This is a genomic window from Marinifaba aquimaris (assembly GCF_013328345.1).
Lineage (GTDB): Bacteria > Pseudomonadota > Gammaproteobacteria > Enterobacterales > Alteromonadaceae > Marinifaba > Marinifaba aquimaris.
On the sequence record NZ_JABULX010000028.1, the window covers coordinates 1 to 55,837 of the forward strand.

The window sequence follows — 55,837 nt, forward strand, 5'->3', positions numbered from 1 at the left end:
ATTTATTGATTTTTTCATCCTGAAACAATCAAAAAATCCGTTCGTCTTCTTTACAACGGCTTCTTAATGGGTGACCCCAGAGTTACTGGTCAAAGGTGATCGGGCTTAGTTGTATTAAAAGGAGCGGCTAGCTGTTTAAAAGCCAGCACAATCCAATAAAACCAACAAGACTCATTCACCAATCTCAACCGAATGCAAAATGAAAGACCTGACCCCAGAGTTACAAATCTCATGCAAAATGAAAGACCTGACCCCAGAGTTCATTTAGTTATATATTCATCGATTATCAAAAATGGGCTACTCGATTATCTCAAATCTTAAAATACAGATTTGGTCAACTTTCTCACTACCCATTTCAAAGGGAGGATAGACAGATTTAGGAAAGTTGATAAAATCCATTTTCACCCGCTTTCCATCCAGCTCAACTTGTTTAGTGACAAATTTTTTCCAACAGCCATGCTGGGGGATTTGCTTATGCGGTAGTATCCTAAAAAAGCTCTGTTCATCAATTGTAAATCGATCTAAACCATCGTTATTGTATTTATCCGTTCGAATAACCCCCTGAACAGATTGATGTAGACTCTCGTTAAGCTTGAGCTTCAGAACATTTAATTCTTGATTTCTCTCAACCGCATTTAGGTAACTTAAAAAGATCCCTATAACCCAAACAGCAATAAACACATTAAGAACTTTAACTTTATGCCCTTCTAAATTAATCTTTAACTTAGGTAAAAAGAAGTAATAAAATAGCCCCAAGGCTGGTGATAACACCAACCTAAAGGTTTCCCACATTTCACTTTCTGCTAAAACGTCATAAATCATGGTTACCTCGTAAACCAATACAACCAACGGCCTAAAACTCCAGCATCATAGGTATTAATTTCATTACCTATTTGATGACCAATACCTTTAGATGCTTCGAATGGGAATAGTTTTTTGTCGCTACGACCAAATAAATCAACCCCAAGCCTTGGGCCTGAACCTTCGGCAAGAGTTGGAGATGAAAATGGCTTATCTGCCCACGCTGTAGACTCTTGCCAGCCAATGTCATATTTAAAGGCTGTAAGGTCATAATCAGTATGAGTAGAGTACCCAGTAAAGATATCTTCAAGCGTTGCAGAATTGGTAACACTGCTCCAACTTTGCAATGCGGCATCGACTCCAATCTCATATATTCCTTCTTTAAAATGCTGTTCACTTGCTTGAACAAAACCATCTTTAGATAAGGCCAAGCCTAAAACTCCATTACTTTGCACACCAAAGTTGATATTTCCACTACCGCCTAAGATACCTCTAAAGATACCAACACCACCAAGAGAGAGGGTATTAGACTTTATAGGCGCATCTTTAAGGTGAGCTAAAGTTAGAACATCAAAAGTTTTGCTCAATGGTTTATCTAAGTTCATTAGATAATCAAATGATCCTGATAATACATCTTTAGTGTACGACCAAGCTCCTTTTGAAGGGCTATCAGGTGCAAAGAAATAACCATCTCGCCAAGGACCATATGATCTAGCCTCATTCCATTGTAATGAATCTGCTAATACTTGCTCCATATCTGGCGATGATTGCCATGCGGTGTTGTTAGCAATATTAGCCTCTAAATCATAATTACTATTTGGCAACAAGCTCAACTCATCAAAGCCCGGATTTGGATTAAACGTATTACGATAGAACCACTCGCTATCACCACCTACTGAAGCAAGGCTCGCTTGTTTATTGGCTAAATCGTTATAGTACTCTTGGCTTAAATTACGAGAATTCTGCATCAAGGCACTATTAACATTCGCTCTTGCAATTTCATCACTGTTGAAACGTGCTTGGGTATCATTTGTGATTTGGCGTTGTTGTGTATCAACAAAATTAGCCATCTCTTTTTGCATATCGACATTGATGTCATCAGCGGCTTGGTTGGTGATTGCACGTGAAGCATTTTGTCCCAAAAGTAATGCTTGGCTATCAAATTGGCGCTCTACTGCATTACGTTGCATACCCCGATAAGCACCATCTAATGTTGCATTACCAGACTCAGCTCGAAGCTTTTGTCTATCATTATACGACTTAGCTTCACCCGCCACAATGGCATTACCCACTGCATTGCCAAACGCATCCAATGCGACATTATCAAAGTTCCAGCTGGTATCTTCACCAAAAGCTTTTTTCACGCCATAGCTAATACCCGCACTGGCTAACCCTGCGACTGTACCATCAATAACGCCTTCAATACCTACACCGTTACTATCAAGCCCCGGTAGGCCAGTATTCCCCGTCGCCGCACTTGCAATACTCGATGCAGCTACATTTGCCCAATTAAAGCTTGCCTTGTTACCCACCAATTTATTAGCCGCAACACTACTTATTGCGCCTGTTGCGCCCATAATCGCTTTACCCGTATTTGAAAGCGTCTTTAAGCCAGTCGCTGCATTTTTTGTTGCATTTGCGCCATCTTTAAACAACATTGCAGCATCTGAGCCCTGCAACACAGAGCCCATACCCGCCGTAGCAGCAGAGGTTAAACCTGATGACAACGCATCTTTTAAGCTAAAGGAGTCAATTGCACCAACGGCTTTACCTGCAAGTTGTCCTGCGACCGAACCAACAAAACCACCAACACCTGCAGCCAATAAACCAGCACTTGCAGTAGAAAGCCCAATAGCACCTCCGAGACTACCAACCGCGGCAGCAGCGCCTCCACCAAGTACACCTAAACCACCACCAAAGGCAGCTGCACCTGAATAACCTGCTGCAAGACCAGCCGTATAAACTGTAGCAACTACAGTGACTGCCACCATAATGATGGTAGCCACTGCATTACAACCTTCTTGCGGTGGCGGTACAAAGGCGTTTTCTGGAATATAGTTTTCCATCACTTCGCCTAAGTTAATTGGGTTAAAGCTGTCGCTATCATTCGCGGCCGTCGTTTGGCTAGGAATATGCAACACTTTACCTTGTTCGAGTGGCTCATCTGGGCTTTCTAAGCCATTAAGCGCAGCAATAATGTACCACTGGTCTTTATCACCTAAGAACATTTGCGCTAGGTTTTGTAAGGTTTCACCGCCTTGCGTAGTATACGTTTGGGTTGAATTAACCGTGTCTTTATCTATTGGATTAAATAAAGTATCCCTAACGTTAATTTCACCACTGTTTTTAAATTCGCCTGAGTAAGTATTACCACCAGCATAAGCATAGTGGGCTTGTGCTTGAACGCGCTCCTCAAAATTAGGTTTGCCATGAATACCCGATGTTAATCGGAACCTTTCTTTATCAGTAAGGTTAATATGCTCCATTTGTTCAATAATATCATTTACTCTACCCTGAGTTTCGGCTCTGTGCGATACAGAAGATTGAGAACCTGTTCGCTTACCGCGGATATTGCCCATTAAGTCATATTGATAATAAGCAGCATTATAACCATCAGCTTTTTGGTCTTTATCTACTTTCTGGCTAAGCTGGGCAATTTGATTTCCCTCTAAGTCATAGTAGTAATAACTATAGGCATCACGATAGTGCTTTTGGCTAGAGTCAGATTTAACTGTACTCTGTTGATAGTTATCGAATCCTTGATACATGTAGGTAAGTGCCTGTACTACTCGGCTCCCATCTTCTTGATAAGAACGATTAGTTTGCCTTGATAGCAAGCCATTTTGCTGGTCGTAATAATAATTACTGTCTACAACTCTATAATCATCAACTTGCAAATCCTCTGGTAAAATATTGCTAGTAAAGTAATTGTCTAAACTTGATGGTAATAAATTCTCTGATTTCCTTTGCCAGTTTTTAACCACCTCTAATTGACCAGAGTTTGTATATTTAAAGGTTTGTACACCTTTTAATGAGTCAACTAATTGGCCTTTGGCTTTACTCTTAAATGTATGTTCTTGAGCAACATCAAAAAATTCTAACTGGGTTGTTACTTTACCAAGAGCATCATATTTATATTGCATTAGAGATGACCAATTTAATCCTTCTGTGTCGAATTCAGCCACACCATCATTAATACTAAAACGACTTTCGATTAAATTGTTAAAGTTGTTGAGCTCACTTGTATATGCCTTTGATAACTTGGCAATAGTGCCATCTTTGTTGTAGTCATAAGACAATATGCTACCTTGATACGACCCACCGAAGCCATTATTCGTGACATCAACTTCAAGGGATTGCCTACCTAAATCATCGTAGACATAAGCTGTTTCTCTATCGAAACGCGTTCCATCAAAGTTGTTTTGTTCAACCGTCTCTAATACCACTCTACCCGCTGCATCGTATTTATATGCATAATTTTCAGTGCTAGCTTCATTGTCTATATTTATCAATACACTAGCATTCACTATAGGCTTATCATTTGAAGTATCTAATAATGTATCTGTACTTGCAGATAGAGGTGTTGGAGAAGTAAATGCCATCATCATTGGTGCAGCTAAAGCACGGATTTCAGCTACAGGTTCTTCAATTACCGTGTCGCCGATTGCTGTAGCCTCAATACGGAAATTACCTAAAATACCCTCTACTAATTGCAGCTCCAAACGACCTGACTGGGCATTAAAACGTTTAACCTCAGGAAGCTCTGCTTCTATAAGCGGTAAATCATTACCGTCTGCATCGACAGGGATAATGCGATATTCATAGCTTGATACGTCCATACCGCGGAACAGCTTGCTCAACTGGATAACTTGACGCTCTCCACTGACGGCCTCTATGGTCGATTGTGGTACCGCAACGGGTCCGTTGATATCTAATGTAAATTCAATAATGGCTTTATTGCCTAAACCATCGTCGGCAATCACTTTAAATTGCATCGGGATCACAGGGATATCGTCAATACCAGGTGTCCCCGATAACACGCCATCATTATTGGTTAACCAGTTATTAGCACTGTGATTCGATAACGCTTGGAATTGACCTTTTTCATTTTTAATTAATGTTTCAAAATTAATAAAGTGTCCCCAAGCTGGCAATAATGCATGGGTATCAAGATAAAAATCATCACCGTAATTTAGCGTTTGGCTTGGTACTTCAATACGGGTTTGTTTATCGGCCTGAATACCACTTACCCGTAATGTGGTTTCAATACTGGCCTGACGACCGTATTGGTCAGTCACTTGTACAAAGATATCCCAGGTACCGTTAGTATCTTCTGGAGGGTGTGCTTTGATTGAATGACTGTCTGGATCAAAACTAGCCCAATCCGGTAACCCGATGACTTGATAGTCTAAGCTATCACCTTCTTGATCGAAGAAGTGAACCGATTGTTGCCATCGCTCACCATCAACTAAATTAAGTACAGGTGCGATACTTGGCGCCTGTGGCCCTTGGTTTCTCAATACATTGAGGGTAAAGCTATCGGTACTTTGAGCACCTTGGCTATCTGTAGCGGTTACTTGAATCGTGTATTGGCCCTCATTGCCAAAACTAACTTGACCTTGCACTAGCATCGTCTGAGGATCAAAGGTTAAACCTTTTGGTAAGCCCGTCACTTGGTAGTCTAGAATATCACCTTCATAGTCAGTAAATGGCGCAAGCATAAATAAGCTATCGACATCAGTACTAATATATTGGTTAGCTAAACCAATCGAACGCGGCGGCTGATTAATATTAACCACTACATCGGTTCTGGCACTTTGGTTCCAGTTATCACTAGCAACAATGGCCAATTGGTATTGCCCCGGTTGCAATATCTTCCCTTGTAATACGCCAGTATCGCTATCAAATGACACGCCTTTAGGTAATGGCATCATAATGTCGTTACCGAGCACATCTTGCGTCACCATATAAGCTTGATACGTTAATGGGTTGCCCGATGTAAAGTAAGCAGCGCCATTAACCATAAAGTCTTGTTCGGTTTGTTGATTGATAGGCTCAATCGCTTTAGCAACAGGTGAAGCACTACCATCAAATACTGTAACCGTAAAGGTTTTGAATTCGATATGACCTTTAAGGTCTTTTACTTCGAGTGTAATGGTGTGATCGCCAATCGCACTTGCCGGTGGGTTATTAGCTTTTAATTTCAGCTCACCATTAGGGTTATTTTCATAACTAAATAGTTGCAACCAATTCGGTTTGACCGTTCGATTACCGTCTTCATCGACGGTATCAACTAGTTCGTACAATAACTCATCGTTTTCAGTGTCGATGTGTGGCATAAAGAGTTCTGTCTCAGTTTGCCCTGCGGTAAACCAGTGCTGACCCACTTCTCCTTCTGGGGCTTCATTTGGCCCTACAAAAACAGTAAATGCTTGCGCAACTTGCTCAAATGCGCCTTCGGCATTTTGATTTTTGCTATAAATCACCGCTTCTAAGTTATACATACCAGGCTGTAACACGTAGCCTTTGTTATGAGTCCAGAAGTGTTTAATTTCCCAGTGCTCCCATTCCCAAGTAATATCAAAAGACATACCCTCTGGTAGGCCATCAATACGGATATCGACTTGATCGTTTGTGAACTGGCTACCCTGATTTTGGTTGACTTCAGCCAGTGCCGATTCAACCCAAGGCGCAATCTCATCAGTGCTTGGCAATAACTTAGGTAGCGTTTCAAACTCTTTACCATAGTAATCAGCTTGCACGTTTTCTTGCCAATAACCATAGCGTTTGTCTTCTTGAACATAGACTTGTTGTTCTTGAATGACTAACTCAAAAGCTTCAACTGGGGTTTGCCAACTTTCTGTTGACGCGTCACGGTACAAGACCCATTTAATTTCGTTATAGCCACCGTCACGATATGTTGGCGTACCATTGATGTCCCAACCTTTAGTATCCCAAGGGTTGGTTTCTGTTGGCTCTTGAGATAAGTAGTTATCCCAATCTATTTGCCCCCAATCAGCCGTTGGGTCACCATTACCATAAAAAGTGATGCCCTCTGGTAAACCTTCCACTTTAAGTTTCAAGCCTGCTAAATCAGGTACATCAATCCCCTGAGTTTTGGCATCAACTAGTGCTTGGGCAACCCAAGTATCTACTTGCGCTTTATCAACTTTATTTTGGCTGTATACCTTAGTTTCAAAGGCAAAATCACCTTTTGTTTTCCATGTAGCCAAATCTTCAATTGGCATCGCACCACGGATAATGGTTAATTCAAATTCTACTTCGCTGTGATTACCATGGCTATCGGTTGCACCGTATGTCAATGTGTAGCGACTAGACGGTAAGTCTTGCTCAATAACCTTACCACCTATCGTGCGGGTATCGGCATCAAAATACAGGCCCTGTGGTAAACCTGTTAAGGTATGCACTGGTATTTCGCCTTCAGGATCGATAAACGCAGGTAAGGTTAAGCTCATCACTGCTTGCTCATGATGCATAATAGGGTCGACAGCAGGTGCCAAGACCGTATTATTAGCGTTGATTGTCAGTACCAATTCTGAATTAACTTGCTGACCTAATTGGTTTGAAGCAATTAAGGTGACTTGGTAATTACCCGCACTGCCTTTGGCTGGCATGCCTTGGATGATCCCCTGCGCTGGATCGAAATATAAACCTTGAGGCAGGTTGGTTAGCTCAAATTGGATCACATCACCCGTAGCCGGATCGGCCTGCCTTGCCAAGCCCGGAATACGCACATGCATAAATTCATACTCTTTCGCTTGCATTGGCAAAAGCTCTGGCAATTTATTGGCTAGATTATCCGCTGCGAGTTGATCAAAATCACTGAAGTCATTTTTAACTGTCTCGTTACTGATAACCAGTTGCAGAGATTCACTAAAACGCACTTCACCCACTAGTTCAGTTATCACCTCTAGGCGGTAATTACCCACTTGCTCTGTTGATGCACGTCCTTCAATTTGCCCTGTAGCTGGGTTATAGCTGAAGTTTTCAGGTAAACCATTAACCGTTACTGAGGTGACTTCCTGTGGATCAACACCGTTAGGTAGGCTATCGATTGTATAATTAAAAGTTTGTTCAACTTGTGTCGCTATACGCGTCACACCCACTAAGTTATCAACATTCAGTACAATACGGTGAATGGTTTGATTACCTTGGGCATCGGTTGCGGTTAACCAAACTGGATATTGCCCTTGCCCTTGTGCTGGTACATTGCCATACAGCGTTTGACTGACACTGTCATACCATGCCCAATCAGGTAAACCCGATACTGCTACCGCTAATTGATCGCCCTCGTAATCAATGAACGCAACTTGCTGGTTTAGGCTGTCTCCGGCTTTTAAATCGATAATATCAACATTAGGGACAACAGGTGCTTGGTTACGCAATACATTTAAGCTAAAGACTTGAGTAGTTTGTCCGCCCTGTGAATCAATTGCCGTTAAGCTGACGTTATAAAAGCCTTGTGAATTCTCAGCTAAATAACCGCGAATGTTAAGCGTGTCTGGATAAAAAGTTAACCCCTTAGGTAAACCCGATATCTCGTAAGTGAGCGCTTGAGTATCTTCAAAGTCGGTTGCGTTTAATAGTGAAATATTAACTCGACTATTGGTATACAACTGCTGGTCAGATTGTGCAGGTAGCTGTGGCGGCTGATTAACCTTGAGCATAAACTCTTGGCTTACTGGGATAAACGCATCTTGTGCTGTCACTTGGATGCGATAATTCCCTGGCTGAGTCAGCATACCCGATAGCTCACCCGTGGCAGGGTTTATTGTTAAGCCTTGCGGTAAAGGTAATACGCGTGTATCACCACTATAATCATCGATTAATACATTGGCTGTGTAAGTTAAGGCATCATTTTCTGCATCATTGAAGTACTGCTGTAAATCAATAGCAACTGCTTGCTGTGTTTCTATGTACTGATCGCCAATAGGTCGACTAGATGGAGCAGAATTGTATGGCATAGTCACAACATCAAAAGCAATTTCAACTTGTTTTCCGCTTGTACCATCAGTTGCTTCGATGACCACCTTCTCGGCACCAAACTGGTGCTGACCACTACCACCTGTGACCAGTGGTGGGGTTCCAGAGAAGGTTTTATTCCATGAAGAGAAGTTTAACCAACTTGGTTTTTCAATCACTTTGTAATTAATATAAGCATATAAGTTATCTTGGTTCTTAGCCGGTAATAGCTCAAAGCTTGTATATTGGCCTTCCACTAAATATTGATTATCCATAGGCTTAGCTTTAAGTACTTGGCCCGCATCAACATCTATATTTAACTGATACCAAGTTTCAACGCCCTGCGCATCTTTAGCCATCACTTGCATGCGCTGAGTAGTATTACTGACAGTGATAGGCTCACCGTAAATTTCACCAGTATCAGCATTTAAACTCAGACCGTCAGGCATACTGAGCACTTCAAAAGTAGCGCCTTGCTGTGCAGCTTGATTGAGCTCAGGTGACAGTAAATAGAAGAATGTGCGGCTATAAGCCTGGTATTCACCTAAATCGACAATTGTAGCCTGTGGTGCATCTTCTATTGTTAACGTAAATTCAACCTGATTAGTGTTCCCTACCGAATCGGTGGCTTGATAGCTCAGGGTAAAGTCTCCGTGAACAGGATATCTAGGTGTCCCCCAAATCGTGCGAGTTTGCTTATCAAAGTAAATACCATTCGGTAGTTCAGTTGTTTGTCCTAACTCATTTACGGCTACTAATTCATAATTGATAAAGTCATTTTCGGCATCGGTAAAGGCAGGTAAAACCTGACTAAAATACTGCCCCTGAGGCGTATTGATGACCGATAATTCTTCTGGTGCGTTTGGCGCACTGTTGCCCTGAACCGCTAATCTGAACGAGGTAGCACTTTGGTTACCCATTAAATCTTTGGCTACAAGATGAATAAGATAATCGCCTTCACTACTTTGCGTGGGTGTGCCGACTAACGCATGGTTGTGCTTGTTATAGCTTACACCCTCTGGTAAGCCGAATACTTGATAACTGAGTACATCGTTTGCATCATCATTAAAATAAGGTAACGGCTGGGCAAAGTACTGCTCAACTTTTATCGCTATATCGTCCATTTGAGGTGCAATTGGAACTGCATTCGCACCCACAGTAATGTTAAATTGTGCAGATGTAGTATTACCCCACAAGTCAGTTACAACCACCTCGACAGGGTAATCACCTCGTGTACCCGTCGCTAATGTACCGACAAAAGCGGATATAGTTGGATCATAACTAAAGCCTTGTGGTAAACCATCAAATGTGTAATTTAAGGTCAGTGGATCAATACCATTTAACGGTTTTAGAGGTATTTCAACGGCTGTATTCTCTAATATATTAATGTCAGCCTGAGTATATTCAGGTAACGGCAAATCATCACTCACACTAACCATCATATTTAACGCTATAATACGAGGCTGATTATTTTCATCAAATGTCTCGACATTCAATTCATATTGGCCTTCTGTACCAGGTAAAGCTTGCCCAACAATGTTATTCGTCATAGGGTCAAAAGAAAGCCCTTCAGGTAAACCTACTAACGAATTTGTATTGGATGGCGCTAGATAACTTGATAAGTTAAATGAGACAGGTGAAGTATTTGTCGTCACAATATCGTAATTGCTGTCGTTAAATATTGTGAGTTTTTGAGTAGTGCTTGTAGTGCTTGTTGACTCTGTATCGCTCGAGGTAATGTATAAACGATATTTATCACTTACCTTATTAAGATTTGGAAATGCTGAAGCCGATTGTCCTGAAACTTCAAAAGTATAAAGACCTGTAGGTACTTTTTCAGGGTCAAACTGCAGTTCATAAGAATACTCATCAGCAAGCCCCTCATATCTATTGTTTATATAAGCTTTTAGGCTGAACAGATTTGAAAGTACATTACCACTATATTCACCTTTATAAATCAAGTTAATTATTGTTGGCTGATTGTCTTGTTGCTGTAAATAGATTAAGCCATCTCCAGAAACACGCCCCCCTGTAAGAACTAGCCCACCTTCGGCTGGCATTTGAGATTGACCTTTGACAAACTTGACATATGGAGAATCAACTTGTAGGGGTAAAACTTTAAGCTCTAGGTCTGTACTCTTAATAATTTTTCCATCATTATCAGAATCATCGCTAGTTGCACTGATAGGCAATTTAAAGCCTCCTGAGGAAAGTTCTGCCGTTCCTACAACGCTCAATCTGGCAACAGAGTAATCGCCATCTGTATAGGTCTTATGAACCAGTTTTAAACCTTTTGGCAGTTTATCTTCTTCATAAGACAAGGTTGGGAAATGACCAATATCTTTAAATTCAACAAATAAGTCATTTTCATTTAATTGCTTCCCTTCAGTAACCTCTAAAGACTTCTTAGTATTGTCCCCTTCCTGAAAGAGGTTATAAACATCAATTGTAAATTCAATATTTACTGATTTTTTAGACTCAAATGTGACTTTGGCATTAAATGTATGTTTTTTAACAAATTCAGGCTTATTTAAGTTAAAAATTAAAACTTGTTTCTTTTCATCATACTTAACAAAACTTTCATCTGGTGCAATTTCCCATTTAAAAGACGCTATCTCTTCATTTGCCAAGCCACTGTCTTCAAGTATCTTATTTATTTTTTCTTCGTGAGGACCGCCAACTGTGGTGTAGTTCAATGCTTTGTTAAATTGAATCGGATCATATGAGGTATCGCTTCCTGCGATGCTTTGTGTAAAGGTCTTTTTAATCTCATTTTCACCATCTGTTACATCAAACACCATCTCAAAGGAGTTTGACGCGTCATCTGGAATAACACCTTCGTATTCTAAGGTAATTGTTTTAGTTGAATTATCAGTAGTCGATGTATTTATCTGATTAAGCCAAACTGGTATATTTTCTGAGGAATAAATCAATCCATCACCAACTTGCTTTTTGTCTTTAATCTCTACTTTGACTTTAACTATATCACCAGTTTTATAGGCTTGATTTTGAGCTAAAGGTTTATCATTGACGTAGAAATCAGCAGAAATTTCAGGCATGGGGTTGGGGTTATCTGTAACATTGTAGGTTACCTTGATCCAATCTGTTGTTCTTGACTTGTCACCTTTTAGTTCATCGTAACCACGAATCTCAAAGCTATATACACCAACATTTGTGAATGTCTGCTCAGGTATAGTTAAGGTCCTAATATTTTCACCTATCGAACCTGGACTTAAGTTAGGTAACGTAATTTCAGGATCCGCGCGTACTTCAAAATGAATCTTCTCTCCTTCGAGCAGCGTATCCTCTAATTTAAAATAAACGGCCGGTGATACTTCGTTGTTTTCCAAGTTAAAAGAGGAGCTTGAATTTTCTATTAATGTTAATTCAGGAATTGTATTGGTGTTTGGACCTGTCCCAGGGCTTGTATTATCATCTGGCTCCGCCTCAACAATAACTATAGATGCAGTAGTAACTGTATTATTGGTATATCGATCAATAACCTTGAAATAGTATGTTCCTTTAGATGAGCTAAAAGGCTGTTTCGGATTGACTTGTATTACGTTGCTATTACGTCTTACCTCATAATCACCAGATCGTAAATTCGTCTCGTATTTATAGCTATAGTTGGCACTAACTGTATCCTTATAAATATCCGATACATTGGCGTTACTATCACTCAATATTATTTCGAGGGTTTTACCTGAATTATCAGCATCTATCTCCCATTCTGGGGTACTTGTACTGAATGCACGAAGAGGGTAATCTAAATTAAGGGTTACCCATTCTGTTCTGGCTAAGCTAGTTGACTTTCCTTCACTCCCCCAGTGCGCAACAGGTTTGAAACGAATTTCCTCAATGCTGCCTGTTCTTCGATTGAAGTGTATGTTCCCTTTTCCATCAATTGTAATAATATCTGGTTCGGCTGATTTCCACTGACCTATAGATTTATCGTAATAGGATAAACTATCCAGATTGTAGCTATCAGCCCCGGAGCGATAGAGGTGCGTGCTAATATTAATACTTTGTTGATATCTTATTGTACCCAGATTAGTTGGCAACGTTTCCCATTCGTAGGGCTTTTCAAAAGTCATACTCACTAAAGCTTCTGGGCTTTCTAAATTACCACTTTTTGCCACTACTCTAATGTTAATAACATTATTATTGAGGTCTGCTTGTGAAATTGGGGGTTCTGAGACAGCTTTAATAGTTAACTTTGTAATACCACCAGCCAAATCAGTGTACTCATAACCAAGCCAAGATGGCTGTTCAATTACTGTCCCTTTTTTATCAGTAAACTTGAATTCAAAATTACTGATCGGAAAGTTAGTTACACTGTCGACTAAATTATTGGGCGTGTCGTTGTTACGATCTTTGAATAAGACTTCAATATCATTGAACTTTTTAGTCGCTTCAAGTTTAGGTTGCTGAACATCAGATAATAATTGTGGCTTGTAGTCTATATCCAATAGGAAATATTTAGAAATGGGGGTTCTATCCAAGCCCTCTCTTACTAAAGTGGAATTTTCATGCTCTATACGATTAGCTCTGACAGCAAGCTTAAGTTGCTCTACTGGACCATCATAATTATTGTTTACAGTTAAATCGCCTGTATCCGGATTTAAGAGTACTGGTGTTTCATATGTATCACTACCGATTCGAATATAGTCCCCAATATTTGAATCGTAATAGAACACGTTATATTGACTATTCTCATCGAGTAAATCGTACCCATCTGCTTGATAGATAAATTTACTCAATTCAAATTTATTACCTTGTTCAAGTGACTGAACATCTAATAAGTTTAGTTGTTCACTCCATTTGAATTCAGGATCCACTTGTATAGCTAATTCACCTGTGCCTTTAGCACTATTTTTATCTCTAGCAATTACATTGATATAGTAAGGCTTTTCTTTTCTTATGAATTCTACAGGTATATTTGCAGTGTTTTTGATAACAACCTGTCCACTTAACCTGTCTTCAGTGATATGTAGCCAAGGTGCTAAAAGCCTCAATTCGCTAATAGTTAACTCTTGTGGATCACCATCGAATTGATAGTTAAAGGTCAAGGAATCGTTTATATCGATATCACTAAAATCAAAAGTGTGAGTAAAGAAATTATAGGCGTCAGGACCATCTGAAATTGGATCATTTTCACCGTCAACAGCCTCGACAAGTATGATCTCGGGAAGATTATCATTAGGTGAGTAGTTGAGCTCAATATCAAGTGTTTCGTCAAAAGAAATGCCATTTTGGGTAACACTTACGATAATGCTTCCTTCAGTGGCATTACCTCGGTAGACCTCTGAAAGATCTAACCACCAAGTTTGAATTGGAATATTGTTTTCATCTAGCTCTATGTCACCATTTTTGTCTAATACAGGTGCTTGATAAATGTTCATCCACCTACCAGAGCTTTTTAGGGTAACAGTAAAGTCATCATTCAGAATATCTATATTGAATATCTTGTCTAACCTCACTGGGTTGCCTGAATCTAACTTAATCGTATCCATCACAACAAGATAACTAATATCAGCCGTTTTGACCGCACCATTAATATCTCTTGATATGATTTGAATATTTTCAAGTTCACTTTTTGTCGAAGTTACTGGTACTCCAGTTAGAACGAGTTGATTAAGGTTAGGTTCAAAATAGAAGTCAACTCCACTTGGTAAACCCAAAATATCGTAATCTACTATGCTACTACTTGGATCATAAAATGCTGGGATAGCGAAACTGTTTAACTGCTTTCTCGCATCCATTTTTAGTGGTTGCTGATAAAGTGGTACAATCGGCTCTAGGTAAATATTAATATCGACGACATCAACAACAACCTGACCATCAACTTCGGCTTCAACTTCAATAAAAGTGGGGTTGATGAGCTTTTGTGTCGGATCTATTTTGGAAGGATCTACCTCTAACTTTCCATCGAAAAATCTGACCGGTAATGAACTTAAATCCGATAGTATTTTGAAAGTCGGTGGATTAACTTGATTAGGGAAATAGTCGTTATTAAATAGGTCTAACCCCAAACCCTCTGTCTGAATCAAATTTAAACCACCCTCAGGGTAGTTAAAATACAGATCATGCAAATTATAATGTAGCTTTAGTGGTTCACTTTGCGAATAACCGTCACTGGCGGTTAGATTGAATTGTAAACTCGGTGTTGTAGTACCTTTAGGGATAACTGCACCGGGAAGAGTTTTGATATATCCTAAGTTATTGTTGTCTATACCATATTCTATAAAATCAGTCAGGTTATCACCTTGTTCAATTAACAATGAGAACGTTAAATCATCACCGTCAACATCAATAAAGTAATCATTAGGATCGAAACGTATTAGGAATGGTTGGCCAACATACAAATCAGCAAAAATATCATTTGTTTCGATGGTTGTCTGAGCTTGATTATTATTATAAACACTCAACTTGACTGGTATTTCAGAAGTCAAGCCTCTTGTATCATCTTCTAAATCATCGCGATTTATATCGGTCGCTCTAATAGTAAGATTTTGATAAAATTGAACTTTATCTTCAATATCAATTGGTGCGTTGATTTCTATGTATAGATTTGTTTTTGTTGAATCTTGATAATAGTTGATGAAACCTGAATCTGGATTTACCAAAGCTCCGTTATTGTATAAAGCAATGTCAATTAAGTCGCCATTTGGATCAATAAATAGCTCACTCAATGGAAAACTCAACAATGTTGTTTTAAGTGGTTTTAATATGAAATTAACTTGTTGTTTTACCGCTTCTGGTGCTTGGTTCTCATCTACTTTAATATTTCCGGTGTATAGGTTTTTAACATCAACACTTGTACGGTTACCCATTAAATCATATGTATAATCAAACATTACTTTCGTAGAGTCAGTAATATTATCTCTTACAGTAACCTTAGTTATGCGGCCTAACGCGTCATAATTTGTTTTTGTTGTTTCATCAATAATATTGTGTAATGAATCAAAGCTGACATTTCGCTCTTCAATCACACGTCCCATTTCATCATATCGGTAATTTATGTAAGGCGTTACAGATTCCCCAGCATACGAAATAGTTTCATTACCGGATATGGATTTAATTTGACCATTGTCGTAATAGCTGTAATTTTTATAGCTTGTATCTTCAACCTGTACCTCTGATAATCGACCTGTGAATTCGCCATTATCTTCGTATAAATAATTCCAAACACGATCTGACAAATCGGTTTTCTTAATTAAGCTGTTATTGTAACTGTCATACAGCCAAGTTTTTATGCCAAGACCTTTATCAAGGTCCTTATTGCCTAACTCACCGAAATATTCAGCCGATTTTCGGCCCATTTCATCCCATGCATAACTTTTTATCATGCCGTCTGGCGTTTCTGAACGTGTTAAGTTTCCATCTTGGTCATACCAAAATCTGTAAATATTGCCTTTTGCATCAATTCGACGAACTTGCTGCCCAAGCTCATTGTATATTGATCTATGTATTTGCCTTAATACTGTGTTTCCATTTTGATCGTCTGTAAAATCGTTTGCAGATAAGACATTGCCCTTTGCGTCAAGCTCTCTGTATGTGATGTATCTATTAACTTCATCATTGCCTTGTTGTTCAGCTATTTGTCTTCCGTAAACATCATAGCCATAATGTATAGTCACACCTGTGGCATCAGTCGACGACGATAATTGACCAGCGCCGTTATAAACATTGTATCGATAGTTACCATTTGCATCTTTTGATGCAATCAGTCTCCCCATTTCATCATAATAATTTTGGAATGTTGGTTTGTGATAAGACCAACCATCACTATGAGGTGTTGTAAGTTTTACAGATGGATGTATTTCTTTTACAACTTGGTTGCTGTGGTTATATTCGTATTTTGTAGTTGTGGAGTCACTTGATATAGTTGAAGCTTTTACATGCTGCGTTACATTATTCCAACGATCGTATTGTATATACTCAATTAATTGAACGCTTTCAATATCATAAGAGTAATCAGCTAGATTTGTTTCTTGAACAAATGATGGGCTCACTTTTGTCTCTGCTTGGCCTATTTTATTATAAGCAAAACTTGATAAACCTTGAGCAACATCATTAACATATATGAGATTACCTACCAAATCATATCCAAAGCTCTTTTTGATACCACTGGCATCTATTGATTCAATAAGCCTCCCCGCATTATCGAACTTATATTTTTCTTGGTATAATTCATAGTCACTATCACTGAAGCGCTCATTTCCTTTGTAACTTAATTCTCCAAATGAATTGTAAACAGCATAACTTGCTTGATCCCATAGAACAGATTGGCCTGTCTCACCGCTAAAAGCATCATAACCATCTCTGTAAATGTGGGAGGCAATTTGATTACCATTTTTATCATATTCATAAGATCGATTAGTATACGCCTTCGGTAACTTTGAGTTTAAAGCAGTAATAAATGACTCAGGTACGTCCATAGGCCTTTGGTCGTCAGAGTTACCAAACAGGCTAATTTGGGGGCCATTCTGTCCAACCGTTAATTCGATATCATAGGTGTATGAAATAGCATTAGCATCATGATTAGGAAAAACGCTTTCTAAGACATTTTCGCTTATTTTCCCAATTATTTTTCCAAGTAGTACATCAAAAACAAAGCCATCAACTAACCGATCATAACTTAAAGCTTCAGTTACAACACCAACAGACTGGCCTCTGTTGATATATTCAACGTTCATGTTAATTGTTAAATATTGAGATAAGTTACTTAGGTCGGTGTATGGTGTTATTTCTGAGAGAATACGCCCACGATGATCAAGCTCGTATTCTGTTTTGACTCCGTTAGAGTCTTTTGATTCAATAATGTTTCCGCGTAAATCGTATTTAAACTGTTGAACAATATCATCATTACTTTCAGCAAATACGAAACCACTTGGGGTGTTGGTTGCAGTACCATTATTAAGCTGCCTTATTTCTACTTGATTACCACGTGAATCATATTTAAATTGAGTCACTTTGTGTTGAATAAGTTGGCCTTGTGCATTGCTCTGTTTAATACCATCATTAATCAACTCAGAAGCATTTGTGATTGTAGATCTTTGTGCTTCTATAGTTGTGATTAATCGCGATAAAGCATCGTATTCTTGAGTTAGTTCTGTACCGTCTGCACTTGTAATCTTGGTAATATTACCTAGTGCATCATATTCTGTAGTGGTTGTTAACTCATCGTAATCAGTACTGATACCATTACTATCTCGACTTGAAATAAAATAGCTATATTGAGTGGATGTCTCTTGACGTCCTAAAGCGTCATAAGTGTAACTCCAGACACGGTCTTGTGTTTGGTCTGACGCTCTTAAAACAGACGGTGGAAAATCACTGGTTATCTTAGTTACATCAAGTTGTTTTGCATACTCGATGTAACTTTCAACTTGTCCAAGATCATTATAAACCCACTTGGACACATACCCCTCTGGATTAACTTCCAGGGTTTTTCTTCCCATTACATCATAGTAGTGATAAGTCACCTGGTTATCAGCTTGGCCCTGTGAATCCGTTAACCCTGTGTGAACATGAGTTTCAACTACTTGCCCAAAACTATCGTAAACGTAATCTGTTGTTGGTGATCCAGTCGAACTACTGTTAGGGTTTGTGTAAAATTCAATTTCAGGTTGAATCATACTCAATAGACGGCCTAAATCGTCGTATTTATACTCGATTTTACGGTCATTTACTGATTCATTAAATTTAGATCTAAAGTCGTTAATACTTGTTGACGCGTCTTTAGAGAGTAAGCCTGTAGCTTTGTTAGCATAACGGGTCATTGATGTGCGTTGACCGAGTGCATCGTACTGGTAACCCGTAACATAACGTTCGGCATCAACTTCGTAGGCAACACGCCCTAGCGCGTCATAGATTTTATAAGACTCTTCTACTACGCCATTGTCTGATATTATTTTTTGATAAAAAGCCTGGCCCAGTGCATCGTATTTAACATCACTAATTAACGCTTTAGTGTCATTATCATTGGGAGCTTCTGTTCTATTTTGGCGCCCTGCATCATCGTATCCAAAGAAGTTTGAAACAAAACCGTTATACCAAGTAGCGCTGTCTAGGTTTGTTTTGAGGCCGACTCTCTGCTCATCTATATTACCTGAGCTATCATATTTATAGGCAGTAACATTGTGCGCCTCAAAAGTAGCGAGTGTTCCATCATTTGTTCGGTAGTTACTATGCTTAACTTTTGGTCCAATTTCTTCAGCTAAACGACCTGCTTCATCATAACTATAATGCCAAGTTTGCTGGTTTTTATCTGTGTAACTCGACTTTAAGCCATTGTCGTAATACGTCCAAGATTCAGTATTGCCTAATCCATCCTCTTGGCTGACTAGTTGTCCTGCGTCGTTGTATTGATAAACAACTTTTTGCTCAGCATTGCTACTGGTTGCAGCATCAACTAAAGCTGAATATGATAATCCTGCGCTAAGTGTCAATTCACCATGGTTGATTTCGGTTTGTATTTGTCCGTTAGCGAAATATTGGATCTCATTGACTGATTCATCGGCATTTCGCGTAAAGCGTAATCGCCCCGCCTCGTCATAGAATAATTGGCTAGTCTGATTGCGAGAATCGTTTGTTGCGTAGGCGCCAACTAATGCATCTTCGAGTGTTCCAATAGTATGGGGAACAAATGTATTTTCATCCGTTGAGTAATCAACTTCTAAGGTAGCGTAGGTTGTGGTGCTTGTAACTCGGTTGCTAGAGTCATATTCTGTTGCTTTAACGATAGCTTTGCCATCATCTGTTTTTTGCAAGCTGTATATCGCATTGCCTTTTGCATCATACAGTGTGGATGTCGCTTGATATGGACCACTACCTAAACTATCAATAGCGGATAAATCCCCAACTTTAAGTTGTTCCAACAAATTACTTGGGATGGCTACCGTGTTTATATACTCAATTTTTTCTTGGACTTTATTTTCCGCGTTATAGCTTAATAGCTTAATTGCACCATCCGATGCGATTTGTGCGGTTAAACGACCATCTTTATCATAAGCATTGTAGCTCGTTCTTGAAGATTGATTTAATGTCCAAGCCTCAATATCTGCACTTGTGAAAGCGATCGAGTCAGGCATAAAAGAGGCGAACTGACGCACAGCTATCTGCTGGCGCGCATTATCATAAATAAATTGAGTTAGGCTATTATCTGAGTCTAATTTATAGATTAATTGTCTGTTTTCATCATAAATAGAGCGCGTTTGATATTGAGCAACAAAGTTTTCATTAGCTGTGTTTGTATCAATAGAAATGGAGCCGGTGGTCTCACTTATGACATTACCATTATCATCATACTGATATTGAATAGCTGAAACACTTTTATCTTGAGAGATTTCACCTTGAGATTGTAGGATCATGCGACCTAAGTTGTCGTAACGATATTCAGTTACAAGTGCGCTTTCTGTACCATAACCAGCAGTTTTCTTGGCAATATTACCGACATCGTCATAACTAAAATGGGTTACTTGCTCATCTTGAGTTCCCTTTGCAGTAATTTGGTATTCAAGACGACCAGCATTGTAGATAAAATCTGTTGTTTGACCGCTTTCATCTTGCTCAAATACGACAAGCCCTGCACCATTTTCACGAATTATGGTTTTTAATTCTTGGATATTTCCTGAGCTATCTGTTACCGACTGAGTAACAATTGTTTCTTTGCCTAGCTCTTTGCCATTTTCAATGTAGGTTTGCTCTTTATATTCAATGGAACGGTTTTCACCATCAATGTATTCTTCCAAACGACCATTGGCGTCATATTTATTTTCTTCAACTACGTCGCCATTAGTTTTTGTTTTTAATAAGGCCCCATTTAAATCGTATTCGTATTGAGTGGTGTTATTACCCACTTGCATTGATTGAATTTCACCAAAGGCATTAAAGATGGTCGTGTATTCAATACCCTCTGCCGTTGTTCTTGTATGCTTTCTTTGTGAGTCGTTATATGTAAATTGAGTTTTATGGCCTAATTGGTTGTTAGTTTCGGTAACTCGGTTAAATGCATCATAAGTGGTAACGGTACTTTGCTTCTGACTTTGAGTGTTGTTGATATTAAAACCGGTTAAACTCGTCACAACTTTTCGCCCCTCAGGGTCATTAGTGTACAAGTATTCAGTGATATTACCTTCGGCATCAATTTCTTTAGTTAAACGTTTGAAGGCATCATATTCTGTCGCAACAAAAATAGAAGAGCTTAAACCGTCAAGGAACTTACCTGTGATAGAGCCACGTTTGTCGTACTCGTATACCGTTTTTTCTTGTGGAGTATTGAAACCAAATTGACCAACATTGACACTTTTTATTTCTCCAAAAGCGTTGTAATCATAACTTGTTTCAACATCTGCGGCGGTAACACTTCTCTCGATTAAACCTCGAGCGGTGTAAAAATTAGTAGTAGTCAGCGGATGAGAGACGTTGTTGTTTAACCAGCCTATGATATCGCTGAAGTCACCACCAGTTAACACTTGGTTGCTTAGCGCATTGGTCGGTAATTTTTTTTGATATTGATTAACTCTAGATTGCTCACCAAAGTTGTTATATTCATAGCTGACCACATTACCAAAATGGTTTATGACCGCTTTTAATTGACCAAGCTTGTTGTAATAAAAGTAGCTTGTTCGATCTTCAGCATCAGTAACAGATGTTCTTCGGCCTAAGTTATCATATGTATAACGATTTCCATTAGTTTCAAAAGCGGCTTGAATGGCATCTTCTGAGCTAAGTTGGCCGACTTCTTCACCATCTAATTCTCCAATCAACAGCCCCCTTTCATCATATTGCCATCGTTGTGTTCGATTAGTTTCTGGTGTGTTTACATCTTGTTGCTGGGTGAGGATAAGGTTACCGGCTCTATCATATCGATAGTTTATAACTAGCCCATCAGGTGTTGTTTTTTCTAATAAACGATTTAATTCATCATATTGATAAAGGGTAACGCGATTTTGCTCGGTATTAGTGGTCGGTACAGCAATTTCACCACCGTTATAATTAACAATTAAGTCATTGTATTGAGTAGATTTTTTTAAATTTCCATTCTCGTCATATTGATAACTGGTAACTTGGTTATCAGAATTAATTTCGGCTTTAACTTGACCTCGCCCATCATAGGTCCAGTATTGATTGTAAATCGCTTTACTGGTTACTAAACCTTGTGCCTCTTCATTCGCTATGATTGTATGAACCTCAGCTTTTAAAGCTGATAATGAAGCTTGTTCAGGATTAGTTGTGACAGCCCTGTTATATACCGTTTCTCTGATTTTGTTGCCAGCACCATCGTATTCATACTCAGTAATATAACCAGCACTATCGACCTGTGCGGCTATTAAACCGTCCTGAGTATAAATATTTCTTTCAAAGCGATATGACCCAGGAGATGGGACTAACGTAGCTGTATCTCCTGTAATGGATAATACATTCGCATTTTCATAGGCTTTAGTTAAAACCAGACGATTATGTTCATCATAGATGTACTCTGTTACATAGCCTTCAGCATCTAAACTAAATTGCTGACGGTTCGCATCATCATAAAATGTTTGAGCAACCCTATTTTGATTATCTGTTTTATCTAAGGCAGACGCGAAGCTGGCAGTTGTTATTAAATTACTGACAGAGGCATTAGTCAGAGAAGAAAGTTGGATAGCTGACGCATCAATCTCATTCGAACCAGTTATAACATCATTAACATCAAACTGATTTTCTAGAACTTGACCAGTAAGAGGGTTCAATTGATAAGCAAGACGACTCTTATTATCGTATAAGTCAACAGTGCCTAATCTAAGATCGTTGAGCTTTGCAAAACGAGTAGTTTTAAGTAGATTGCCTGCTTGATCATATTCAAAACCAGTAACTTTTTGTTCGCTATCAACAGTATAAGCAAGTTGGTTTTTATCATCATAAAAATAAAAAGTTGGCTGATAATGCTCATCCAATGTGGCAATGACTTGCCCTTCATCATTATAAGCAGAATATTGCGTACCAAAGTCACTATTGAGGACTTCATTTTTACCTCGAGCTATGCTCGTTGTTCGTCCAACTAAATCGACTAATTCTGTTGTAATTGATGCTTGCCTACTTGCAGACATGCCAGCATCTTTGATGGTAATAATACGTTGCTGACTATCTTGATATTGAATTGAAGTACTGTTGCCCTCGGCATCAATAGTTTGTGTTAATCGACCAAGCGTGTCGTACACAAATTGAGTTACGTGATCAAGCTCGTCAGTTGTTTTTTCACCCTTGGGACTAACTTGTTGCAGTAAACGCCCTCTTTGATCATAAACATAACTTGTTTTGTATGTTTCACCTTGACCATTTAATTCTTGATATTGAGTTGAACTATCTAACTGTCCTCTCAAATCATAAGTAAATTTTGTTAGTTGATGATCGCCTAGAGCCCAAGTCTCTAATTGTAATAAAGATATACCTTCAGTCACATCATATTTAGCTATGTACTGTTTCTGCTCCGCTAACTGGCCAAAGTTGTTAAATACATTTTCTAAAACTCTTCCATCCGTGCTGACTTGGAATCTTTGCTGATAGCCATTATTGTCGTAAATAAAGTGTGTTGTCTCAGTATCAGAATCTGGTTGGATAGTTTCCAGCGCGGTGGCCAGACTTGAAAGTAAGCTATGCGTTTGGGTTAATTGATTTAAGCTGTTATAGCTTTTTATGACAGTATTGCCTACATCATCCCTTTCGTGAGTTCGATTACCCATCTCATCATAAGCATATTCAATTTTTCGGTTTTCTCCGTCTTGCATTGACAAGACATTACCTTGATTGTCATAGCTATAACGAACAACTAGTTTCTCAGCAGTAGTTGATTCTTTGATGTGATGTGTAAGTAACTCTTTGTTGGCATTAAAGCGATAAATATTTATTGAGTTACCGATAGTAACCCGTGTTTCTAAAGCGCTAGGATAAGTATAACTAATGGCCTGATTTTCTGAATCGGTAATAGAAGCTAGTTTACCGTCAGGATGATATTCAAAGGATTGTGTTAACTTATCATTTAAGAAAAGTTTACTTACTTTGTTTGTATCATCATGGTACTCATAGCGTGTAACATATATTTTTCCATCCCGACTCTCTTTAACACCAAGTATGTTATCTACAATAATAGTAGGAGTGAGATCAACCACAATCGTTTCTAAACGTTTGTGGTTATCGTATGTGTATATAACCGACTCAGTCAGGACTCCATCTTCTTTAATACTGTATCCTTGAAGTAAGTCGCCGTCATAATCAAAATCGATAATTTGTTGTGCACTTACTTGATCGACAAGCGCTTGATCTATAAACCCGTTAACATCATAAGTTAAATGTACACCTTTACCATCTTCATCAAGAATATTGATGAGCTTACCAGCGACGTTATATTGCTCTGTTGTTAACGAGCTACCCTCTTGGAATTGATACAAGTCGTTTTTGAAAGTGATCGAGTCATGAGCTCCCTTACCATCTGAGCTGATGTAACTTTGCTTGCTTGAGTCCCAGACAAAAACCTGAGCTGCACCGTCAGCAGTTGTTCTGGTAATTGAGCTCCCTTCACTATTTACATTTCCAGTTAGTGATAGGTTTTTATTGAACCCTAAACGCCAATTATCGTTATTATCACCATCAAAACTTCCTTGGCTGTTGTAAGTTCTTAGCAAAGATGCATCAATTCCTAAACCTTTCAAAATATCATCTTGTCGTTGAATGATTAGGTTACCGGAAGCAACGTTAGTATAAACACCTTCACCACTTCGGCCCAACATACCAAAACCGCCTAAGTTGCCATGTTGATTTGCATTGAAAAGTCCAAGTTGCTCGCCAGAAATTACAGTCGCCATATTATTATTCTCACTATTAACTTATTAACTACAGTTAATTTTTATTCCATTAATCCGCTAAACGGGGATGTATAATTTTATTTCAATACATATACATTCATTGCAAAATGTAAATCGTTCACTTTTTTTTAGATTTTTTTCAAATTTATTTTTTTGAAAACAAGTTGAATCGAAATGGGATAGTAGAAGAGAGTATTTTTACGATTGGGAAAGTTTAAAGTTGTTTTGATAATTCAATAAGACGAGGCTTTTATGTAAAACCTCGTTTTGTGACAAATGAGCTTTAACAAGCTTGGCCACAGGCCCAACCGCAACTCCAGGCATATTGGAAGTTATAGCCGCCTAACCAACCTGTTACTTCGGTGACTTCACCAATAAAGTAAAGCCCTTTAGCTTTTTTAGCTTCAAAGGTTTTACTCGATAATTCATCCGAGTCCACGCCACCTAATGTGACTTCAGCAGTACGATAACCTTCTGTCCCATTGGGTTTAATTGTCCAATGGTGTAAATATTCACTTAGTGCATTTATTTCTGGTTGGTTAAATTGTTTGATTGGTTTATCGATAATATCGCCACTTGCAATCAGTGATTCAACTAAACGTTTAGGTAAAATAGTCGCGAGTAAGTTTTTGGATGACTTATCAGCTTGGCTCGTTTGCCAATCTGCAATTGATTCGGCTAAATTAAATTCAGGTAATAAGTTAATAGTGACGGCTTGGCCAGCTCGCCAAAAAGATGATATTTGTAATATGGCAGGGCCTGATAAACCACGGTGGGTAAAAAGTATATTTTCTTTAAACTCAGTACCATCTTCACTCTTAACCAGACTCGGCACGCTTATACCGGATAAGGCTTCGAAGCGCTTTTTATCATGGTCGTGTAGCGTAAAGGGTACCAAGGCTGCCATGGTGGGTAAAACATTTAAACCAAATTGTTCAGCAATTTTATAGCCGATAGGTGTAGCACCTAATTTAGGCATAGTTAAACCACCAGAAGCAACCACTACAGATTCACACTGAAAAGTGTCTTGATTGGTTTCTACTAAATATCCATCGTCATTTTTTTCAATATTTAACACTTCTGAGCGCAATTGAATATTAACGCCTGCCCATTCGCATTCGGTCAGTAAAATATCAACGATGTCTTGCGCGCTATTGTCACAAAACAATTGCCCTAGTGTTTTGTGGTGGTAAGCCAAACCGTGCCTATCAACTAATTCAATAAAATCATGCTGTGTATAACGACTTAAACAAGATTTAACAAAGTGCGGGTTCTGGCAGAGGTAGTTTTCAGGTGAAGCATTTTCATTGGTAAAGTTACAACGACCACCACCACTGATTAATATTTTTCGACCAGGCTTTTTACCCATATCGATAACGGTAACACTTCGCCCTCTGTAACCAGCTTGGGCGGCACACATTAGGCCTGCAGCTCCTGCGCCAATAACCAATACATCTTGTTTTTGCACGTTTTTCGTCTCATTAAACACAATTGAGCCATTATAAGCTGATATGATTTTGAACCATAATAATTATAAGGATGTATTTTCATGCGTTGGTCTAAAAAACAAGCTATATCACTCACTTTTGCAACGTCGCTACTTGCTTCATTTACTTCAATTGCTAATTCTCATTTACTTGATGAGCCAACAGGTTTAACTCAGCTACCTTATGAACATGTCATTGAAGTTAAAGGCAGAACATTAATTACCGAGAAAGGGTTAGCTTTTAGTTGGCCAGGGGTTAGCTTAGCAACCACAATCGATGGGTCTAAGATTGCTGTTACCTTGGATGGGCCAAAAAATTATTTCGATGTCAAAATTGGAAGTACTCAATTTGTGTTAGAAACCAAACCGGGTAAACACACCTATTTATTGGCTGATAATTTATCGAATCACCCACACAAGGTCATTTTAACTAAACGTAATGAAGATCACTTCCAGCCCAGTTATTTAGTTTCTTGGCATTCCGATAAACAAAACAGCAGTAATGCATCATCAAATACCCAATCCAGTACTTCAGCTGATTATTTTTATCAAATTAAACAAAGTGATAAAGCACGTATTCAGTTTTTTACTGATAGCCATGGCGCAGGCTATGGTAATGAATCACCTACACGAGAATGCTCCCAAGACGAAATTCGTCAATATACCAATCATTTAAAAGCCTACCCTAGCCTCGTCGCCAAACACTTTGATGCTGATAATTACAGTCAATCTTATTCAGGCGCAGGCATTGTCCGTAACTGGGGCGGTCATGGGCAAAAACACAGTTTTTTATCTTTTAGTGACTCAGTATTACTGGGTACTGAAGTGGTTGATAACCCAACCATCAAGGAAAAATGGCAGTGGTCTTATGCAAATGATAAAGCAAGCCTAATCGTCATTGAGCTTGGGCACAACGATTTTACTACAGCATTAAGACAACACGTTGAGCATGAAAAGTGGTCCAACCTAACGGCACTAAAGCAGGACTATATTCAAACGGCAAAAAGTTGGATACAAAATTTAGCAAGTGTTTACGGAAAAGAAACCCCTTTTGTAATGATGTCTACTCGTTTATACCCTGAAGATCACTTAACGCCACTTAACCAACAAATTGTTAGTGAGCTACATGAACAAGGTATTGCCATTTCTTATCTAAATTATGCCAGTGCCGTCACTGGGCAAAGCTGCCAATGGCATCCAAGTGCGAAAGAGCACCAAGCAATTTCAGCATTACTAATTGAGCATATTGAAAATAGAAAAATAAATTTATAAAAATAAAATCATTAAAAACAATAACCTAATATTTTATTTTTAGTTTTTTATATTTTTTCTCTTGAAAAATTAAAGTGCGTTCTTATCTATTAGTTATCGTTGCTAGAGACGCTAGGACGATAAAACGCCTGTCTAAGATTAGAAGGCACTTTATAAACTTTTTAGTTTTTATTCGCTACTAAAGACCTGTCGAAATCGAAGGTTGAGCAATAAAAGCTCATATTGCTAAAAATAGGATATGTATTATGCGTAATTTAGATCTATCTCCACTATACCGTTCATTCATTGGCTTTGATCACTTAGCTAGCATGATTGACAATGCAAGCCGTCAAGAAAAATCAAACGGCTACCCTCCATACAACATTGAACTTATCAGCGAGAATTTATATCGCGTTTCAATGGCTGTGGCAGGCTTTACAGAAGAACAACTCGATATCCAAGTTGAAGCAAACAACTTAGTTGTTAAAGGCGTTAAACCTGAAGTTGAAGATAACCGCCAATTTTTACATAAAGGCATCTCTGAGCGTAACTTTGAACGTAAGTTCCAATTGGGTGACCACGTAAAAGTCAACTCAGCAGCGCTAGAGAACGGTTTATTACATATTGAGTTAGAGCGCGAAGTACCTGAAGCACTTAAACCTCGCTCTATCAAAATCAGTTCAGGGCAAAAACAAATAGAAGGTTAAACTTCGCGCCCCCTTATTATTGATTGCACTTAAAACCGAGCCCTTTGGCTCGGTTTTTTGTTTTGTGTTAAAGTGCGCAAAAAATTTCACTGAGTTTGAACATGGCTGACGCCTATATTCCACAACATTTTGTTGACTTTATTCGCCCTCATGTACCCGAGCACCTTTGCCTTGAAGACTTTTTAGCATATTGTCAAAAGCCTTTAAGAAAAAGCATCAGAGTCAATACCTTAAAAATATCAATAGCCGATTTTAAAGCACTTGCAGCCAAACGAGATTGGACACTATCGCCTATACCATGGTGTGAATCTGGTTTTTGGTTAACGCGTTATAATGAACAAGAAGCTGAAATATCGCTGGGTAATACCTTCGAACACCTCACTGGTTTGTTTTATATCCAAGAAGCGAGTTCAATGTTACCGCCACAAGCCTTACTCAAGGATAACTCCAATATTGAAACGGCACTAGATGTCGCATCCGCACCCGGGTCTAAAACAACACAGCTAGCGGCGTTGATGAAGAACCAAGGCCTGTTAGTTGCTAATGAGTTTTCGAGTTCACGAACAAAGGTATTGGCAGCCAACATTCAACGTTGTGGGGTCACCAATACTGCCATTACTCATATGGATGGGCGAATGTTCAAACATCTAACTGAGACATTTGACAGTATTTTGCTTGATGCCCCCTGCTCGGGTGAAGGCACAATCAGAAAAGATCCTGATTCAATGAAGAACTGGACTGAAGTATCGGTTCACGCTATTGCTGAGACTCAAATTGATCTGTTGATATCAGCCTTTCATGCGCTAAAGGTTGGTGGCGAGCTCATTTATTCTACGTGTACGTTAAATCCATTTGAAAACCAAGCTATCTGCACGAAACTAAAAGCAACCTTTGAAGATGCAGTAGAGTTTATACCGCTTGGGGATTTATTTGATGGTGCTGAAAACTGCTTAACTGAACAAGGCTTTTTACACGTATGGCCACAAATCTATGACTCAGAAGGCTTTTTTGTCGCTAAAATCAAAAAACGCTCATCCGTCGAGCAAACAGAAGCCAATCCATTTAAAAAGCTAGGTAAGTTCCCTTACCAAGCACTTCCGAATAAAGACGCCAAAGCGTTTTTATCGTTTATTAATAGCCAATTTGGCTTCGATTATTTCAATAGCGATGAGCTTTATACGCGTAATCAAGAAATTTGGTATTTTCCTTCTGGAATCGAGCCAATTGCGGCAAAAATAAAATTAAACCGTTCTGGTGTTAAATTAGCTGAAATACACAAAAAAGGGTTTAAGCTTGATCATCAATTTGCTCTTGCTTTTGGCCGCCATTTCAAAAAACAAATACAAATTTTAACTGAATCGGATGCTCAGCAATATTTGATGGGGCAAGATTTAAGACCAGAAACAGTTGAAATAGACAAAGGAGAAGCCGTTGTCTGTTACCAAAATCAAGTATTGGGATTTGTTAAAAATCTAGGGAATAGGCTTAAAAATCAACTATCTAGAGATTTAGTAAAAGATGGGTTATATAAATTTTAATTTATATAACCTTTTATACTAAAGAGTTTAGCAATTAACCTGTAACTATATTTATTTCTCAAAAGCTAATACACAACAATGACTTATCAAAACTGACCAAGGTTCGTTAACCAGCTTGGCTTTAGTTGTAATAGTTTGCAATAAATTAACGGGTAACCGCTTGTTAAATCACCTTTATTTTCACAATGACTCGACTAATATTTAATCACTTAATCAAGTTTACTTAAGTTTTGTTAGCGCAAAAGGCTCACCCCATGAGCCACACCCCTAGCCCGAACAACGGAAAAGCTGTTCGGGTTTTTTTTATCCTTTTTTAGGGCTTATTGATGGCCAGTCGAGCGTCTTTTGATGATAAAAGCCTGACTCTTGATAAGCACGATTAATAGTATCGGCTTCAAGTAATTCAGCTATACCTTGTCTTAATGCTTTGAATACAGCTTCGCCCTTTGGATGCTGTTTAGACACAATCCAATGTCTTGAACCATATAATGCCACCTTGACATTTGGGATCGGGATCAGCGTGTGATCGCCAACCGTTAACGACATATCAGGTGTTGATTGAAAAGGTGCTAACGTAAAATCAGCTTTTCCCGTAGCTACATATTCAACCATTTTCGGCCAAGTCTGCACATCTATGACTTGATGCATCTTCATACGTTTTAACGTTCGCCAATCAATTACCCAACTTCGACTCGATACAGCGGTGAGTTGAGTTAAACTAGCGTAGTCATTACTGCCCAATGCGATAGTATTTGCTTTTCGAGTATAAGCGCCAACGTTAAATTCACCGGGTTTAACTAGGTTTTGTGAGATATACAATTGTTCTGGATATCGGCTCGCGTCGGCACCCCAAAGCGGTGATCCTCTGATAACAGCAACCGCAGCGGTGACAAGTTGTAGTGAGTGGTCATAACCTTGTACTACTTTAAAATCGAGCTTTTGCTTCAAACCGCCTATGGATAAAGCTTGTTGCATGAGAATGATTTCAGCGACATCTCGTCTTGAATAGTCGCCAGAAAAGTCTTTGATGGTAAGTGGATCTCGACCAGATAGAAAAGATTGATAATCGTGTTGAACATCAACATCTATCGTGGCAAGTAAAACTTCTTCAGCTTTAGCAGTAAAACTGAATGCTAAAGTAAAGAATAGAATGAATAAGCCTTTTATTGTTTTCATTATTATTGGCACATACTACTACAGTGTTAACTTAAATATTACATTTTGTTAACTGACCTGCAATCCCTTCGGCCTTTGCTCCTGTAACTTTTTTCAATTTTAACGGCTGATTGCTAATATTTTGAGCAGCAAACCAAGCAAATGCCATCGCTTCAATATAGTCTGCGTCAAAATCTAACATGTCGCTAATGATCAGATTAGCCGTTAATGCTTCCTTTAATTGATTAACCAAGCTTCGATTATGAGCGCCTCCACCACAAACAATCACATCTGATACATTATGTTGCTGAATTTGCTCACTGATGGTTAATACGGTAAATGCTAACAGAGTTGCCTGTACATCTTCTATCTCAATATGATTAAATTTTGAGATATTTTTGGCAATGAACTGGGCATTAAATAGTTCCCGCCCTGTACTTTTCGGGTAACCAAGCGATAAATAAGGCGTTTGTAATAATCCAGCTAATAATTCTTGATTCACCTTACCAGAGTCAGCCCAGCGGCCATTATCATCATACTTTTGATTGCGTTGTTGTTGTATCCAGCAATCCATCAGTACATTGCCTGGCCCAGTATCATAGCCAAAGTCTTTACCTTCTTTTTTTAATAAACTGATATTTGCAATACCACCTATATTCAAAATAGCCACATCACCTGTAGCTATCGCTAAGTATTCTCGGAATAACTCTCTATGAAAAACCGGTACTAGGGGAGCGCCCTGGCCACCTAGCGCCATATCCATCGCTCTAAAATTACTGACTACATCAATATTTGTTTGAGCCGCTAACACACTGGCACTACCTAGTTGCATACTGAAAGGATACTGTCCATTTGGATGATGAAAAACAGTTTGTCCATGACACCCAATTGCCTTAATTTGATTTGGTGATAGGTTTTGTTGTTTCAAAAATTGATTGACTGCGTCGGAATAACTCAGACCTAACTTGTGATCGATTTCCCCTAGTTTTTCCAAGTTACTCGATAATTTTTGGCACAGCTTAATCAAATCACTTCGAAGGTCTTCATCAAAATCAAAGCTAGCATTAGCAATACTCTCAAATGTCGAAGGTGTATCTCTTTTCATCGAGATAAGGGCTATATCAATACCGTCTAGGCTGGTGCCAGACATAATCCCTACATATAAATCTTGTTCCATTTATATAAAAAAACCTGTAATTAAATAAAGTACGGTAGTAGTTGCACCCACACTCAGTGCATAAGGCAATTGCGTTTTGACGTGCTCAAATAAATCGCAGCCAGATGCAACAGATGCCATCAGGGTTGAATCAGACAATGGTGAACAATGATCGCCAAAAATCCCGCCACCAAGAACCGCAGCTAAAATGAGCTGTGGGGGCAAGCCCATTTCCATCGCGATAGGCATGCCCAGCGGCACTAATAACGCAAATGTGCCCCAGGACGTCCCTGTTGTAAAGGACATGAGTGCGCCTATTACAAAAATTAAAGCTGGAATAATAAATACGGGTAAGTACGTTGACATAACTGACGCTAAATAAGCCCCAGTGCCGAGTTGTTTTAAGCTCATGCCAAGTGCTATAGACAAAACTAAGATAATCACTAAAGGCATCAATTCGGCAAAACCTTGGTACGTTGTTTTAAGCACTTGTTGTTGTTTAAAACCATTTAATAACATCAATAAAATCACAACGCATAACGCCAGTGCAGTTGCATAAAATATTGCATGAGAGCCGGAGCCTTTAATTATCTGCCCTTGGCCAGTCCATAACATTACAGTTACCATACCTATAACCAAGGTAATAAGAGGCGCAATAAACATCAGCATTTTTTTGTTATCACTCACCTTAGGTAGGCTTTGTGATGACTCCTTCAAATTATTGTTTTCTAACCTAACCGGTTTAGTTTTAGTCATCGGCCCAAAGTCTTTATCGGTGATGATTGAAAACAAAACCATAACTAAAGTAAGAATTGGATAAAAATTTAACGCAATAGCGCCAAGTAATATTTCTAAACTTGTGGGTTCGAATGGGTAATTTGATAATAAAGCGAGGACATAAGCGCCCCAACCGTTCAAGCACAATAAAATACAAACAGGTGCGCAAGTGCTATCGACAATATAAGCCAGTTTTTCTCGACTGATGCCAAAGCGATCGAATAACCCTCTAGACAGTACCCCGGTAGTTAACATGCTTAAATTTGATTCGACAAAAACAACAATGCCCACAAAATAGCTGAGTAAACCAGCTTGACGTTTATTCTTAACAAACCCTTTATCAACAATTGCTTTCACAGTAGCAATAACGCCACCACTGAAGCGCATAAGCGCCATTAACGCGCCAATCATCAAACTAAATAATACAATGCGGGTATTCCCTGCACTTTCAAATACTGTAACCACGCGATCTAAGCTATTAGTTATCGATAGCCATACGCGACTTGGATCGTCCTGACAAATCAGCAACATTTCAGATGTAACAATTGCCAGTATTAATGCAATGCTCACTTCTTTTCGCCACATCACAACAATAATGGCGACGATAGGAGGTAATAGGGTTAGAAATTCATTCATCGATTCAATCAATTAATATATTTCGCTTTAGCTTTTTTTTCATACTTGCCAAAACATCCGATGGTACTTGGTGCGTGTTTTCACCTTGATGACGATTTTCCATCACCATGCAATGAACACGATAATTATATTGTTTAGCTAAATCGTAATAGGGTTTGAGTTCACGTTCTGTACAACTAGTGTTAGCAATGATGATTAACGGTTCATCAGATTGCATAAAATGTTGGCAGTTGCGCTGACAGTGGTGGTGAGCTTGTTTGAGTTTGGCAGGATTAAATTGGTATTGGCCATCAACATAAAAATAATGATCGGCACTACAAATTTTACCGCCGAGTAATTCGGCAAACGTAGTTTTACCTGAACCAGGTAATCCACGTAATATAATTAAGTTTTTCATTTACAAAGATAAAGCCAGCTATAAAGCTGGCTTTTTAATCTTACTCTTCCTGAGCAGGTGGCGCATTCTCGACACGGTTTTTTAATTTTTGACCAGGTCTGAATGTTACAACACGACGGGCAGATATAGGTATATCTTCACCCGTTTTAGGGTTACGCCCCGGTCGTTCATTCTTGGTCCTTAAATCAAAATTTCCAAAGCCAGATAATTTGACTTGTTCACCATCTTCCAAAGTTTGTCTTATTTCCTCAAAAAAAGCTTCGACAATATCCTTAGCGTCTTTTTTGTTTAAACCTAGCTTTAAAAATAAGTGTTCAGCAATTTCAGCCTTGGTTAGAGCCATAGTTACTCTCTTAATTTTGCTTCAAATACTTGTTCAACCTCAGCAATCACTTTGTCTGTGATGGCTGTGATGTCACTGTCTTCCAACGTGCGTTCAACGTTTTGTAATGTTACAGCAATTGCAACACTCTTAAATCCGTCTTCAACACCTTGCCCTTGGTATACATCGAACAAGTTTAGGTCAACCAAATCATTTGTGCCAACTTTTTGAATTAAATCAAGAATTTCGCCTACTTTTACCTCATTCTTTACAATAAAAGCAAAATCTCGGCGGTTAGCAGGGAATTTAGAAACAGGCTGAGCTTCTGGTACTTTTAATGCTAATAAGGCATCGAGTTCAATTTCAAATAAGAAAACTTTATTACCTTTAATACCACAGGCTTTATAAGCTTGAGGATGCATTGCCCCTACATGACCAATGAGCTGACCATTTCGGTATATACCTGCTGTTTGGCCTGGATGTAAGGCACTATGCTCTGCTGCTTTAAATTCAAAGCTTGCAACATCAGCAGTAAGTGAAATTAAAGCTTCCACATCTGCTTTTGCATCGTAAAAATCTGCTGCAGCACTATCTAGCGTCCAGTGTTCGCCATTACGACTACCGCAAATCACACCACCAATGACAGGTGTTTGACGCACACCGTTTTCAGCATCACTGTCTGGAACAAATTTTAAGCCTGTTTCAAATAAACTCATGCGCGTCTGTTGGCGATTTAAGTTGTATGCCAACGTTGAAACTAGACCAGGCCAAGTACCTAAACGCATCGCTGACATATCAGCTGAAATTGGATTTGGTAGTGATAAGAACTCTTGCTCTGGATATAAAGCGGTTTGTACTTTAGGGTCAACAAAGCTATAGGTAATCGCTTCTTGGTAACCACGAGCCACTAATAAACGACGACATTGTTTTACATCAAGCGCCCTTTCTTTTTTACCAGACATAGTTAAACGGGCTTTTGGAGCAACATCAGGAATTGAGTTGTAACCATAAACGCGTGCAACTTCTTCAATCAGGTCTTCTTCGATAGCAATATCAAAACGATAGCTCGGTACACTTACTTGCCATTGTCCATCTGCTACTTCTGGGTTTAAGCCCAAGCGCGTTAAGATCTCAGTAACGGTTTGTGTTTCTAAACTAACACCTAGCACGCGCTCTAAACGCGCAGAGCGTAAAGTAACTGATTTTGCTGTTGGTAGTGCATCTTCATTTATTGCTTCAACCACCGGGCCTGCTTGACCACCAACAATCTCAAGTAATAAAGCCGTAGCACGTTCTATTGCTTCACGCTGTAACGTGTAATCAACACCGCGTTCAAAACGATGAGATGAATCAGTGTGTAAACCATATTGACGAGCTTTACCTTTAATCGCATCAGGTGCGAAAAAAGCACTTTCAAGCAATATATCTTGTGTTTCAGTTGTCACACCAGAATCTTGACCACCGAAAATACCTGCCATTGCAAGTGCTTTACTTTGATCAGCAATCACTAATGTGTTGTCTTTCAACTTAGCTTCAGTACCATCTAAAAGCGTTAATGCTTCGTCAGTGTTAGCTTTACGTACAACAATACCACCTTCAATTTTAGACAAATCAAAGGCATGCATTGGCTGACCTTGTTCTAATAAGATGTAGTTTGTTACATCGACAACTGGGTCAATAGAACGGATGCCTGAACGACGAAGTTTTTCTACCATCCACAATGGCGTAACCGCCTGAACGTTAACACCTTTAATAACACGTGATAAATAACGAGGGCATGACTGTGCATCTTGCAGTGTTAATTCAACTTGATCATCAATGCTCGGCGCTACTGCAGTCACTTCTGGCGTAGTTACATCGATGCGATTTAAAACACCTACTTCGCGTGCTAAACCACGGATACCTAGGCAATCAGAGCGGTTAGGAGTTAAATCAACTTCGATCGCAACATCATTTAATTTTAGATAGTCACGAATGTCTGTGCCAATTGGTGCATCTGCTGGTAATTCGATGATACCTGGCGCTTCATCGAGTAAGCCCATTTCAGCTTCAGAGCACAACATACCATGTGAAGGTACACCGCGTAATTTGGCTTTCTTAATTTTAAAATCACCCGGAAGGACCGCACCTACCGTTGCTACCGCCACTTTTAAGCCTAGACGACAGTTTTTCGCACCACATACAATATCTAACAGTTCATCACCGCCGACATTAATTTTGGTCACTTGCAGTTTGTCTGCATCTGGGTGTGGGCCACATTCAACAACTTCACCAACAACAATGCCAGTAAAATCACCCGCAACCGCTTCTACACCATCAACTTCTAAACCCGCCATGGTGATTTGTTCGGCTAATTGATCACTGGTAATTTCAGGGTTTACCCACTCGCGTAGCCAAGCTTCACTAAATTTCATTATTGTAAATCCCCTACTTACTTGAATTGCTTGATGAAACGTAAATCATTTTCGAAGAATGAACGTAAATCTGTTACGCCGTATCGCAACATTGTTAAACGCTCAACACCCATACCAAAAGCAAAGCCAGTGTACTCTTCAGGATCAATACCCACAGAACGAAGTACATTCGGGTGAACCATACCGCAGCCTAATACTTCTAACCACTTTCCGCTTTTACCTTTAACATCAACTTCTGCTGAAGGTTCGGTAAATGGGAAGAATGAAGGTCTAAAACGCACTTCTAAATCATCTTCAAAGAAGTTGTTTAAGAAGTCGTGCAAAATACCTTTTAACTCAGAGAAGCTAACGTTTTTATCAACCATTAAACCTTCAACCTGATGGAACATCGGCGTATGTGTTTGATCGTAATCGTTACGGTATACACGACCTGGAGAGATAATGCGTAATGGTGGTTGCTCAGCTTCCATCGTACGAATTTGTACACCAGAAGTTTGAGTACGTAAAACAAGCTTAGGGTTGAAGTAGAACGTATCGTGATCGGCGCGTGCTGGGTGATTATCTGGAATATTTAACGCGTCAAAGTTATGCCAATCATCTTCGATTTCAGGACCGGTGCGCGTTTGAAAACCAAGTTCAGAGAAAAAGCCTTCAATGCGTTCAATCGTTCGAGTCACTGGGTGTAAACCACCAATTTCAGTGCCGCGACCTGGCAGTGTCACATCAATCGTTTCTTGTGCTAATTTTGCATTAAGTTCAGCTTGTTGCATCGCTTCACGCTTCGCATTTAGTGCTTGTTGAACTTCTTGTTTAGCTTGGTTGATAAGTTGACCCGCTTTAGGTTTTTCTTCCGGTGGCAATTTACCTAATTCACGCATTTGTAGCGTTAATTCACCTTTTTTGCCCAAATACTGGACACGGATTTCATCCAAAGCGGCAAGATCAGAGACAGCTTCAATGGCGTCTTTTGCGCTGGATACAATACCTTCTAAATTCATAGATTGATGATCCTAAGTTTATAATTCGTTGCTACAACAAAATCAGGTTATTTCGTTGTATTTTTAAAAGAGAAAATGTCCGGCAATTCTACCTGAAAAATTATGCAGATGCTTGTTTGACTAGGTATAGAAAGTAAAAAAAACGTAGCTAAACAAAGGTTTTAACAGTTAATTTGGATAAGTGGCTTATGAAAGTGAATTTTGGACATAAAAAAACCGCTTTCATCAAAGATGGAAGCGGTTTTAATGTCTTTAACTAAAAAGAATTAAAGAGCTTGTTTCGCTTTTTCTACTAAAGCAGTGAAAGTTGCTTTATCGAATACAGCGATGTCAGCTAAGATCTTACGATCGATCTCAACAGATGCTTTCTTAAGACCGTTGATGAAACGGCTGTAAGATAAACCATTTTGACGTGAAGCAGCGTTGATACGAGCAATCCATAATTGACGGAATTGACGTTTACGTTGACGACGGTCACGGTAAGCGTATTGACCAGCTTTAGTTACTGCTTGGAAAGCAACACGATAAACACGACTACGTGCACCGTAGTAACCTTTAGCTTGCTTTAATACTTTTTTGTGTGCGGCACGTGCCGTTACACCACGTTTTACTCTAGGCATTCTCAGTCTCCTCTATTACGCGTATGGCATCATGCGAACGATTAATTTAACATCATTCTCGTGTACTTGTGTTTTAGCACGTAGATGACGCTTACGCTTAGAGCTCTTCTTCGTCAAGATATGACGTAAGTGAGACTGTTTACACTTGAAACCGCCTTTAGCAGTTTTTTTGAAGCGCTTCGCAGCACCTCTGTGAGTTTTCATTTTAGACATTTGCAACTCCGCATTGTCAGTTAAAATTTAGCAGCAAGGTGAATTAAAAAAGCCATCTCTACAAGTAGAGATAGCTTTCTAATTACTTTAGTTACCTGTACTACTTCTTCGCTGGGGCTAATACCATGATCATCTGGCGACCCTCTACCCTGTTAGGGAAAGATTCGCACGTTGCAATATCTTCAAGATCCGCTCTTACACGTTTCATTAAGTCAATCGCGATGTCTTGGTGAGCCATTTCACGGCCGCGGAAACGGATCGTTACTTTGGTTTTATCGCCACCTTCTAAAAAGCGCCTCAGGTTGCGCAGTTTTACCTGATAGTCGCCTATATCAGTTCCAGGACGGAATTTAATTTCCTTAACCTGAATCTGCTTTTGCTTCTTCTTCTGCTCTTTAGCAGCTTTACTCTTCTCGAACAGGAACTTACCATAATCCATAATGCGGCAGACCGGAGGCTGCGCGTTAGGGCTAATTTCAACTAAGTCGAGCTTGCTCTCTTCAGCCTTATCCAAAGCTTGGTTTAAACTAACAACACCAGCTTGTTCACCGTCTTGATCGATTAAACGTACTTCTTTAGCTGTAATTTCTTCGTTGATGCGAGCTTTATCTTTGTTGCCCGCGTTATTTCTAGCGCCTTTTATGGTTCATTCCTCCAAAAGAGTTAAATTGTACGATTTTCGACTTCTTCGCTAATTAGCTTGATGAAGTCTTCTACTGGCATTGAGCCTAAATCGTCACCTTTACGTGTTCTAACTGCTACTTGGCCAGACTCAACTTCTTTGTCGCCTGTCACAAGCATGTAAGGAACACGTTTTAATGTATGCTCGCGGATTTTAAAGCCTATTTTCTCGTTTCTCAAGTCTGCTTGGGCTCTAATTCCAACTTTTTTCAATTTTTCTACCACATCTAGGGCAAAATCAGACTGTTTATCCGTAATATTCAGTACAACGGCCTGCTTTGGTGAAATCCAAGTTGGTAAAATACCGGCGTATTCTTCGATTAAAATACCGATGAAACGCTCTAGTGAACCTAAAATCGCGCGGTGAATCATCACTGGTGTTTTACGTTCACCGTCTTCAGCTACATAAGTAGCGCCTAAACGACCTGGCATTGAGAAATCTAACTGAATCGTACCACACTGCCATGCACGGCCAAGACAGTCATGAAGGGTAAACTCAATTTTCGGGCCATAGAAAGCACCTTCACCCGGTTGTAACTCAAAGGCTAAATCATTAGCATCAAGCGCTTCTTCTAAAGCCTTTTCCGCTTTATCCCAAATTTCATCCGAACCTACGCGTTGCTCTGGTCGTGTTGATAATTTGACATCGATATCTTCAAAACCAAATGTTTTGTATGTGTCAAAAACCATTTCAATACATGCAGATACTTCCTGAAGAATCTGCTCTTCAGTACAGAATACGTGTGCATCATCTTGAGTAAATGAACGCACGCGCATTAAACCGTGCAATGAGCCCGATGGCTCGTTACGGTGAACTAATCCAAACTCAGCCATGCGATAAGGTAAATCGCGGTAAGATTTCAAGCCTTGATTAAAGATCTGAACATGGCCTGGGCAGTTCATTGGCTTCACAGCATAAGTGCGTTTTTCTGATTCAGTTGAGAAAATCATGTCACCGTATTTGTCCCAGTGACCTGACTTCTCCCACATAGAAACATCGAGAATTAATGGCGCTTTCACTTCTTCATAGCTGTATTTAGCTAATTGCTTACGCATGAAGTTTTCAAGCTCAGTGTAAATTGTCCAACCGTCGTTGTGCCAGAACACCATGCCTGGCGCTTCTTCTTGCCAGTGGAATAAGTCTAGTGCTTTACCAATTTTACGGTGATCACGCTTTTCAGCTTCTTCTAAACGTTTTAAATACGCTTTTAGTTGCTTTTTGTCTGCCCATGCTGTGCCGTAAATACGCTGAAGCATTTTGTTATCTGCATTACCACGCCAGTACGCACCTGCTACCTTCATTAGTTTGAAGTGTTGACAGAATTTCATATTAGGAACGTGTGGTCCACGACACATGTCGATGTATTCTTCATGATGGTATAAACCTGGACGATCATCTTTTGCAATGTTCTCGTCTAGAATTTCCATCTTGTAAGATTCACCACGTGACTCAAAAACATCACGTGCTTCTTGCCAAGAAACTTCTTTCTTAACAACTTCATAATTCTTTTTCGCTAGCTCAAGCATACGCTTTTCTAACTTCTCAAGATCGTCTTGAGATAACGAGTGTTCCATATCGATATCGTAATAAAAGCCATTATCGATGGTTGGACCAATCGCCATTTTTGCATCAGGCCATAATTGTTTTACGGCATGACCGATTAGGTGGGCACAAGAGTGGCGGATGATTTCTAATCCGTCTTCGTCTTTAGCTGTGATTAACTCGAGTTTCGAATCTTCAGTAATTAAATCACAAGCGTCTACGCGCTCACCGTTTACACGGCCAGCAATAGTTGCTTTGGCTAAACCAGGGCCAATATCTGCAGCTACGTCGTATGGAGAAACAGGGTTGTCAAAACTACGTTGACTACCATCAGGTAAAGTAATAACAGGCATGATGCTTCCTATTTTTCAGTGGTGACACATACCAAGCGCCACGTGAATAAAGTTATAAGTATGATGACTTCTTATGGATTAGAAGCCTAAATAATTTTAAGATGTTTTTTAATTGTTAAAAAACGCGCACACTATATCAAAGATGCCTCTATTTTCAACGCGCTTATGTGTATTTTTTATTATGCTTTGTGCACTGCCTGCATGGGCACAAGATTGGCAGTTGAAATATCATCATCAAGGTTTGAAGTTGTTCAAAGGAGAGAAAAACTTCCTAGGTATCCGTCAATACAAAGTTGTCCTCAATGTCTCAGCAACAGCAGACGATTTTATTAACTTATTATTGACAACAGATAAAGCCCACCTTTGGATAGCGGGTTGTGAACGCGTCGAGCTTATTGACCAAATAGATGAATTTAATCATAAGGTTAATATTTACTTTTCATCTCCTTGGCCAATAAAAGATAGGCAATTAGCAACCTACTCTGTGATTCAAAAACATAGTGACAAGCATTACACAATCACCATCAGGCGCCTTGATGAGCCAGGTATATACGAAAATGACTACGTTGCTATTCCCTATTTCAACGCTCACTACACGCTTGAACAAAACGATGAAGCCCTAACGATTACTTACCAAGTTTCAGGCTCTGCTGGAGGAGACATTCCAAATTGGTTGGCCAATAAAATTCTTAAACAAAACTTACTGAAAACTTTTAAAAATCTAAAAAAACAGTTGTCGAACTAATCAAACACGTTGCAACCAACACTGATTAATCCATACTTAAACTAGTCAAATAAGCTTAGGTAGCACTATGTGGCACAGTATTGAAGAAGATATTGCAGCAAGCTTAGGCAGTAGCTTCAAAATAATTAGCAAATCTCCTGTTAGTGGCGGCGATTCACACCAAGCATTTTCACTTGAAACGACTTCACACAAATTATTCATCAAAATCAATGATAAACAGTACCAAGAACATTTTGCCTGTGAAGCCGATGCACTCAAACAAATTGCTCATACACAAACGATAAAAACACCCAAGGTCATCTGCTTTGGCCATACGTCATCATTTGCCTATTTAGTTTTGACTCATCATGAATTCGACAATGGTAATCATACATCTTGGCAACAAGCAGGCGAGCAACTTGCAGGTCTTCATCTAATTGATAACCAAGAGATGTTTGGTTGGGACCGCGATAACTTTATTGGTAAAACAACCCAAGCGAATAAATGGCACAAAAGCTGGGCACGCTTTTTTGCTGAGCAGCGTATAGGAGCCCAACTTGAATTACTGAAAGAATCTGGCCAGCAATTTACTCATATCAAAGACTTCATATCGATCATCGAAAGGCTTTTAAAACAACGTAAACCTTTAGCCAGTTTACTGCATGGCGATTTGTGGCGAGGGAATCTCGGATTTGCCCATAACAAACCTTTCATCTTCGACCCAGCTTGCTATTTTGGTGATTACGAAGCCGATCTAGCCATGACTGAATTATTTGGTAAGTTCCCGCCTGAGTTTTATCAAGGCTATTATGCTGTCACATCTAAAGAAGATGGTTATGAATTAAGAAAGCGAATTTATAACCTTTATCATATTCTCAACCATGCCAATTTATTTGCTGGTGAATATGTTCATACCGCTCAAGCTGAGATTGACTACTTATTAGCAATCTAACTACGCAAATAGCTATATAAAGGCCATAATTTAAGAGTGCAAATTCTGCTGATAACGTTATTAGCAGTTTGTATGAGATGCCACTCTATCCTATGTTTTAACCCAAGGAGAAACGTATGGAGATTAAAGATAAAACTACGCGTTGTCCACATTGTGGTCACCATATTCACTTGTTAATTGATGCAAGTAATGGTGACCAAGATTACTACGAAGACTGCCCAGTTTGTTGTAACGCTATTCACATTAATTTCAGGCTGGATGCAACAGCAGAGCACGTCGATTTAGATGTAACCGACGATAGATAGTGATTTAAATAAGGTTTTTGCTCGCTAACACTCTTTCAACCGTATCTATGACGGCTTGAGTTTGGCTATCGATTTCTAAATTGACCTTATCCCCTGTCTTGAGCTTATCAAAATTAGTAATACTGAGCGTTTCAGGAATTAAGTGGATCCAAAATCGCGATGCATCGACCTCACCTATCGTTAAACTGCAACCATTTAGGCCGATATAACCTTTGTGCAAAACGTACTTACTCCACTGTTCGGGTACGCTAAACTGCAGTGAATAGGCCTTCTCCTGCTCAATTACGTTTTCTAATTGGGCTTGTGCGTGGATATGACCAGATAGTAAATGACCGCCAATTTCAGCATTCATTTTTGCAGCTCGTTCAATATTGATCCAAGCCCCAACGTCAACATCGGCAAGGTTGGTTAATTTAAGTGTCTCTGGGATCACATCAAATGAAACCAAAGCTTGTTGTTGATGGTCATAGGTACACTTTACAACTGTGAGGCAAGCACCGTTTAGAGCAATGCTTGCTCCTAATTCGATATCATGGCTATAGTCTGCTGGTAATACGATTGATAGGCGCTTACCATAATCAGTATCTACACATTCTGTCAGTTGTGTTTCGAGTTTTACTATCCCAGTGAACATGTTTATCTCTTATTTTTTGGAACTAAGGTTGTTAGATGATGTTAATTCAACAATCTAAAAAAATTGCCAAGCTAGCTTGGCCAATTGTTATTTCACAACTTGCGCTTGCAGGTATGATCACGACAGACACTATAATGTCATCTCAATATAGTGCAACCGACATGGCTGCCATTGGCACATCTTTAGGTATTTGGCATCCTATTTCACTTTTTGCTTTGGGTGTGATCATTGCATTATCACCTGTGCTTTCAAGAAATTTCGGGGCCAAAGACCGTACCCAATTTAGCCATAATATCAGTAACGGTATTACGTTAGCATTATCAATGTCGATTATCGCAGCATTACTTATGTTGGTGACACCTTTAGTTTTAAACCAACTTGGCATTGACGAGCAAATGAAAACAATTGCTCAAGACTACCTATTTTACTTAGCACTTGGGTTACCTGGCTTTTGTTTATTTGCGCTTTTTCGGGTCATCAACGAGTCAATTGGCAACACCCGCACAGTAATGTGGGTGCAAATATCTGCTTTTTTACTCAATATCCCACTGAACTTACTATTTATATTTGGTCTTGGTGATTTTGAGGGACTAGGCGGAGCAGGCTGCGGGATCTCAACGACATTATTACATTACATGATGTTTATCATGCTGATTGTGATGAGCTACCGACACAGAATATGCCGCCCTTACTTAAATAAAATAACGATTCTAAGAACGCGTTTATCAACCTTAAAGAACTTGCTACAAATCGGTTTACCTATAGGCGCAACCATGTTTTTTGAAGTGGCACTATTTGGTGGTGTAGCACTGGCTATAGCGAGATTTGGTCCTGAGTATGCCGCTGCACATCAAATAGCAATAAGCTTCTCCGCTATTATGTACATGCTACCGTTGAGTTTGAGTATGGCGACAACCGTTGTCATTGGCCAGCATATTGGGCATCAAAATAAGCAATTAGCCGTTATTGCTGCCAAAGCCGGCATAATAATAGGTCTATCTGTAGCGACTATTACAGCGCTGTTAACCATCATTGGTCGTGAATATATAAGCTTAATTTACACCGATGATGTCATTGTTAGCACAATGGCAATGACCATACTCATTTGGGCTGCTTTTTTTCAATTTTCAGATGCTGTGCAATGCGTTGCACTCGGTGCGCTAAGAGGGTTCAAAGATACATCTAAGCCGATGATTTTAACTTTCATTGCTTATTGGTTCATTGGCTTTCCTTCAGGCTACCTATTTGCTGAAACGACCGTTTTTACGTCAGCGTCTATGGGTTTAGAAGGTTACTGGGCAGGTCTGTTAATTAGCTTAACCTCAGCAGCCATACTCTTGGGATACCGACTGATATTGGTACGCCGTAAGTTTAATCAAATAACCGTTGATTAGATTTACTGTATTTTGCTTTAGCACAAGTGTTTAACTACGCTTTCCTTGGGACGTTGAGAAGGTGTATCGATAAAAAAATAGCCGTGTTAACCAGTGGTGGTGATGCGCCTGGCATGAATGCCTGTTTGCGTTCAATTGTGTTAGCTGCCAATCATTACTCGATTTCAGTGTTGGGCTTTGAACATGGCTATAACGGCCTTATCAATAATGAATTTATTGAACTTTCGTATGCGGCTATTAATCAAGGGATCCATCTTGGTGGAACGCTACTTAAAAGTGCACGATGTGAAAAATTTCATCTACCTTCCTATGTTGAACTTGCTGCAAATCATTTAAATGCTTTAGATATTGATGCGCTGATCGTCATTGGTGGTGATGGCTCATTCAGAGGCTTACAAGTACTGAGCCAAATATGGAATAAGCCCGTTATTGGTGTACCTGGCACAATCGACAACGATTTGTTTGGCACAGATTATACAATTGGTTTTCATACCGCAGTAGAAACGGTAGTAGGCGCCATTGATAAAATTCGCGATACTGCTGATGCCTTGGAAAGGATATTTTTAGTAGACGTAATGGGACAGCACTCTGGTTTCATTGCTCTGCAAGCATCAATTGCCTGCGGGGCTGAATTTGCGATGTACCCTGAGTCTAAACTCAGTGAGCATCAAGAAATAGAAGAAATAATTGCACACATAGAAGCGGCAAGGAAACTGCACGAGAAAAATAGCTTTATCATGGTGCTTACGGAAAACCATCCTATTGGCAATGCTCAGCAGGTCGCTGACATGCTTACCAAACAGATTGGCATAGAATGCAGACCTTGCATTTTAGGCCATATACAAAGAGGTGGAACGCCATGTGCTCAAGACAGAGTTTTGGCAACCAAACTCGGCGCTTGCGCTGTCGATAGTTTAGTTAGCGGCAAAAATAAAATGATGGTAGGTGAAGTAAAAAATGAGATTGTGTTAACGTCATTAACCGACACATACGAAAAGAAAAAACAGCTCGATATTGCACTTTTTGCCATTCAACACCAATTATTTGATTTAGTGAATGAGCTCAATTCAGATTAACTTTGCTCAAGCCAATCGTCGTAATTTGCATTAGGGTGATTAGCACCTTCCCTCATAACATTTGCCTGTAGCGTGTAAGCATCCGTCCAAGCTTGCCGTGTTTGCTTATCAAAAGCAGTGCCTAAACCTTGTTCTAACGTCCACAACAACGCTTGAGCAACACTCGAGTGATGTTTGTCGGTAACTTTATATACAGCGTGACGTCGACCCAATTGCCAGACGGTTTGCTGAAGTTGATCGATACGTTTCAACCCTCGAACGACAGTTGTCAAAACGGTCATTAACTTTTTGCCTTGTTCGTCAATATCACTGGAGAATAACTGCCGAGTAGAAGGGTCTATTTCAAATAATCGATTATAAAACAGCTAGGCACCATCTTTAGCAATTGAGACCACTTTTTCCCAGCTTGATTGAACAAATACAATTTGCTCTGGAGTCATCTATCTTCCTGATTTCTCATAAAAAGTAATAACTCACAGAATAGCTCAGCATTAGGAGTTTAGTTCAAAAATCTTGTGATTAACTAGTGCCATGCCACCCAGCAGGTCGAACAAAATTGATGAGTTGGACATGAAAATTTTTGTCGTGCAACACCTGCTTCCATATAGACACCACTGCAAGGCTGAAAGCCTTGAGACAACATATCACTGACATGGAGTAGATCACTTGAAACCATGAGTTTTTCCATTTTCTTGCGCTTTGCAATATCAGTAAGGTGCTGAATGACTATCTTTGCCGCTTGGGTTTTTCGTTTTGAAGGTATGACGGCCACTCTACTCAAATAGCCGTCTGGGCATAGTCGCCCTGTTGCGATCGGCTGCTCATCATCATAAACAACCACATGCTCAGATAGGGGGTCTGCAGCATCAAATTCTACAGTCTTAGGTATTCGACATTCATAAACAAAAACGCACTCTCTTACGCGTCGAATATCTTGGCATCTTGACTGCCATGAATTGTGCTCGATGTGAAACATACTAACTCCCCCCCACGTATTGCACATTACGGGCAAAAGTTAGCTAAGACTATAAATGTACCCGTGATTCACAAGTTTAGTTAATAGTTCCTTATCAGCTAATGTTTTTGTATACTTTTTAATCATATCAACATCAAGGTTTTGTTGATTTGAAATATAAGTCGCAAAATCAATTTGTTGAGCTGAGATTGACCATTCCTCACCGTTTACAAACCATCGTCCACCAATAACTAAACATCTTAGGCCACCTAATTTCCGTAAAACCTCATCTTCATCCAGCATGGCGTCGATATCTTCAATCTGATAATGAGGTTCAGGCTGGTGAATGTCTAAGTCGTGTTTGGCTTGGCTTAAGTAGCAACCTAACCAAGATTGAAACTCTGATTCATTATCTAGACTAGCTAACATTAATGATTTTATAGCGGCTTGCTCGGTATCACTAACTGCTGCGACGTTTTCTCTAGGTACGAGGTCAGGATCGGTGTAACGTGCTTTAAAACACTCTTCAGCTAAAGCATGATCGGCAAATGACGAAATGAAATCTTGCTGATTAGGCGCTCTAAAACCCACCGAATAATTAAGTGCATTTTCAATTGCATAACCCTCGTGAGGACAACCTGGTGGAATATAAAGTACATCCCCCGGCTCTAAAACCTGATCAATCACGGCTTCAAAACCTTCAATTTGCAGTAAATCTGGGTGTGGTATTTTATTTGTGGTTGGTTGCTTTTCACCCACGCGCCAATGGCGTTTTCCTTGCCCTTGAATGATAAAAACATCATATTGGTCAAGATGTGCTCCGACACCACCACCCGGTGTGGAAAAACTAACCATTAAGTCATCTATACGCCAATTTGGGATAAACCTAAATGCATCGACTAGATCCGCACCTTCTTCCCACCAGTGATCAACCGCTTGCACTAAAAGGGTCCAATCAGATTCACCAAATTCGCTGTAATCCTCAAATGGCCCATGTTCGACATGCCATTTCTCTTCGTTTTTGGCTATCACTCTAGATTCAACCTCTTGCTCGGCAGCTAAGCCAGCAAGTTCATCGGGTTGAATAGGATCGCTAAAGTCTTTGAATAAACCTTTAAGTAGCGCTGGTTTTTTCTGCCAATAAGTTTTCATAAACTCTTCAGGTGAAATACCGTGCCATTGATAATCAGACATATTTTTCCCCTTAGCGACTAAGTGCGATAAAGCACTTTGATAATATGATAACCAAACTTGGTTTTTACCGGACCAATAGGCTTGAGTAATTCACCACTAAAGACAGCATTATCAAACGCAGCGACCATACTGCCTTTTTTGAATTCGCCAAGGTTGCCACCTTTTTTCTTACTTGGGCAGTTAGAATACTGGCGAGCAAGCTTTTCAAAACTCTCACCTTTGTCCGCGCGTTGTTTGATTTCGTTTGCTAACTTTTCGTTTCTTGTCAGGATATGAAGGGCTGCGGCCGTTTTATATTGGCCTCTTTTTACTTTGATCATTATTTACTACCGAGGCGATATGATAAATCGCTGTCAAATTTGATATCTCGCTATTTTATCTTTGTCTATCCTTTTTAACTAGTTTTAACTGCCATCAAAATCCAGGCATAAAAAAAGGCGCTATTAAAGCGCCTTTTCAAAACCTGATAGGAACTATCGATTTAAACGATTTTCGATTAAATCATCAACTACAGAAGGGTCGGCTAATGTAGATGTATCGCCTAAGCTTTGGTACTCGTTAGCAGCAATCTTACGTAAGATACGGCGCATGATTTTACCAGAACGCGTCTTAGGTAAGCCTTTCGCCCAGTGGATCATATCCGGTGTAGCGATAGGGCTTAATTCTTTACGAACCCAGTTACGCACTTCTTTTGTTAAATCATCTGAAGCGTCAATACCTTCTACTGGTGATACATAAACGTAGATACCTTGACCTTTGATGTCATGCGGGTACCCCACTACAGCAGCTTCCGCTACTGATTCATGAGCAACTAAAGCACTTTCAATTTCAGCTGTACCTAAACGGTGACCTGATACGTTTAATACGTCATCTACACGGCCTGTGATCCAGAAGTAATCATCTTCATCACGACGCGCACCATCACCTGTGAAGTACATGTTGTCATAAGTTGAGAAGTAAGTTTGCTCGAAACGGTCATGATCGCCATAAATAGTACGAGCTTGACCTGGCCAGCTATCAAGGATAACTAAGTTACCATCAGTTGCACCATCTTTGATTGTACCTTCACTATCCACTAGAGCAGGTTTAACACCGAAGAACGGACGAGTTGCTGAACCTGGTTTTAAGTCTGTAGCACCTGGTAATGGTGTGATTAAGATACCACCTGTTTCAGTTTGCCACCATGTGTCAACGATAGGACAGTTGCTGTTACCAATATTTTCGTGGTACCAGTTCCAAGCTTCAGGGTTAATTGGCTCACCTACTGAACCCATAACACGTAAAGTATCACGCTTATTCGTCGCATAAGGTTCTTCACCTTTAGCCATTAATGCACGAATTGCTGTAGGTGCAGTGTAAAGAATAGTTACAGCGTGTTTATCAACAACATCACCAATACGCGCACTGCTTGGGTAAGTTGGAACACCTTCAAAGATAACTTGTGTTGCACCGTTAGCAAGTGGGCCGTAAACAACATAAGAGTGGCCTGTGATCCAACCTACATCAGCCGCACACCAGTAGATGTCGTCATCGTGTAAGTCGAAAATGTATTCATGCGTCATTGAAGCATAAACCATGTAACCACCTGTAGTGTGCACTACACCTTTAGGTTGGCCTGTCGAACCTGATGTGTATAAGATGAATAGTGGATCTTCTGCATTCATCGGCTCAGGTTCACATGTAGCAGGTAAATCAGCCGTTAACTCATCTACCCAAACGTCAACGTCAGCATTGAACTCAACATCACCGCCCGTATTTTTAAATACTAAACAAGAAGTAATAGTTTTAACGTCTTCGCGCTCTAATGCTTCATCAACGTTTGCTTTTAATGGCACGGTACGGCCACCACGGCGACCTTCGTCAGCTGTGATAATTACTTTTGCATCTGAGTTAACAATACGATCTGCGATTGCGTTTGGTGAGAAACCACCAAAAATAACTGAGTGTACTGCACCAATACGAGCACAAGCTTGCATCGCATAGATTGCATCTAAAGTCATTGGCATGTAGATAGCAACGCGGTCGCCTTTCTCTACGCCAAGCTTTTTAAGGCCGTTAGCTAATTTTGCAACATTGTCGTGTAATTCTTGGTAAGTCACACTGTATGAAACGTCTGGAGAATCGCCTTCAAAAATTAAAGCGGCTTTATCTGCTTTATCTTTTAAGTGACGGTCAATACAGTTGTAAGATGCGTTTAATACGCCGTCTTCGAACCATTTGATGCTTACGTTACCGCGAGCATAAGACGTGTTTTTTACTTGAGTATATGGCTTGATCCAATCGATACGTTTACCTTGTTCAGCCCAGAAAGCTTCTGGGTTATCGACTGACTCTTGGTACATTTTAAGATAAGTGTCGTTATCGATAAGTGCACGCTCTTTCGCGTGGCTAGGTACTGGATATACAGCGTCTGACATTTGCATGCTCCGGCTTTTACTAATTGTTGTTATTTAATTATTCCCTTCCCTTGATGTTTTGCTGAACAACAAGGATTTTTATTCGTTGCTATCTTGCTTGGTATTATTGTTATTGTTGCTATGAACCAAAATGCATCAACATTGCTTCGGACTAGTGCAAGAACAAATAGCAAATCAAGACTAACAGCATTTTTTTCACTTTTTAAGACGTAATTAACCAAGAATTTATACTTTTTTAGCTTATTCGATTATTAATTAGACGATCTTGTTAATAAATGGATTGAGCTGTACGAACCAACTACAGCCTGTCATAAAATTGAAATAATAAAAATAAGACCAAAGTCTACAATTTTGTGCTGGTATATTAGTGATAGTGCTGTCCCTTAATCGGTAAACACAATTAAATAACAGTCGAAAAATGGCTTGAACTTAACCAGCAAAATAATAATATAAGGGGCTATAACGGACTCATTAAAGGTTAAATAAATGGAATTACAATCGCATTACCAAACCATTGGCCAAAGCTTATACCAAAGTATCCAACAGCCGTGGCTTTCTGCTCAAGTTAGTTTTCAACCAGAATCTACTGACGATAAAGTGCAAGCATCATTTGTTTGTAAAAATCAAAAGGTAAATGAATTAGACGTATCTAAGGCTGTTTGTGAAGCCATTGAAAATATTTATTACCAAGCTAAACAAAAGTCGAATGAATCTTGGCAAAGAGTGGTTTTCTTCATTACTCGCGACGGTGATTTTAAAATTGATTTTCAACAAGACGCTCAAGAGCACGATCTATTAGCTTCCAGCTAATATGTTTTTAGGTTAGTTGGTTCAATCTTTAAAAGTTGCATTCCCACATCTAGGTGCTGACATATATAAACCCTGTCTTTTGGCTTAACAGGGTTTTGTATATAAGATTCAGCCAGCACCAGAGCCATTAATAAATCAACTTCTCCTGAATAACCCACTATCGCGTTAAAACACGGCGCTTCAATTAAATCAGGTTCAAACACTGAATCATCAGTTTGCTTGTATAAATGGGCTGTTGTGCCAAACCACTTACGTATACTTTGCTCTGATAGCTGCCCAGCTTGAATCACCATATCTTCCAAACCAACTGACATCAGGTTTAACTGCTGGCTAATTTCATTTTCATCAAAAGATGCAGTCATATTAGCTGAAGATGACAAAAGCATAGCAACACCGCCCTCTCCGACTGTCACACCCAAGGGCCCGTTTTGCGTTTGAATTGGGTTAATCTGCCTGATAGATTCAATACTAGCTAAATCAATACAAGAGTCCGCGCCCAGCAGTAGCGTGTTATCGTCAAGTGTCGCTAAATCATCCAATTTTATCGAGTCGATAAACTTAATCTCACTGAGATTGGGCCATAGTTGATTAACACGGTTTTCAATATGGGAGAGTGCATCTGAGTCGTCTGCCAAGCAATTAGAAACAATTACAAGGTGCTCAAAGTTTGTTTCTCGCTCAACAACTTGCTCAATTAAATTCTCTAATAAAAGCAAACAACGCGTTGTTTTATCATAAGGAATGAGCGGTTCGAGTTGCACCTGTAAATGGTGATCGCCAAAACCAGACAAATCTAACTTCGACGGTTTGGCATATAACATACTATTTTCAATTGCGGTATAAAACGCACTTGCATGCATCCCCGCAGCGTTAACAAATGCAATGGGGTGATATTGAAATGTTTTCATTAACTTTGTTTGCCCTTAGCTTCAGTGACAATAATTTCACAAAGCTCATCAGGCTTTTTCTTTTCAATTTGAACTCGCCATAACAAATGAAAAGCTTGGTTAGGCGTATCGACAACAAGCGTGTCACATTTCATTTGCCTTTGAGCAAGCTGCTCACCTTGCTTAACAGATAATTGTGGAACTTGGTATGGTAAGCAAATATCAGTTTTATCACCATAATCCTTATTTGTGATAAACCCCGTCAAAGACAACACCCATTGTTCATCAAAATCGGCAGTTATTTGTTGATCATCAGGTGCATATTGATAAAAGCGCTTATCAAGGGCATCTTTAAATGGATACTCGCTATTTATCATTGCAGCTTGATCAATTTCAGCTTGCCTATCTAACCTAGGTTGCCAAATTTCAGGTATGGGGCCAAAACCGGCCACTTTGATAGATTGACCAGGACGCTTAATAAATTGATCGGCATATTCAATATTGACAACCGCCAGACCTTTAGCCTGTTTACTTTTTAAGTTAAAGCCAATACCTGCGGGGTTATCCATACACATTTTATCTGCATTATTTAAATCCACACCGCCGTATGTTTTTTCATAGCGTATATCCATGGCTACCAAAGGTTGAGGATCGCCAACAACTTTACCCAACAACGAATTTTGCCAAACACGATCGCCAACCACACGTAAACGCTTTTTGATGTCATTCGTTTGTTTTAAGCCGGCTGTTAATCCGAGCTCAACTTCCAGTACTCTAGCTTCTTTTCCTTTGGGTAACTCTGCTCTAAATTGGCCATAACATTCAAAAGCCGCTTTAAACGGCACCATTTCATTAGCAGCAGTCAGCGATGAAACACCTGGTTCACCTGCATATTCATCAGCGAAGATAATTTCCTCGCAAGGACACAGAGACGATACCTCGCCGTGCTCATCGTATTCAAAGCTCTGTTTGACAACCACGGTGATCGCAGGTGCTTTTTCTATAGACCAAGAGTCACAGCATTGAGCTTGCCATGGCGATAAATTATGCAACATTAATCTGTTCCTCTCTTTTTAACTTTGAACCAAGAGCTGAAAAGACTTTCCCACTGCAGGTGACTGAAATTAAGATCGAAAAGCGCACATGCATGAGAAAAAGATACCTTAGACAGCAAAGCTAATTGAGCCGCTTTGCCCGCTTTTCCGTGAAGTACCAAATGGGCATTGTCGGCAGTGTAATCTTGCCCCATTAATATTTTGTCTCCAGGCTTCTTCATAATTTGTTGGCGGTGAAGTTCTGCTTGATTAATGTTGGGCATTTTGTGCGTGTCACTTTTACTATCGCTATCTACTAGAGAAATAGCACTTTCAAATACCAAAGGATAATCAGTAAGCATTAACCAAATAGCGTAAGCCTGCTGATAACACTGAGCCAAAGACATCAGCTTAATGATCAAGGGTAATATTTGCTTATGTTGGAAGTGAGGTAAAACCATGATGATATAATCGGGATGGTTTTGACAAAAAATGGAACAGGGCTCTAACCATGTATCTGAGTCTGTTAACCCCGCTAAACTCAGTAGCTGAGCTTTGTGATCAATAGACGTTGCTTGAGCAAAGCGTTTTATTAAAGCCGCTCTTGCATCTTGGTTATTTTGTAAAAGCCCTCTTAACAAAGCGTATGTTGCAAGATGATCACTGTCACTTAAATAAAAAGGCGCTAAAGACAATTCAGTATGTGCTAGCAATAGACTACTCAGGTAACCATCTACTTCAAATTGCCCATGATGTGCACTATTTAAATGCCCATCTAGATGGCCAGCTTGCCAGTTTTGCAACATAATTTGGTAAATAGCGAGTGCGTTATCTTCTTGATAATGATACGCCTTCACTTGTTCAGTTAAATCAACGTGCTCTTGTTCTGATAATTTAATCAAACTGGCAAACAACGGCCAATAATCCGCAAATTCTGGCGCAGTGTGTATCTGCTTAATAAAACTCAAACGTTCATTAGGATGGGCTTTTAGTAAAATACAAAAACAAACAATACCTAGCGGTATATCTTCAACCAAGTTATCAAGTTTTGAGACAATCTCTGCTTGTTCAAGATCAGTTAAGTCGGTTACAGAAACACAAATTAATGGTGACAGCGCATACACGTGATTTAGTAAACGAATTTCCAAATTTTTTAAGGAAATAGCATCAAAACACAATCGACTTTGTAATAAGCGCCTTTGCTTTAACAAACTATTAATTTGCTGAACGTGAATGTTTACTTTAGCAACTAAATCGAACATGGCTATGCGTTAAGATTGATGTGATTGTTTTGGAAAAATCGAGCTATCACCCTATTTTCAAACTGTGATGCTTCAATGCCTTGTGTAAATTTAGCTAAATACTCTTTCATCAGGCCTGTAGCTTGTTGAAACTGAGCACTAAAACACAAATGCATGATCAGTGTTTGAAAAACGTTATGATCCAGTCGGTTTGCTTTTTTTAATGATTTTGCCGCGTTAAAGCCAAGTTCGTAATCTTGAATCGAAAAAGCAAGGGCAAGGTAACATTTATTGAAGGCCTGCTTACAAAGCTGAGGTTGGTGTTTATCAAGAATATCGAAGCCGCATTCAATTAATTTTTCATCAACACACACCTGTATAACTTGCTCAAAAGACATGGTCCCATTTTCATAACCTTGAGAGAGCGCAATCACACGCTCGCGCATTATTTGCTTTCGCTTTAACAATGCATCGAGCTTTTCATGTTTGATTGAAAAGAGTTTTGGGTTGCTAGTAATGTGTGCTTGATAAAAGTCATCCACTTTAGATATATGACCACAACGCAAACGTGTACTTAAATACAAAATAGCGGTTTCTAAATAATGCGGGTGACTGATAGGCATCATCTCAACGGCCTGATAAAGCAATTCGCTCGCTCGGGTTGGCCTAGATATATTCAGACAAATTTTAGCGATGCGAACTTTGATCTCATACGAATCAAATGTTTGGTCTAATTGTTCACATGTTGCAAGTGCGTTAAGAAAATCATGTGCACTAATTTGTTTATCAATGGTCTCTAAATGTGCATCAATTAGTACATTAAACTTCTCTACTTTAAGGTCTTGTTTTTTAACAACCGCTGACCAAAATTCAAACTCTTGCTCTTCTGATAGGGATGACTGCATAACAGGTTTTGCCAAGTGATCAGAATAAGCAGAATAAATATGGCTACTTCTTTTGGATGATGATCGACTAATTTGCTTAGGTTTGCTCTGCCCAATATAGAAGTATGCGAAAAAAGAGAATAAGGCAATACCGCCAATAAATAATACAAAATGCTCCATTTAAAACGCTCCTCGAATCCATGAGTAAATAAGCATTATCGAAATGCCCAGTGTACCAAAAGCCAATTTAAATTGTTATAAAAAACATCCCTAACAAGTTCTAGCCATTAAAAGCCTAGATAGGCGAGCCACACGTTATTTGCCTAAATATACGATTAAACTTGTATTTATTATCTAATACAGGCAATGGCATTGCTGGGTCTATCGGCCAGACTTCCCACGGTTTGGTAATTTCGGCTTGTGGTTTATCAAAGGCAAAATTAAACGCTTC

General features: G+C 39.4%; 33 protein-coding genes. 9 read left to right on the top strand and 24 right to left on the bottom strand.

Annotated features, from left to right (window positions below):
- Window positions 1-297: 297 nt before the first annotated feature.
- The 3 genes from HR060_RS15300 to HR060_RS15310 form a co-directional block, all read right to left on the bottom strand.
- Window positions 298-822, bottom strand: coding sequence for a hypothetical protein (locus HR060_RS15300; RefSeq protein ID WP_174201168.1), 525 nt, complete (start codon window positions 820-822; stop codon window positions 298-300).
- Between the two features lie 2 nt (window positions 823-824).
- Entirely contained in the window at window positions 825-24,632 is a 23,808-nt protein-coding gene (locus tag HR060_RS15305) for a putative Ig domain-containing protein (RefSeq protein WP_174201169.1), read from the bottom strand.
- A gap of 283 nt (window positions 24,633-24,915) precedes the next feature.
- Window positions 24,916-26,052 carry a BaiN/RdsA family NAD(P)/FAD-dependent oxidoreductase gene (locus HR060_RS15310; RefSeq protein WP_217434952.1) on the bottom strand — a complete coding sequence of 379 codons (1,137 nt, stop codon included), beginning with the start codon at window positions 26,050-26,052 and terminating at the stop codon, window positions 24,916-24,918.
- A 129-nt stretch (window positions 26,053-26,181) separates the two neighbouring features.
- Here HR060_RS15310 and HR060_RS15315 point away from each other — a divergent pair, with 129 nt between their 5' ends.
- The 3 genes from HR060_RS15315 to rsmF all read left to right on the top strand — a co-directional run bounded on the left by HR060_RS15315 (window position 26,182) and on the right by rsmF (window position 29,614).
- Window positions 26,182-27,390 (top strand): SGNH/GDSL hydrolase family protein, encoded by a 1,209-nt coding sequence (locus HR060_RS15315; protein WP_174201170.1) that lies wholly within the window; start codon window positions 26,182-26,184, stop codon window positions 27,388-27,390.
- A 245-nt stretch (window positions 27,391-27,635) separates the two neighbouring features.
- Window positions 27,636-28,076, top strand: coding sequence for an Hsp20 family protein (locus tag HR060_RS15320; protein ID WP_174201171.1), 441 nt, complete (start codon window positions 27,636-27,638; stop codon window positions 28,074-28,076).
- A 101-nt stretch (window positions 28,077-28,177) separates the two neighbouring features.
- Complete coding sequence (gene rsmF, locus HR060_RS15325; RefSeq protein WP_174201172.1) at window positions 28,178-29,614, top strand: 16S rRNA (cytosine(1407)-C(5))-methyltransferase RsmF; 1,437 nt, start codon at window positions 28,178-28,180, stop codon at window positions 29,612-29,614.
- A gap of 303 nt (window positions 29,615-29,917) precedes the next feature.
- Here the strand turns inward: rsmF and HR060_RS15330 are convergent, their stop codons facing one another.
- The 11 genes from HR060_RS15330 to thrS all read right to left on the bottom strand — a co-directional run bounded on the left by HR060_RS15330 (window position 29,918) and on the right by thrS (window position 40,879).
- Window positions 29,918-30,790, bottom strand: coding sequence for a hypothetical protein (locus HR060_RS15330; RefSeq protein WP_174201173.1), 873 nt, complete (start codon window positions 30,788-30,790; stop codon window positions 29,918-29,920).
- Window positions 30,791-30,821: 31 nt separating this feature from the next.
- Window positions 30,822-31,946, bottom strand: coding sequence for an anhydro-N-acetylmuramic acid kinase (locus HR060_RS15335; RefSeq protein ID WP_174201174.1), 1,125 nt, complete (start codon window positions 31,944-31,946; stop codon window positions 30,822-30,824).
- Window positions 31,947-33,338, bottom strand: coding sequence for a Na+/H+ antiporter NhaC family protein (locus HR060_RS15340; RefSeq protein ID WP_174201175.1), 1,392 nt, complete (start codon window positions 33,336-33,338; stop codon window positions 31,947-31,949). It abuts the gene before it with no gap.
- Between the two features lie 4 nt (window positions 33,339-33,342).
- The gene (locus HR060_RS15345; protein ID WP_174201176.1) at window positions 33,343-33,735 is read right to left on the bottom strand and encodes an AAA family ATPase; all 393 of its coding nucleotides are present in this window, start codon (window positions 33,733-33,735) and stop codon (window positions 33,343-33,345) included.
- 40 nt (window positions 33,736-33,775) lie between these two features.
- Window positions 33,776-34,078: an integration host factor subunit alpha gene (locus tag HR060_RS15350; protein WP_174201177.1), complete on the bottom strand. Its 303-nt coding sequence runs from the start codon at window positions 34,076-34,078 to the stop codon at window positions 33,776-33,778.
- A 2-nt stretch (window positions 34,079-34,080) separates the two neighbouring features.
- On the bottom strand, window positions 34,081-36,471 hold the full coding sequence (pheT, locus tag HR060_RS15355) for a phenylalanine--tRNA ligase subunit beta (RefSeq protein ID WP_174201178.1): 2,391 nt from the start codon (window positions 36,469-36,471) through the stop codon (window positions 34,081-34,083).
- A 17-nt stretch (window positions 36,472-36,488) separates the two neighbouring features.
- A complete protein-coding gene (pheS, locus tag HR060_RS15360) occupies window positions 36,489-37,469 on the bottom strand; it encodes a phenylalanine--tRNA ligase subunit alpha (protein WP_174201179.1) in 981 nt (326 codons plus the stop codon).
- A gap of 266 nt (window positions 37,470-37,735) precedes the next feature.
- Complete coding sequence (rplT, locus tag HR060_RS15365) at window positions 37,736-38,089, bottom strand: 50S ribosomal protein L20 (RefSeq protein WP_174201180.1); 354 nt, start codon at window positions 38,087-38,089, stop codon at window positions 37,736-37,738.
- Between the two features lie 15 nt (window positions 38,090-38,104).
- On the bottom strand, window positions 38,105-38,302 hold the full coding sequence (gene rpmI / locus HR060_RS15370) for a 50S ribosomal protein L35 (RefSeq protein WP_174201181.1): 198 nt from the start codon (window positions 38,300-38,302) through the stop codon (window positions 38,105-38,107).
- Window positions 38,303-38,402: 100 nt separating this feature from the next.
- Window positions 38,403-38,945 carry a translation initiation factor IF-3 gene (gene infC, locus HR060_RS15375; RefSeq protein ID WP_174201198.1) on the bottom strand — a complete coding sequence of 181 codons (543 nt, stop codon included), beginning with the start codon at window positions 38,943-38,945 and terminating at the stop codon, window positions 38,403-38,405.
- A gap of 20 nt (window positions 38,946-38,965) precedes the next feature.
- Window positions 38,966-40,879 carry a threonine--tRNA ligase gene (thrS, locus tag HR060_RS15380; RefSeq protein ID WP_174201182.1) on the bottom strand — a complete coding sequence of 638 codons (1,914 nt, stop codon included), beginning with the start codon at window positions 40,877-40,879 and terminating at the stop codon, window positions 38,966-38,968.
- Window positions 40,880-41,060: 181 nt separating this feature from the next.
- Here thrS and HR060_RS15385 point away from each other — a divergent pair, with 181 nt between their 5' ends.
- The 3 genes from HR060_RS15385 (at window position 41,061) to HR060_RS15395 (ending at window position 42,860) form a co-directional block, all read left to right on the top strand.
- Window positions 41,061-41,624, top strand: a complete 564-nt coding sequence (locus HR060_RS15385) for an SRPBCC family protein (protein WP_174201183.1) — start codon at window positions 41,061-41,063, stop codon at window positions 41,622-41,624.
- 67 nt (window positions 41,625-41,691) lie between these two features.
- Window positions 41,692-42,555: a fructosamine kinase family protein gene (locus tag HR060_RS15390; RefSeq protein WP_174201184.1), complete on the top strand. Its 864-nt coding sequence runs from the start codon at window positions 41,692-41,694 to the stop codon at window positions 42,553-42,555.
- Between the two features lie 116 nt (window positions 42,556-42,671).
- Complete coding sequence (locus HR060_RS15395; RefSeq protein ID WP_174201185.1) at window positions 42,672-42,860, top strand: CPXCG motif-containing cysteine-rich protein; 189 nt, start codon at window positions 42,672-42,674, stop codon at window positions 42,858-42,860.
- A gap of 4 nt (window positions 42,861-42,864) precedes the next feature.
- Here the strand turns inward: HR060_RS15395 and HR060_RS15400 are convergent, their stop codons facing one another.
- Window positions 42,865-43,494: a riboflavin synthase subunit alpha gene (locus HR060_RS15400; RefSeq protein ID WP_174201186.1), complete on the bottom strand. Its 630-nt coding sequence runs from the start codon at window positions 43,492-43,494 to the stop codon at window positions 42,865-42,867.
- A 35-nt stretch (window positions 43,495-43,529) separates the two neighbouring features.
- Here HR060_RS15400 and HR060_RS15405 point away from each other — a divergent pair, with 35 nt between their 5' ends.
- Both HR060_RS15405 and HR060_RS15410 read left to right on the top strand, forming a co-directional pair.
- Window positions 43,530-44,888, top strand: a complete 1,359-nt coding sequence (locus HR060_RS15405; RefSeq protein WP_174201187.1) for an MATE family efflux transporter — start codon at window positions 43,530-43,532, stop codon at window positions 44,886-44,888.
- A gap of 26 nt (window positions 44,889-44,914) precedes the next feature.
- Complete coding sequence (locus HR060_RS15410; RefSeq protein ID WP_343044255.1) at window positions 44,915-45,964, top strand: ATP-dependent 6-phosphofructokinase; 1,050 nt, start codon at window positions 44,915-44,917, stop codon at window positions 45,962-45,964.
- Here the strand turns inward: HR060_RS15410 and HR060_RS15415 are convergent.
- The 5 genes from HR060_RS15415 to acs all read right to left on the bottom strand — a co-directional run bounded on the left by HR060_RS15415 (window position 45,961) and on the right by acs (window position 50,530).
- A complete protein-coding gene (locus tag HR060_RS15415; protein ID WP_217434954.1) occupies window positions 45,961-46,329 on the bottom strand; it encodes a globin domain-containing protein in 369 nt (122 codons plus the stop codon). The two genes, HR060_RS15410 and HR060_RS15415, sit on opposite strands and share 4 nt — an antisense overlap.
- Window positions 46,330-46,487: 158 nt before the next feature.
- Window positions 46,488-46,940, bottom strand: coding sequence for a GNAT family N-acetyltransferase (locus HR060_RS15420; RefSeq protein WP_174201188.1), 453 nt, complete (start codon window positions 46,938-46,940; stop codon window positions 46,488-46,490).
- 39 nt (window positions 46,941-46,979) lie between these two features.
- Complete coding sequence (locus HR060_RS15425; RefSeq protein ID WP_174201189.1) at window positions 46,980-48,113, bottom strand: cupin domain-containing protein; 1,134 nt, start codon at window positions 48,111-48,113, stop codon at window positions 46,980-46,982.
- Between the two features lie 17 nt (window positions 48,114-48,130).
- Entirely contained in the window at window positions 48,131-48,433 is a 303-nt protein-coding gene (locus tag HR060_RS15430; RefSeq protein ID WP_174201190.1) for a peptidylprolyl isomerase, read from the bottom strand.
- Between the two features lie 153 nt (window positions 48,434-48,586).
- Window positions 48,587-50,530 (bottom strand): acetate--CoA ligase, encoded by a 1,944-nt coding sequence (gene acs, locus HR060_RS15435; protein ID WP_174201191.1) that lies wholly within the window; start codon window positions 50,528-50,530, stop codon window positions 48,587-48,589.
- Between the two features lie 486 nt (window positions 50,531-51,016).
- Here acs and HR060_RS15440 point away from each other — a divergent pair, with 486 nt between their 5' ends.
- A complete protein-coding gene (locus HR060_RS15440; RefSeq protein WP_174201192.1) occupies window positions 51,017-51,340 on the top strand; it encodes a hypothetical protein in 324 nt (107 codons plus the stop codon).
- Here the strand turns inward: HR060_RS15440 and HR060_RS15445 are convergent.
- The 4 genes from HR060_RS15445 to HR060_RS15460 are packed head-to-tail and all read right to left on the bottom strand — an operon-like array spanning window position 51,337 to window position 55,566.
- On the bottom strand, window positions 51,337-52,248 hold the full coding sequence (locus tag HR060_RS15445; protein ID WP_174201193.1) for a hypothetical protein: 912 nt from the start codon (window positions 52,246-52,248) through the stop codon (window positions 51,337-51,339). The genes HR060_RS15440 and HR060_RS15445 overlap by 4 nt on opposite strands.
- Entirely contained in the window at window positions 52,248-53,282 is a 1,035-nt protein-coding gene (locus HR060_RS15450; RefSeq protein WP_174201194.1) for a DUF2169 family type VI secretion system accessory protein, read from the bottom strand. Before HR060_RS15450 ends, HR060_RS15445 begins: the two co-directional genes overlap by 1 nt.
- Window positions 53,282-54,523: a hypothetical protein gene (locus tag HR060_RS15455; RefSeq protein WP_174201195.1), complete on the bottom strand. Its 1,242-nt coding sequence runs from the start codon at window positions 54,521-54,523 to the stop codon at window positions 53,282-53,284. The genes HR060_RS15450 and HR060_RS15455 overlap by 1 nt, the downstream gene beginning before the upstream one ends.
- A gap of 2 nt (window positions 54,524-54,525) precedes the next feature.
- The gene (locus tag HR060_RS15460; protein WP_174201196.1) at window positions 54,526-55,566 is read right to left on the bottom strand and encodes a hypothetical protein; all 1,041 of its coding nucleotides are present in this window, start codon (window positions 55,564-55,566) and stop codon (window positions 54,526-54,528) included.
- Window positions 55,567-55,837 lie beyond the last annotated feature (271 nt).

What these genes read in the sequence shown, in the direction of transcription:
- HR060_RS15335 (WP_174201174.1), bottom strand. Translation starts at nt 31,946, where the DNA reads ATGGAACAAGATTTATATGTAGGGATTATGTCTGGCACCAGCCTAGAC.
- rpmI (WP_174201181.1), bottom strand. Translation starts at nt 38,302, where the DNA reads ATGTCTAAAATGAAAACTCACAGAGGTGCTGCGAAGCGCTTCAAAAAA.
- HR060_RS15300 (WP_174201168.1), bottom strand. Translation starts at nt 822, where the DNA reads ATGATTTATGACGTTTTAGCAGAAAGTGAAATGTGGGAAACCTTTAGG.
- HR060_RS15450 (WP_174201194.1), bottom strand. Translation starts at nt 53,282, where the DNA reads ATGTTGCATAATTTATCGCCATGGCAAGCTCAATGCTGTGACTCTTGG.
- HR060_RS15420 (WP_174201188.1), bottom strand. Translation starts at nt 46,940, where the DNA reads ATGTTTCACATCGAGCACAATTCATGGCAGTCAAGATGCCAAGATATT.
- HR060_RS15305 (WP_174201169.1), bottom strand. Translation starts at nt 24,632, where the DNA reads ATGGCGACTGTAATTTCTGGCGAGCAACTTGGACTTTTCAATGCAAAT.
- HR060_RS15455 (WP_174201195.1), bottom strand. Translation starts at nt 54,523, where the DNA reads ATGTTCGATTTAGTTGCTAAAGTAAACATTCACGTTCAGCAAATTAAT.
- thrS (WP_174201182.1), bottom strand. Translation starts at nt 40,879, where the DNA reads ATGCCTGTTATTACTTTACCTGATGGTAGTCAACGTAGTTTTGACAAC.
- acs (WP_174201191.1), bottom strand. Translation starts at nt 50,530, where the DNA reads ATGTCAGACGCTGTATATCCAGTACCTAGCCACGCGAAAGAGCGTGCA.
- HR060_RS15340 (WP_174201175.1), bottom strand. Translation starts at nt 33,338, where the DNA reads ATGAATGAATTTCTAACCCTATTACCTCCTATCGTCGCCATTATTGTT.
- pheT (WP_174201178.1), bottom strand. Translation starts at nt 36,471, where the DNA reads ATGAAATTTAGTGAAGCTTGGCTACGCGAGTGGGTAAACCCTGAAATT.
- HR060_RS15405 (WP_174201187.1), top strand. Translation starts at nt 43,530, where the DNA reads ATGATGTTAATTCAACAATCTAAAAAAATTGCCAAGCTAGCTTGGCCA.
- rsmF (WP_174201172.1), top strand. Translation starts at nt 28,178, where the DNA reads ATGGCTGACGCCTATATTCCACAACATTTTGTTGACTTTATTCGCCCT.
- HR060_RS15425 (WP_174201189.1), bottom strand. Translation starts at nt 48,113, where the DNA reads ATGTCTGATTATCAATGGCACGGTATTTCACCTGAAGAGTTTATGAAA.
- HR060_RS15440 (WP_174201192.1), top strand. Translation starts at nt 51,017, where the DNA reads ATGGAATTACAATCGCATTACCAAACCATTGGCCAAAGCTTATACCAA.
- HR060_RS15385 (WP_174201183.1), top strand. Translation starts at nt 41,061, where the DNA reads ATGCTTTGTGCACTGCCTGCATGGGCACAAGATTGGCAGTTGAAATAT.
- HR060_RS15330 (WP_174201173.1), bottom strand. Translation starts at nt 30,790, where the DNA reads ATGAAAACAATAAAAGGCTTATTCATTCTATTCTTTACTTTAGCATTC.
- HR060_RS15445 (WP_174201193.1), bottom strand. Translation starts at nt 52,248, where the DNA reads ATGAAAACATTTCAATATCACCCCATTGCATTTGTTAACGCTGCGGGG.
- HR060_RS15395 (WP_174201185.1), top strand. Translation starts at nt 42,672, where the DNA reads ATGGAGATTAAAGATAAAACTACGCGTTGTCCACATTGTGGTCACCAT.
- pheS (WP_174201179.1), bottom strand. Translation starts at nt 37,469, where the DNA reads ATGAATTTAGAAGGTATTGTATCCAGCGCAAAAGACGCCATTGAAGCT.
- HR060_RS15390 (WP_174201184.1), top strand. Translation starts at nt 41,692, where the DNA reads ATGTGGCACAGTATTGAAGAAGATATTGCAGCAAGCTTAGGCAGTAGC.
- HR060_RS15310 (WP_217434952.1), bottom strand. Translation starts at nt 26,052, where the DNA reads ATGTGTGCCGCCCAAGCTGGTTACAGAGGGCGAAGTGTTACCGTTATC.
- HR060_RS15400 (WP_174201186.1), bottom strand. Translation starts at nt 43,494, where the DNA reads ATGTTCACTGGGATAGTAAAACTCGAAACACAACTGACAGAATGTGTA.
- HR060_RS15350 (WP_174201177.1), bottom strand. Translation starts at nt 34,078, where the DNA reads ATGGCTCTAACCAAGGCTGAAATTGCTGAACACTTATTTTTAAAGCTA.
- HR060_RS15345 (WP_174201176.1), bottom strand. Translation starts at nt 33,735, where the DNA reads ATGAAAAACTTAATTATATTACGTGGATTACCTGGTTCAGGTAAAACT.
- rplT (WP_174201180.1), bottom strand. Translation starts at nt 38,089, where the DNA reads ATGCCTAGAGTAAAACGTGGTGTAACGGCACGTGCCGCACACAAAAAA.
- HR060_RS15430 (WP_174201190.1), bottom strand. Translation starts at nt 48,433, where the DNA reads ATGATCAAAGTAAAAAGAGGCCAATATAAAACGGCCGCAGCCCTTCAT.
- HR060_RS15320 (WP_174201171.1), top strand. Translation starts at nt 27,636, where the DNA reads ATGCGTAATTTAGATCTATCTCCACTATACCGTTCATTCATTGGCTTT.
- HR060_RS15460 (WP_174201196.1), bottom strand. Translation starts at nt 55,566, where the DNA reads ATGGAGCATTTTGTATTATTTATTGGCGGTATTGCCTTATTCTCTTTT.
- HR060_RS15315 (WP_174201170.1), top strand. Translation starts at nt 26,182, where the DNA reads ATGCGTTGGTCTAAAAAACAAGCTATATCACTCACTTTTGCAACGTCG.